The 56,715-nt window shown below is 71.6% G+C and carries 51 protein-coding genes and 3 pseudogenes (1 of these 54 only partly in view); 27 read left to right on the top strand and 27 right to left on the bottom strand.

Features of this window, described 5'->3' with window-relative positions:
* Positions 1 to 3 precede the first annotated feature (3 nt).
* Positions 4 to 1,149 (top strand): serine hydrolase domain-containing protein, encoded by a 1,146-nt coding sequence (locus STRAU_RS03845; RefSeq protein ID WP_016638922.1) that lies wholly within the window; start codon positions 4 to 6, stop codon positions 1,147 to 1,149.
* 27 nt (positions 1,150 to 1,176) lie between these two features.
* Here STRAU_RS03845 and STRAU_RS03850 read toward each other — a convergent pair whose 3' ends face one another.
* Positions 1,177 to 1,776: a TetR/AcrR family transcriptional regulator gene (locus tag STRAU_RS03850; protein ID WP_037657394.1), complete on the bottom strand. Its 600-nt coding sequence runs from the start codon at positions 1,774 to 1,776 to the stop codon at positions 1,177 to 1,179.
* 140 nt (positions 1,777 to 1,916) lie between these two features.
* On the opposite strand from STRAU_RS03850, the gene STRAU_RS03855 reads away from it, so the two are divergent.
* Complete coding sequence (locus tag STRAU_RS03855; protein WP_016638924.1) at positions 1,917 to 2,753, top strand: class I SAM-dependent methyltransferase; 837 nt, start codon at positions 1,917 to 1,919, stop codon at positions 2,751 to 2,753.
* Positions 2,754 to 2,865: 112 nt separating this feature from the next.
* On the opposite strand, the gene STRAU_RS03860 is transcribed toward STRAU_RS03855, so the two are convergent.
* From STRAU_RS03860 to STRAU_RS03910, 11 genes and pseudogenes are all read right to left on the bottom strand, one after another.
* Positions 2,866 to 5,079 (bottom strand): discoidin domain-containing protein, encoded by a 2,214-nt coding sequence (locus STRAU_RS03860; RefSeq protein WP_016638925.1) that lies wholly within the window; start codon positions 5,077 to 5,079, stop codon positions 2,866 to 2,868.
* Positions 5,080 to 5,126: 47 nt separating this feature from the next.
* Positions 5,127 to 6,740: a glycoside hydrolase family 13 protein gene (locus STRAU_RS03865; RefSeq protein ID WP_016638926.1), complete on the bottom strand. Its 1,614-nt coding sequence runs from the start codon at positions 6,738 to 6,740 to the stop codon at positions 5,127 to 5,129.
* An 80-nt stretch (positions 6,741 to 6,820) separates the two neighbouring features.
* Positions 6,821 to 7,696 (bottom strand): carbohydrate ABC transporter permease, encoded by an 876-nt coding sequence (locus STRAU_RS03870; protein WP_016638927.1) that lies wholly within the window; start codon positions 7,694 to 7,696, stop codon positions 6,821 to 6,823.
* Between the two features lie 11 nt (positions 7,697 to 7,707).
* The gene (locus tag STRAU_RS03875) at positions 7,708 to 8,598 is read right to left on the bottom strand and encodes a carbohydrate ABC transporter permease (RefSeq protein ID WP_016638928.1); all 891 of its coding nucleotides are present in this window, start codon (positions 8,596 to 8,598) and stop codon (positions 7,708 to 7,710) included.
* A gap of 9 nt (positions 8,599 to 8,607) precedes the next feature.
* Complete coding sequence (locus STRAU_RS03880) at positions 8,608 to 10,014, bottom strand: extracellular solute-binding protein (protein ID WP_037657438.1); 1,407 nt, start codon at positions 10,012 to 10,014, stop codon at positions 8,608 to 8,610.
* A gap of 251 nt (positions 10,015 to 10,265) precedes the next feature.
* A pseudogene (locus tag STRAU_RS03890) lies at positions 10,266 to 11,311 on the bottom strand (LacI family DNA-binding transcriptional regulator).
* Between the two features lie 57 nt (positions 11,312 to 11,368).
* Positions 11,369 to 12,355 (bottom strand): peptidyl-alpha-hydroxyglycine alpha-amidating lyase family protein, encoded by a 987-nt coding sequence (locus STRAU_RS03895; protein ID WP_016638932.1) that lies wholly within the window; start codon positions 12,353 to 12,355, stop codon positions 11,369 to 11,371.
* A gap of 131 nt (positions 12,356 to 12,486) precedes the next feature.
* Complete coding sequence (locus STRAU_RS03900; RefSeq protein WP_158692008.1) at positions 12,487 to 13,896, bottom strand: S53 family peptidase; 1,410 nt, start codon at positions 13,894 to 13,896, stop codon at positions 12,487 to 12,489.
* A 67-nt stretch (positions 13,897 to 13,963) separates the two neighbouring features.
* A complete protein-coding gene (locus STRAU_RS03905) occupies positions 13,964 to 14,917 on the bottom strand; it encodes a L,D-transpeptidase (protein WP_016638934.1) in 954 nt (317 codons plus the stop codon).
* A gap of 67 nt (positions 14,918 to 14,984) precedes the next feature.
* Positions 14,985 to 15,251: pseudogene (locus STRAU_RS44390) on the bottom strand (hypothetical protein); the annotation flags it as partial.
* A gap of 79 nt (positions 15,252 to 15,330) precedes the next feature.
* Entirely contained in the window at positions 15,331 to 16,536 is a 1,206-nt protein-coding gene (locus STRAU_RS03910) for a cytochrome P450 (RefSeq protein ID WP_158692009.1), read from the bottom strand.
* A 170-nt stretch (positions 16,537 to 16,706) separates the two neighbouring features.
* On the opposite strand from STRAU_RS03910, the gene STRAU_RS03915 reads away from it, so the two are divergent.
* From STRAU_RS03915 to STRAU_RS03940, 6 genes are all read left to right on the top strand, one after another.
* Positions 16,707 to 17,576, top strand: a complete 870-nt coding sequence (locus tag STRAU_RS03915; RefSeq protein WP_259299814.1) for an aldolase — start codon at positions 16,707 to 16,709, stop codon at positions 17,574 to 17,576.
* Position 17,577: 1 nt separating this feature from the next.
* Complete coding sequence (locus tag STRAU_RS03920; protein WP_016638937.1) at positions 17,578 to 18,462, top strand: dihydrodipicolinate synthase family protein; 885 nt, start codon at positions 17,578 to 17,580, stop codon at positions 18,460 to 18,462.
* 46 nt (positions 18,463 to 18,508) lie between these two features.
* Positions 18,509 to 19,864: a glutamate decarboxylase gene (locus tag STRAU_RS03925; protein ID WP_052028941.1), complete on the top strand. Its 1,356-nt coding sequence runs from the start codon at positions 18,509 to 18,511 to the stop codon at positions 19,862 to 19,864.
* Positions 19,865 to 19,921: 57 nt separating this feature from the next.
* Entirely contained in the window at positions 19,922 to 20,338 is a 417-nt protein-coding gene (locus tag STRAU_RS44395; protein ID WP_052028942.1) for a helix-turn-helix transcriptional regulator, read from the top strand.
* Positions 20,339 to 20,516: 178 nt separating this feature from the next.
* A complete protein-coding gene (locus STRAU_RS42220; RefSeq protein ID WP_158692010.1) occupies positions 20,517 to 21,992 on the top strand; it encodes a hypothetical protein in 1,476 nt (491 codons plus the stop codon).
* A 45-nt stretch (positions 21,993 to 22,037) separates the two neighbouring features.
* Positions 22,038 to 22,778 carry a bestrophin-like domain gene (locus tag STRAU_RS03940; protein WP_016638941.1) on the top strand — a complete coding sequence of 247 codons (741 nt, stop codon included), beginning with the start codon at positions 22,038 to 22,040 and terminating at the stop codon, positions 22,776 to 22,778.
* 73 nt (positions 22,779 to 22,851) lie between these two features.
* On the opposite strand, the gene STRAU_RS03945 is transcribed toward STRAU_RS03940, so the two are convergent.
* The 3 genes from STRAU_RS03945 to STRAU_RS03955 all read right to left on the bottom strand — a co-directional run bounded on the left by STRAU_RS03945 (position 22,852) and on the right by STRAU_RS03955 (position 25,316).
* Positions 22,852 to 24,243, bottom strand: a complete 1,392-nt coding sequence (locus tag STRAU_RS03945; RefSeq protein WP_016638942.1) for a hypothetical protein — start codon at positions 24,241 to 24,243, stop codon at positions 22,852 to 22,854.
* 84 nt (positions 24,244 to 24,327) lie between these two features.
* Complete coding sequence (locus STRAU_RS03950) at positions 24,328 to 24,723, bottom strand: cupin domain-containing protein (protein WP_158692011.1); 396 nt, start codon at positions 24,721 to 24,723, stop codon at positions 24,328 to 24,330.
* A gap of 17 nt (positions 24,724 to 24,740) precedes the next feature.
* On the bottom strand, positions 24,741 to 25,316 hold the full coding sequence (locus STRAU_RS03955) for an EF-hand domain-containing protein (protein ID WP_016638944.1): 576 nt from the start codon (positions 25,314 to 25,316) through the stop codon (positions 24,741 to 24,743).
* Between the two features lie 384 nt (positions 25,317 to 25,700).
* Here STRAU_RS03955 and STRAU_RS03960 point away from each other — a divergent pair, with 384 nt between their 5' ends.
* The 3 genes from STRAU_RS03960 to STRAU_RS03970 all read left to right on the top strand — a co-directional run bounded on the left by STRAU_RS03960 (position 25,701) and on the right by STRAU_RS03970 (position 29,201).
* Complete coding sequence (locus tag STRAU_RS03960) at positions 25,701 to 26,567, top strand: DUF6454 family protein (RefSeq protein WP_016638945.1); 867 nt, start codon at positions 25,701 to 25,703, stop codon at positions 26,565 to 26,567.
* Positions 26,568 to 26,631: 64 nt separating this feature from the next.
* Complete coding sequence (locus STRAU_RS03965; RefSeq protein ID WP_016638946.1) at positions 26,632 to 27,396, top strand: class I SAM-dependent methyltransferase; 765 nt, start codon at positions 26,632 to 26,634, stop codon at positions 27,394 to 27,396.
* A gap of 68 nt (positions 27,397 to 27,464) precedes the next feature.
* Positions 27,465 to 29,201, top strand: a complete 1,737-nt coding sequence (locus STRAU_RS03970; protein ID WP_016638947.1) for a KedN5 family methylcobalamin-dependent radical SAM C-methyltransferase — start codon at positions 27,465 to 27,467, stop codon at positions 29,199 to 29,201.
* Between the two features lie 238 nt (positions 29,202 to 29,439).
* Here the strand turns inward: STRAU_RS03970 and STRAU_RS42850 are convergent, their stop codons facing one another.
* Entirely contained in the window at positions 29,440 to 29,787 is a 348-nt protein-coding gene (locus STRAU_RS42850; protein WP_063890320.1) for a hypothetical protein, read from the bottom strand.
* Between the two features lie 107 nt (positions 29,788 to 29,894).
* The gene (locus tag STRAU_RS03975) at positions 29,895 to 30,764 is read right to left on the bottom strand and encodes an SGNH/GDSL hydrolase family protein (protein ID WP_016638948.1); all 870 of its coding nucleotides are present in this window, start codon (positions 30,762 to 30,764) and stop codon (positions 29,895 to 29,897) included.
* A 94-nt stretch (positions 30,765 to 30,858) separates the two neighbouring features.
* Between STRAU_RS03975 and STRAU_RS03980 the strand changes: the two genes are divergently transcribed.
* On the top strand, positions 30,859 to 32,457 hold the full coding sequence (locus STRAU_RS03980) for an MFS transporter (RefSeq protein WP_106967801.1): 1,599 nt from the start codon (positions 30,859 to 30,861) through the stop codon (positions 32,455 to 32,457).
* Here the strand turns inward: STRAU_RS03980 and STRAU_RS03985 are convergent.
* Entirely contained in the window at positions 32,444 to 33,664 is a 1,221-nt protein-coding gene (locus tag STRAU_RS03985) for a beta-ketoacyl-[acyl-carrier-protein] synthase family protein (RefSeq protein ID WP_016638950.1), read from the bottom strand. The genes STRAU_RS03980 and STRAU_RS03985 overlap by 14 nt on opposite strands.
* Positions 33,661 to 33,951, bottom strand: coding sequence for a phosphopantetheine-binding protein (locus STRAU_RS03990; protein ID WP_016638951.1), 291 nt, complete (start codon positions 33,949 to 33,951; stop codon positions 33,661 to 33,663). Before STRAU_RS03990 ends, STRAU_RS03985 begins: the two co-directional genes overlap by 4 nt.
* A 291-nt stretch (positions 33,952 to 34,242) precedes the next feature.
* Between STRAU_RS03990 and STRAU_RS03995 the strand changes: the two genes are divergently transcribed.
* Both STRAU_RS03995 and STRAU_RS04000 read left to right on the top strand, forming a co-directional pair.
* Positions 34,243 to 35,181: an acyl-ACP desaturase gene (locus STRAU_RS03995; protein WP_037657410.1), complete on the top strand. Its 939-nt coding sequence runs from the start codon at positions 34,243 to 34,245 to the stop codon at positions 35,179 to 35,181.
* Positions 35,182 to 35,328: 147 nt separating this feature from the next.
* Positions 35,329 to 36,159 (top strand): hypothetical protein, encoded by an 831-nt coding sequence (locus STRAU_RS04000; protein WP_037657412.1) that lies wholly within the window; start codon positions 35,329 to 35,331, stop codon positions 36,157 to 36,159.
* A gap of 6 nt (positions 36,160 to 36,165) precedes the next feature.
* Here the strand turns inward: STRAU_RS04000 and STRAU_RS04005 are convergent, their stop codons facing one another.
* Positions 36,166 to 36,696: a cupin domain-containing protein gene (locus STRAU_RS04005; protein WP_037657414.1), complete on the bottom strand. Its 531-nt coding sequence runs from the start codon at positions 36,694 to 36,696 to the stop codon at positions 36,166 to 36,168.
* 299 nt (positions 36,697 to 36,995) lie between these two features.
* Between STRAU_RS04005 and STRAU_RS04010 the strand changes: the two genes are divergently transcribed.
* The 4 genes from STRAU_RS04010 to STRAU_RS04025 are packed head-to-tail and all read left to right on the top strand — an operon-like array spanning position 36,996 to position 40,060.
* A complete protein-coding gene (locus STRAU_RS04010) occupies positions 36,996 to 37,676 on the top strand; it encodes an ABC transporter permease (RefSeq protein WP_016638955.1) in 681 nt (226 codons plus the stop codon).
* Positions 37,673 to 38,350, top strand: coding sequence for an ABC transporter permease (locus STRAU_RS04015; protein ID WP_016638956.1), 678 nt, complete (start codon positions 37,673 to 37,675; stop codon positions 38,348 to 38,350). The genes STRAU_RS04010 and STRAU_RS04015 overlap by 4 nt, the downstream gene beginning before the upstream one ends.
* Positions 38,351 to 38,359: 9 nt before the next feature.
* Positions 38,360 to 39,385, top strand: coding sequence for an ABC transporter substrate-binding protein (locus STRAU_RS04020; RefSeq protein WP_259299815.1), 1,026 nt, complete (start codon positions 38,360 to 38,362; stop codon positions 39,383 to 39,385).
* 33 nt (positions 39,386 to 39,418) lie between these two features.
* The gene (locus tag STRAU_RS04025; protein ID WP_037657452.1) at positions 39,419 to 40,060 is read left to right on the top strand and encodes a class I SAM-dependent methyltransferase; all 642 of its coding nucleotides are present in this window, start codon (positions 39,419 to 39,421) and stop codon (positions 40,058 to 40,060) included.
* Between the two features lie 123 nt (positions 40,061 to 40,183).
* Here STRAU_RS04025 and STRAU_RS39910 read toward each other — a convergent pair.
* The 4 genes and pseudogenes from STRAU_RS39910 to STRAU_RS04045 all read right to left on the bottom strand — a co-directional run bounded on the left by STRAU_RS39910 (position 40,184) and on the right by STRAU_RS04045 (position 44,250).
* Positions 40,184 to 41,327 (bottom strand): annotated as a pseudogene (locus STRAU_RS39910) (ABC transporter ATP-binding protein).
* 39 nt (positions 41,328 to 41,366) lie between these two features.
* Positions 41,367 to 42,023, bottom strand: a complete 657-nt coding sequence (locus STRAU_RS04035) for a LutC/YkgG family protein (protein ID WP_016638959.1) — start codon at positions 42,021 to 42,023, stop codon at positions 41,367 to 41,369.
* Positions 42,020 to 43,498, bottom strand: a complete 1,479-nt coding sequence (locus STRAU_RS04040; RefSeq protein WP_016638961.1) for a LutB/LldF family L-lactate oxidation iron-sulfur protein — start codon at positions 43,496 to 43,498, stop codon at positions 42,020 to 42,022. Before STRAU_RS04040 ends, STRAU_RS04035 begins: the two co-directional genes overlap by 4 nt.
* Positions 43,495 to 44,250 (bottom strand): (Fe-S)-binding protein, encoded by a 756-nt coding sequence (locus STRAU_RS04045; RefSeq protein WP_037657453.1) that lies wholly within the window; start codon positions 44,248 to 44,250, stop codon positions 43,495 to 43,497. The genes STRAU_RS04040 and STRAU_RS04045 overlap by 4 nt, the downstream gene beginning before the upstream one ends.
* A 209-nt stretch (positions 44,251 to 44,459) precedes the next feature.
* Between STRAU_RS04045 and STRAU_RS04050 the strand changes: the two genes are divergently transcribed.
* The 3 genes from STRAU_RS04050 to STRAU_RS04060 all read left to right on the top strand — a co-directional run bounded on the left by STRAU_RS04050 (position 44,460) and on the right by STRAU_RS04060 (position 47,520).
* The gene (locus STRAU_RS04050) at positions 44,460 to 45,761 is read left to right on the top strand and encodes an alpha/beta fold hydrolase (protein ID WP_037657418.1); all 1,302 of its coding nucleotides are present in this window, start codon (positions 44,460 to 44,462) and stop codon (positions 45,759 to 45,761) included.
* A 77-nt stretch (positions 45,762 to 45,838) separates the two neighbouring features.
* A complete protein-coding gene (locus tag STRAU_RS04055; protein WP_016638964.1) occupies positions 45,839 to 46,597 on the top strand; it encodes a PIG-L deacetylase family protein in 759 nt (252 codons plus the stop codon).
* An 86-nt stretch (positions 46,598 to 46,683) separates the two neighbouring features.
* The gene (locus STRAU_RS04060; RefSeq protein ID WP_016638965.1) at positions 46,684 to 47,520 is read left to right on the top strand and encodes an enoyl-CoA hydratase/isomerase family protein; all 837 of its coding nucleotides are present in this window, start codon (positions 46,684 to 46,686) and stop codon (positions 47,518 to 47,520) included.
* A 16-nt stretch (positions 47,521 to 47,536) separates the two neighbouring features.
* On the opposite strand, the gene STRAU_RS04065 is transcribed toward STRAU_RS04060, so the two are convergent.
* The 3 genes from STRAU_RS04065 to STRAU_RS04075 form a co-directional block, all read right to left on the bottom strand.
* Entirely contained in the window at positions 47,537 to 48,283 is a 747-nt protein-coding gene (locus STRAU_RS04065) for a phosphotransferase family protein (protein ID WP_016638966.1), read from the bottom strand.
* A gap of 43 nt (positions 48,284 to 48,326) precedes the next feature.
* Entirely contained in the window at positions 48,327 to 48,719 is a 393-nt protein-coding gene (locus tag STRAU_RS04070) for a cupin domain-containing protein (RefSeq protein WP_016638969.1), read from the bottom strand.
* A 71-nt stretch (positions 48,720 to 48,790) separates the two neighbouring features.
* A complete protein-coding gene (locus tag STRAU_RS04075; RefSeq protein ID WP_016638967.1) occupies positions 48,791 to 49,801 on the bottom strand; it encodes an SDR family oxidoreductase in 1,011 nt (336 codons plus the stop codon).
* Between the two features lie 127 nt (positions 49,802 to 49,928).
* Between STRAU_RS04075 and STRAU_RS04080 the strand changes: the two genes are divergently transcribed.
* From STRAU_RS04080 to STRAU_RS04105, 6 genes are all read left to right on the top strand, one after another.
* The gene (locus tag STRAU_RS04080) at positions 49,929 to 50,645 is read left to right on the top strand and encodes a helix-turn-helix domain-containing protein (protein WP_016638968.1); all 717 of its coding nucleotides are present in this window, start codon (positions 49,929 to 49,931) and stop codon (positions 50,643 to 50,645) included.
* A 107-nt stretch (positions 50,646 to 50,752) separates the two neighbouring features.
* Positions 50,753 to 51,730: an NADPH:quinone oxidoreductase family protein gene (locus STRAU_RS04085; RefSeq protein WP_016638970.1), complete on the top strand. Its 978-nt coding sequence runs from the start codon at positions 50,753 to 50,755 to the stop codon at positions 51,728 to 51,730.
* The gene (locus tag STRAU_RS04090; protein WP_016638971.1) at positions 51,727 to 52,920 is read left to right on the top strand and encodes an acyl-CoA dehydrogenase family protein; all 1,194 of its coding nucleotides are present in this window, start codon (positions 51,727 to 51,729) and stop codon (positions 52,918 to 52,920) included. Before STRAU_RS04085 ends, STRAU_RS04090 begins: the two co-directional genes overlap by 4 nt.
* Positions 52,917 to 54,023, top strand: coding sequence for an acyl-CoA dehydrogenase family protein (locus STRAU_RS04095; protein ID WP_016638972.1), 1,107 nt, complete (start codon positions 52,917 to 52,919; stop codon positions 54,021 to 54,023). Before STRAU_RS04090 ends, STRAU_RS04095 begins: the two co-directional genes overlap by 4 nt.
* A 130-nt stretch (positions 54,024 to 54,153) precedes the next feature.
* Positions 54,154 to 55,752 (top strand): ABC transporter substrate-binding protein, encoded by a 1,599-nt coding sequence (locus tag STRAU_RS04100; RefSeq protein WP_016638973.1) that lies wholly within the window; start codon positions 54,154 to 54,156, stop codon positions 55,750 to 55,752.
* Positions 55,753 to 55,832: 80 nt separating this feature from the next.
* A protein-coding gene (locus STRAU_RS04105) for an ABC transporter permease (RefSeq protein WP_052028946.1) crosses the window boundary here: on the top strand, positions 55,833 to 56,715 show its 5' portion. The gene runs 83 nt beyond the window's last position; only the first 883 of its 966 coding nucleotides appear in the window; its start codon is at positions 55,833 to 55,835; its stop codon lies beyond the right edge, outside the window.

Raw genomic sequence — 56,715 nt, forward strand, 5'->3', positions numbered from 1 at the left:
GCCGTGCTCGCGGGCGCCGGCCCCGGCGTCGCCTCCGCCGCACCCGCCGACGCGCGGCCACGGGCACACGACGGCCTCCAGGCCGACGTGGACGCGATCCGCGCGACCGGGGCCACCGGCGTGCTGGCCGAGGTGCAGGACGCGCGGGGACAGTTCGTCGCACGGGCCGGCACGGCGGACCTGGAGACCGGGCAGCCGGTGCCCTGGGACGCGTACTACCGCCTCGGCAGCGACACCAAGCCCTTCACCGCCACCGTCGCCCTCCAACTGGCGGGCGAAGGACGGCTCGCGCTGGACGACACCGTCGACCGATGGCTGCCCGGCATGGTCGCGGGCAACGGCAACGACGGCCGCAGGATCACCCTCACCAATCTGCTCCGCCAGACCAGCGGCCTCAACGACTACGTCGCCGTGGGCGGCGGCGCGGGCGACTTCACGCCCGAGGGCTACCTGAAGGGACGCTTCCGGGTGTCCTCCCCGCGCCAGCAACTGAAGGCAGCCCTGAGCCGGCCCCCGCTGTGGCTGCCGGACGCCGCCGATCCGGCGCGGGAACGGCGCTGGGGCTACTCCAACACCAACTACGTCCTCCTGGGCCTCGTCGTCGAGCAGGTCACCGGACACCCCTGGGCCCAGGAGATCCACGAACGCGTCATCGCACCCCTCGGGCTCAAGCACACCTTCGCCCCGGGCACTTCGGCATACGTTCCGCAGCCCACCGCGACGGCCTACACCCGGTTCCCCGGCAGCCCACGGCTGACCGACACCTCCCTCGCGACCGGTGGCGGCGCGGACGGCGGCCTCATCAGCACCACCCACGACCACGCCGTCTTCCTGCGCGCACTCCTGGGCGGCCGCCTGCTGCGCCCCGCTCAACTGGCCGCGATGAAGCGGACCGTGGCGGCCGACGACTGGATCCCGGCGGACGGCGTGCGCTACGGCATGGGCATCGCGTGGCGACCCGGCGGCCGCGACGGCCGGGGCATCTGGTTCCACGGCGGCACCCACCTCGGCATCGTCTCGGAGAGCGGCGTCACCACGGACGGCAGCCGCGCCGCGACCACGGCGACCTTCACGCTGCGTACCGATGAGCAGGGCGATGCCCAGGCCGCGGCAGCCCTACGGCTGGTGGATCACGCGCTGGCGCGGTGAGAGGGCGGAGGGCGGCGCTCCGGCGGCTCAGGGCCGCCCGTCTCGCACGACGCCCGCGACGACCGTGGCCACGACCTTGCCGACGGCCTCGGGCTCGGGCGGCGCGCTCTGCCGGTCGGCGAACAGCAGGTGCGCGGCCCCGATCAGCGTGGGGGCGAGGGTGCCGACGTCGGCGTCCGCGGCGACGCGGCCGAGGTCCCGCTCGGCGGCGAGGTACGAGGCGATCATGGCCGCCGCCTCCGTGAGGACCGGCACGCCGGTCGGCCGGGCCTTGCGCAGCCGGGCGCGCAGGCCGTCCCGGGAGGTGACCAGGCCGACGATCGCCACGGCGACCGACTCGAACAGGTCCGTCAGTACGGCGGTGAGGTTGCCGGTGACCGTGCCGGTACCGGCGGCCGCGTGGAGGGTGTCGGCCCGCGCCTCGACGCGGGCGACGCGGTCGAGCACGAGCTCGGCGAGGAACGCGTCGAAGTCGGCGAAGTGCCGGTGCAGGACGCCCTTGGCGCACCCCGCCTCCGTGGTGACCGCCCGGCTGGTCAGGGCGCTCGGCCCGTCCCGCAGCAGGATGCGCTCGGCGGCGCCGAAAAGCTGCTCGCGCGCGTCGCGGATGGCCACTCCTGTCGGCACCGTGCCCTGCTCCTTCGTCCGCCTGCCCTGTCCGGTCGCCGAGTCTTTCACGTGCCGGGTGGGACCGTCCGAGCGGCGATGCCCGACCGCGACGATTGACGGGTGGGCGACCGCCCACTCATAGTGGGCATATGCCCACTATGCCGCCGTCCCGCACGACTCACCCCGACGACGAGCCCGATCCGGACCGGACGTCGCCGCATCGGAACCGGAACCCGGCGGAATCCTTCGGATCGGACGCCGACCGCTACGACCGGGCCCGGCCCCGCTACCCCCGAGCCCTCGTCGACCGCGTCGTCGCCGCGAGCCCGGGCCCCGACGTCCTGGACGTGGGCGTCGGCACCGGCATCGCCGCCCGGCAGTTCCAGGCGGCCGGGTGCCGGGTGCTGGGCGTCGACGTCGACGCGCGGATGGCCGACCTGGCGCGACGGACCGGCGTCGAGGCCGAAGTGGCCGCCTTCGAGGAGTGGGACCCGGCGGGCCGGACCTTCGACGCGGTGATCGCCGCGCAGACCTGGCACTGGGTGGACCCGGTCGCGGGCGCGGCGAACGCGGCTCGGGTGCTGCGCCAGGGCGGCCGATTGGCCGTGTTCTGGAACGTGTTCGACCCCGCCCCCGACGTACGCGAAGCCTTCGACGAGGTGCACCGGCGCGTGCTCCCCGACGCACCGCTCAACCCCTGGGCCGGGCCGCCGCTCACCGCGTACGAACCGTTGTCGTCGCGGGCGGTCGACGGCATGCGGCAGACGGGGGCGTTCGACGCGCCGGAACAGTGGCGGCACGACTGGGAGCACGTCTACACCCGCGACCAGTGGCTCGACCAACTGCCCACGCACGGCGGCAACAGCCAGCTCCCGCAGGCCACGCTGCGCGAACTGCTCACCGGCATCGGCGCCGCCGTCGACGCCCTGGGCGGCGGCTTCACGATGCGCTACGCGACGGTGACGGTCACGGCCACGCGAACGGGCGCCGCCTGAGCGGGACTTGGCGGCAGGCGCACGCCAGGGCGTCGTATGGAGGCTGAAGTAGGCCGTTGGCAGAGGGAGTTCAGTGACCTCCTCGCCCGGCCGGGCGCAACGCGCCGGACGGTCAGCTCAAGTAAGCCTCCACCTCGCTGAACTGCCCCGCCGGCCACCCCGTGTTGGCGGTGACGTGCAGGCGCAGATGCCGGACGTTCGGCGCCGACGCGGGTACGTCGATCGTCACCGTGTTGCCGCTCGCCGGGTCGAAGCGGTAGCCCTGGGAGCCCACCAGGGTGCTGTAGCCGGAGCCGTCGGTGCTGCCCTGGACCGACAGGGTTTGCGTCCTGGCCTCCCAGGCGGCGGGCGGCGGCAGCTTCAGGACGAGCCTGCGGACCGGCTCCGCCTTGCCGAGGTCGACCGTGATCGACTGCGGGAAGGCGTTGTTGGTGGACTCCCAGTACGTCGCGGCGTCGCCGTCGACCGCCTTGCCGGGGGTGTAGACGTCGGCGGAGCCGGTCGCGGTGGCGGGGCGGCCCTTGGCGAGGTTGCGCTTCGGGTCGGGGTCGGGGTTGCCGCCGCCCGGCTTCGGCCAGGTCGAGCAGTCCTCCCAGACGCTGTCCCAGCCGGAGTTGCCGCCGCCGTCGGTCAGCGTGAAGGTGCCCGAGCCGGACGGGTAGGGGCAGTTGTAGATCCCCGCGGCGCCCACGGACGACGCCTTGACGTTGGCCATCCGCACCGCTCCCGGCGTCTCGGCCTGCACCACGACCGTGCCGACCTTGTCCACCGTCGACCTGTCGATGGTCACATTGCGTACGGCCTTGCCCGTACCGCCGCCGGAGACGAACTCGTACGCACTCCATGGGCTGTCGGTGATCACCGTGTCGGTGATGTCGACCGTCGCCTCGATGGCGCTGTCGTACGCGTCCACGCGCAGAGCGCCCATCGGGTGGTTCCAGTTGGGGTTCATCGCGCCCGTGCGCACCAGCGTGTTGCCGGACACCGTGATCGTGCCGGCCAGCGGGAAGAACGGGTCGAGAAACTTCTGGTTGGAGATGGCCATGCCGCTGCCGAGGGCGTTGGTGTCGAGGACCAGGTTGTCCTTGACGGTGATGTCCCGGCCGCCGTAGATCGCGATGCCGTTGGCCAGATTGGGCTGGGAGATCGTGTTGGCGAGGAACGCAGAGTCGCTGTTCGTGGTGTTCAGGGACCACATCGCGAGGGCGTCGTCACCGGTGTTGCGCAGGAAGTTGTTCCGCACCTGCACCCCGCGCGCGGTGCCGTTGAGGTTGAGCCCGTCGGCCGTCATGTCGAGGAACCGGTTGTTCTCGACGACCAGGTTGTCGTTGTTGCCCATCAGCCACATGCCGACCTTGAGATGCTGCAGCCACATCCCGGACACGGCCGAGTTCGGGCCGAGCGAGCCGTTCACGAAGTTGTCCGGGTTGCCGTCGACGCGCTCGGTGACCTCGCCGATCACCGCGAAGTCGTGCAGGCCGACCTTGCCGGTGGGCGCGCTCGACTGGTCGACGAAGCGCGAGGACCGCACGACCGAGTACCAGTGGCCCGCGCCCTTGATCTGTACGTTGTCGACGTTGAGGGACTGGGTGAGCCTGAACTCGCCCGGCGGCACCCACACCGTGCCCCCCTTCGCCGCGGCGATCGCCTCGCGGAACGCCTGCGTGGAGTCGCCCTGCCCCGAGGGGTCGGCGCCCTTGTCGGTCACCGACACCGCCCCCGAGGGCTTCGTGCCCGGCGCCGCGGCCTGCTCGAAGTCGGCGACGTCGACGGTCACTTGGGCGCCGGTGGCCTCAAGGCGGACCTTGTCCCCGGCGCCCGCGTTCCGGCCGAACAGCAGCCGAGCGTTGTCCAGGAGGTGGTGCGTCTTGGATCCCTGGATCCAGGGCGTGTCGACATAGCTGTACTTCGACGTCACGGCGAGCGACTTGTCGAGCTTGACGCCGTTGACGTACACCGCGAGGGAGCCAGACTGGCCGTCCGGCACGCTGTACGCGACGTTCACCGCGTTGGCCGCCCTGGGCAGGGTGAACTCGACGTGCTGTCCCGTGGCGAGGCGGACCGCCTGCCGGCCCGAGGACTCGGAGGCCACCGTGCCCTGGGTGTAGTCGGGCCCGATCCGCGTGCCGTTGGACGTGGCGCTCTCCGCCTCGACGGACGTGAAGGGCACGGTGGCGCCTGCGACCGCGGCCCGGGCCCGCGACGAGTCGTCGGCCGCCTGCGCGGCGGGTGCGAGCGCGGTCAGCAGCCCTGCCGCGAGACCGAGCGCCGCGCCGAGCGGTACCGCTCTGCGGCCGCGCCGTAACGGCGAATATGAGGTGCGCATGACATACCTCTCTCCAGTGGGGTGGGGGGCGGCGGCCCCGCCACGGGTCAGACCCGCAGCCAGACCGCCGTGTCCTGCGGCAGCCGCCCCTCGTCGTCCGGGGGGCCGCTGGCCAGCAGGAGGCTCGTGTGAGCGGGCGGTGCGCAGGGCGCGGCGGCCAGGTTGACCACGCACACCAGGCCGTCGGCGCGGGCGAACGAAAGCACCCCGTCCGGCGCCGGCAGCCAGGTCAGCGGGCCGTCCCCGAAGCCGGGCAGGGTGCGCCGGATCCGCAGCGCCGCGCGGTACAGGGCGAGCATCGACGACGGGTCGGCGGACTGCCGGTCTGCCGCGTACGAGGACCAGTCGGCGGGCTGCGGAAGCCACGGCTCCGCGGCCGAACCGAAGCCCGCGTACGGCGCGTCCGCCTCCCACGGCAGCGGCACCCGGCACCCGTCGCGCCCCGGATCGCTGCCGCCGGAGCGGAAGTGCATCGGGTCCTGGATCCGGCCCAGCGGCACCTCGTACTCCGGCAGGCCCAGCTCCTCGCCCTGATAGACGTACACCGAACCGGGCAGGGCGAGCGAGAGCAGCGCCGCGGCCCGCGCCCTGCGGGTGCCGAGCGCCAGGTCGGTGGGGGTGCCGAAGGCTTTGGTGGCGAAGTCGAAACCGGTGTCCGCGCGGCCGTAGCGGGTCACCGTGCGCGTCACGTCGTGGTTGCACAGCACCCAGGTCGCGGGCGCGCCGACCGGGGCGTGCTCGGCGAGGGTCTCCTCGACGGACGTCCGCAGCCGCGCCGCGTCCCAGGGGCAGCTCAGGAAGGACAGGTTGAACGCGGTGTGCAGCTCGTCGGGGCGCAGATAGCGGGCGAAGCGCTCGGAGTCCGGCAGCCACACCTCGCCCACGAAGATCGCGCCGTACTCGTCGGCGACGGCACGCCAGGAGCGGTAGATGTCGTGCAGCTCGTCGCGGTCCAGGAAGGGGTGCGGGTCGCGGCCCTCGACGAAGTCGGGCAGCGCGGGATCCTTGGCGGGCAGCGCCGCGGAGTCGATCCGTACGCCCGCGACCCCGCGCTCCAGCCAGAAGCGCAGCACGTCCTCGTGTTCCTGACGGACCGCCGGGTGGGCCCAGTTGAGGTCGGGCTGCTCGGGCGCGAACAGATGCAGATACCACTCGCCGTCCGCGACCCGCGTCCAGGCGGAGGCGGTCGCGGCGAACTGCGAGGGCCAGTCGTTGGGCGGCAGTTCACCGCCCGCGCCGCGGCCGGGGCGGAAGTGGAACAGCTCGCGCTCGGGGCTGCCGGGGCCCGCCGCGAGCGCGGCCCGGAACCAGACGTGCTGGTCGGACACGTGGTTCGGGACGATGTCGACGATGGTGCGGATGCCCAGCGCCCGCGCCTCCGCGATCAGCTTCTCGGCCTCCGCGACCGTGCCGAAGGCCGGGTCGATCACCCGGTAGTCGGCCACGTCATAGCCGCCGTCCACCATCGGCGACAGGTACCAGGGGCTGAACCACAGGGCGTCCACGCCGAGTTCGGCCAGGTACGGCAGCTTGGCGCGCACCCCCGCCAGGTCTCCGGTGCCGTCGCCGTCGCCGTCGGCGAAGCTGCGTACGTACACCTGGTAGATGACGGCGGAGCGCCACCAGTCGGAGTCGGGGGTGGTCGGGTGCGTGGCTGCCACGGTGACGGTCCTTTCGGGCAGGGGGACCCCGCCGCCGGCCGGGGCGGGGCTCGGGTGCGCGGGGCCGGCGGCCCGCCGGATCAGCCCTTGAGGCTTCCGGCGGTCAGTCCGCTCATGATGTGACGCTGGAACACCAGGAAGATCACAAGGGTCGGCAGGGAGGCGATGACGAGGGCCGCGAGCAGCCAGTTCTCGGTGACGCTCGCGGCGAGCGAGTAGATCCCGACGTTGATCGTCTGTTTGCCCGGGTCGGGCAGCGTGAGCATGGGCCAGAGGAAGTCCTTCCAGACCCCGACCACCGCGAAGATCGACACGACGCCGAGGATCGGCCGGGAGATCGGCAGGACCACCGAGCGCAGGGTGCGCAGCGGCGAGGCCCCGTCGATGGCGGCCGCGTCGAGCAGCTCGCGCGGGATCGAGTCGAAGAACCGCTTGAGCAGGAAGATGTTGAAGGCGTTGGTGACCGAAGGAAGCCAGATCACCCAGGGCGAGTTGACGAGGTTCCGCTCGACGATCGGCACGTCGAGGACGGTCAGATACTGCGGTACGACGAGGACGGTCGCCGGGATCATCAGGGTGACCAGCATCGCGCCGAGGATCACGTTGCCGAGCACCGGCCGCAGCTTCGACAGCGAGTAGGCGGCCGCCACGTCGAACACGAGCTGGAAGGCGAGGGCGCCGAGCGCGTAGTACAGCGTGTTGCCGAGCAGCTTCGCCAGGTCCATCACCCCCCAGGCATCCGCGTAGTTGCCGAGGTGGGCGTCCTTGGGGACCAGCGTGGGCGGGGTCCGGGCGAACTCCTGCGGGGACTTCAGCCCACTGGTGACCATCCAGTAGAGCGGTCCGACGAAGACCAGGGTGAAGACCACCAGGACCAGGACGAAGGCGGCCCAGTAGAGGAACCTGCCGCGCGGGCGGGCGAGTTGGGCGGGGGAGATCAGTGTGCGTGTCGTCATCGCGGGCTCCCTCACTCCTCGCTCACGCGGCTCAGCCGGACGTACGCCGCTGAGAACGCGGCCAGCAGGACCAGCAGCACCAGGCCGAGCGCGGCCGCGCTGCCGTAGTTGTTGAAGGTGAAGGCGTACTGGTAGATGAGCTGGACGACGGTCAGGGTCGCCCCCTCCGGGCCCGCGCCGCCGGTCAGCAGGAACGGCTCCACGAAGACCTGCATCGTCGCGATGATCTGCATGAGCAGCATCAGCGAGAGGACAAGGCGGGTCTGCGGGATCGTGACGTGCCAGATCTTGCGGAGGATCCCCGCGCCGTCCAGCTCCGCGGCCTCGTACAGTTCGCCCGGAATGCCCTGGAGCGCGGCCAGATAGATCAGGGTCGCGCCACCCATGTTCATCCAGGTCGCGGCGATCACCACGGACAGCATCGCCGTGTCGGTGGACTGCAGCCACTGCTGCTCCGGCAGGCCCACCGCGCCGAGCATCCGGTTGAACAGGCCGTACCCGGGGTCGTAGAAGTACTTGAAGAGCAGCACCGACGCCACCGGCGGCAGCATCACCGGCAGATAGACAAGGAGTCGCAAATAGCCCCGGCCGTGCCGGAATTCATTGAGCACCAGGGCGACCACGAACGGCACGACGAAGCCGAGGAGCAGCGCGAGCCCGGTGAACAGCAGGGTGTTGCGCCACGCCTGCCAGAAGGCCGGGTCGTTGAAGATGTACGTGAAGTTGGACCAGCCCGCCCAGACGGTCGCGCCGTCCTCGCGCTTCTCGAACGCGAGGAAGAACTCCCTGACCATCGGATACCAGGAGAAGAACGAGAAGCACAGCACGGCGCCGATGAGGAAGCCGTGGGCGGTCAGGTTGCGCTTGAGCGCCTGCCGCTTCGCCAGGGTGGGGGCCGGCACGACGTCCCCCTACTGGTTCGCCAGGATCTGATTGACCTGCTTCTCCGCGGTGTCGAGCAGCTTGCCGGTGTCGGCGTCCTCGTTGGTGAGGACGGCCGACATGGCCGTGTCGAGCACCTTGTAGATCTCCTGCGCCTTGGGCGGCTCGGGCTTGCCCTGGACGGGATGGTCGGTGAACGCCTTGAAGTTGGCGACGGGCATGGTGGAGCTGGTGGCCCGGGCCTTGTCGTCGTCCGTCTTCGTCGCGCCGGTCCAGAAGTTGGGCTGCGGCAGCCCGACGGGCAGGCCGTCCGCCTTGGTGCGGGCCCAGTCGAACTGGCCCTTGCCGGGGGTGAGGAACTTGAAGTTGATCCAGGCGATCGCGGCCTTCACCTTGTCGGACGAGACGCCCTTCTTGATCATGTAGTCGTTGCCGCCGAACAGCGTGGCCCGCTGCCCTGGGATCGGCGCCATCCCGTAGTCGGCGTACTCGGCGCCGAGGTTCTGCACCATGTACGTGATGTCGTCGGGCGCCGCGATGAACATGCCGAGCTTGCCGGACGCCATCTGCTTCTGCAGGTCGCCCCACTTCAGCAGCTGCGTCTTGCCCATGCTGTCGTCGTCCCAGCGCATGGCCTTGAGGTTGTCGAGGATCCGCTTGCCGGTGGCGTTGTTGAAGTCGGCCTTGGTGCCGCCCTCGTCGACGATGCCGCCGCCGAGGCCGTAGGCGGTGGCGGTGAAGTGCCAGCCGCCGTTGTTGCCCGCGCTGTACTCGCCGAATCCGGCGACGCCGTCGCCGAGCGCCGAGATCTTCTTCGCCGCCGCCCGCACCTGTGGCCAGGTGGTGGGCGGCTTGTCGGGGTCGAGGCCGGCCTTCTCGAAGAGCGGCCGGTTGATCAGCAGCCCCATCGTGTAGTTGCTGTAGGGCAGGCCGTAGAGCTTGCCGTCCTTCTTCATCACGTCGAGGACGTCGGGGTCCATGTCGCCGAGCGCGGGCACGGTCCTGTCATTGACGTACGCGCTGATGTCGGCGGCGCCGTCGTTGTCGAGCACCTGCTGGAGATCGGTGAAGTACGTGTAGAACACGTCGGGTTGGGACTTGGCCTTGAGCATCGCCGTGAACCGCGGCGGCTCCAGGCACGGGTCGGTCTGCTTGCCCTTGACCGTGACGTTCGGGTACTTCTCGTTGAACGCCTCGACGTCTTCCTTCCACTGCTTGAGCTCGGCCTTCTCGGCGGCCGGCGGCATGCAGTCGATGGTCAACTCGACCTTGGTCCGCGGGTCCAGCGGGGAGCCCGCGTCGGCCGCGTCCGCGGCGTCGCCGCCCCCACCGCCGTCGTCGCTGCTGCTGGTGCCGCAGGCGGCGAGCGCGGTCAGGGCGAGCGCGGAGGCGAGGGCGGCCGTGGCGGTGCGGCGGCGGGGGCGGGGGCGGCGTATCCCGGAGCTGAGCTTCTCATCGGTGGACCCCTTTTGGGCAGCGCCACCGCCCGTGAGCGGGGCAGGGCATGGCAGGAGCTGGGGAAGCCCACAGCGGAGCGCTGTGCGACGGCGCTTACTCAAGCACCGTCGGCACAGGGCCGCAATATGTCGAGCAGAACTCGCAAATATTTGACAGTACGAGGGGGGTGGGGCGCGCTCGCCCAGTAGGCGGGCGCGCCCCGGGGGGCGTGCCTCGGGCGGGCGTGCGGTCAGCCGCGTGCCGCCTGTGCCGTCGACCCCCGCACCACCAACTCCGGCTCGAAGAGCAGCTCTTCGGACGGCACCGCGCTCCCGGCGATCTGCAGGGTGAGGATCTCCACCGCGGCCCGGCCCATCGCCTCGATCGGCTGGCGGACCGTGGTGAGCGGCGGTTCGGTGCAGTTCATGAACGCCGAGTCGTCGAAGCCGACCACCGAGACGTCGCGCGGCACGTCGAGGCCGCGCCTGCGGGCGGCGCGCACCGCGCCGAGCGCGAGCGGGTCGCTGGCGCAGACGATGCCCGTGACCCCCGCCTCCAGGAGCCGGGTCGCGGCGGCCTGGCCGCCCTCCAGCGAGAACATCGCCCGCGCCACCCGCTCGTCGCCGAGCGGCTCCCCCCCCCCCGAGCCCGCTCGTCGCCGAGCGGCTCCCCCGCCGCCTCGGCGAGGGCGCGGGCCGCGGCCAGCTTGCGCTGCGAGGGCATGTGGTCGGCGGGGCCGAGCACCAGGCCGATGCGTGCGTGGCCGAGCGAGACGAGATGACGCCATGCCTGCTCGACGGCCACGGCGTCGTCGCACGACACCGCGGGGAAGCCGAGGTGCTCGATCGCCGCGTTCACCAGGACCACCGGGATGTTCCGCGCCGCGAGTCGCTTGTAGTGGTCGTGCGGCGCGTCCGCCTGCGCGTACAGACCGCCCGCGAAGACCACGCCCGACACCTGCTGCTGGAGCAGCAGCTCCACGTAGTCCGCCTCGGAGACGCCGCCCTTGGTCTGCGTGCACAGCACCGGCGTCAGCCCCTGCTGGGCGAGCGAGCCGCCGATGACCTCGGCGAACGCGGGGAAGATCGGGTTCTGGAGCTCCGGAAGCACCAGCCCCACAAGGCGGGCGCGCTCCCCGCGCAACTGCGTCGGCCGTTCGTAGCCGAGCACGTCGAGAGCGGAAAGGACGGCCTGGCGGGTGGACTCCGAGACGCCGGGCTTGTTGTTGAGCACCCGGCTGACCGTGGCCTCGCTGACCCCGACCTTCTTGGCCACTTGAGCAAGTCGTCGCGTCATGTACGCAAGATTAGCGCAAGCCTTGCTGTCCGCTTGCGCTTTCTGTCCACTCGCGTACTAGCCGCTCGTCCGTCGCCATTTGCGCAGGCTCACCAGCTCGCGCGGCGGCGTCAGCCTGCTGCCCTCCTCGGTGTACGACACCTCCGCGGCGTAGACGCTGCCTTCGGAGTCCACGGCGACGCTGTGCGGCCAGTTGAACCGGTCGGGGGCCTCGCCGGGCAGGTCGGCGCCGAAGCGCGTCACGAACCGTCCCTCCCGGTCGTAGACCTGGATCCTGTGGCCGAGGCCCGGCACGCCCCGCTGCACCGGCGGCGGACCCTGCTCGGCGACGTACACGTTCGTGTCCGCGCCCCGGCCCGTACAGGCGGCGACCGCCTTGTGGGCGTGCCAGGACGTGCGGAACTCGCCGTCCAGGGAGAAGACCTGGACCCGGTGGTTCTCGCGGTCGCAGACGAGCACCGCGTCGTCGCCGAACAGCGTGACGCCGTGCGGCAGGCTGAACTGGCCCTGGCCGGTGCCGGGTTCGCCCCACGACATCAGGTGGGCGCCCCGGGCGTCGAAGCGGTGGACGCGGGAGTTGCCGTATCCGTCGGACACGAAGACGTCGCCGGTGCGGGGCGATATCGCCACGTCGGTGGGGCGGTTGAAGGGCTCACCGCTCTGGAAGCCGGACGGATGTCCCGTGCCGAGGGTGAGCAGGGTGTTGCCCTTGCGGTCGGTCTTGGTGATCCGGTTGCCGATGTCGTCCACCAGCCAGAGGTGGTCCTCGGGATCGACGGTGATGGCGTGCGCCCGCTGGAAGCGGCAGCCCTTCCAGCGCGGCATCGCGTTGCCATAGGGGTCCTCGAACACCTCCGTTCCGGCGAACGGGGTGTCGTTGCCCCACATGTCGACGACCTGCCCGTCCAGGTCGAGGACCAGCACGGGCATGTTGCCGCGGTTGAAGACGTAGACGCGGTCCTCGGAGTCGACGGCGACGGAGGTGGCCTCCTTCAGCCACACGCCGTGCGGGATCTTGGCCCAGAAGGGCACGGGTTCGTACACGGTTTCACTGGTCGCGGGTCCGACAGCCAACGGTCCTCCCAGGACGGGCCGGCCCGGATCATAGGACGGCGGCCCGGCGGAGCGACAGAGGGCCGCGCCTGCCCGCGTGCGGGGCGCCGGCGCCGGCGGGTTCAGCCGTCGGCGAGGCGGGCGAGGGCGGGCACGAAGGTGGCGGCGTCGATGGTGCCCAGGCCGGAGGCGAGATCGTAGCCCTTGGCGGCGGCGAAGCCGTCCGGGCCGTTGTCGCCCTCGGTGATGTCGACGATCCCGCCCCGCGGGTCCTTCGCGAGCCGGTAGAGCTCGTCGTGGATGTCGCCGAGGCGGCGGCCGGCCTTCTCGTCGGCGAGGGCGACGACGGCGGCGAACAGCGGGGCGGCCTCGCTGGTGCCGCCGATCGGCACCCAGCCGGGCCCGGCCGGGAGGAGGCTCTGGTAGATCAGGGTGCCGCCGGAGGTCGCGGCGTCCATGGAGATGTCGGGGGTGCCGCGCCGCTCACCCACCACGCCGCGGACACCGTCCTGGTAGGCGGGCCGGGTGAACGTCTGCGAGGGGCCGCCGCCGGTGGCCCCGCGGCCCTGCGCGCTGTCGTTCCACACGGTGTCCGGGCCGGTGCGCCTGCCCCGGGCGTCCAGGTGCAGGCGGCTGCCGCCCAGGCTGAGGAAGCTGGGGTCGGAGGCGGGCCAACTGACGGAGCGCACCCGGGTGTTGTCCGGACCGATGGGTGGGGCGGCGCCCGCATCGCCGGCTGCGGACACCAAGGTCGTGCCGCCGCGCAGCACCTCGGCGAAGGACCTGCTCGCTCGCCGGTACGCGGCCACGGGTGCGCCGGTGTCGCCCGCCGCCCGGTACTCGTTGTCGCCCACGCTGAGGGAGATGACGTCGGGGTCGTCCTGCCGCACGATCGCGGCCAGGAGCTCGGGGTACGCCTCGGCGTCCTGCTCGCCGCTCTTCTTCCCGTCCTCCGGGGAGGCGGAGGAGGAACTGAAGCGACGGGGGAAGGCGGCCTGGGCGTACTCCGCGACGACGATCTTCGCGTCCGGCGCCATCGTGTGCACCATCTGCACATCGAGGGTGGTCTCCATCGAGGCCGTGATCATGGCCGGGTTGGAGGGGTCGAACGGGGCGGGGGTCACGCCGGAGTTGATCTTCCGGACGGTCAGGTGCGGTTCGGGCAGCTCCATCGCGCGGCTGAACTCGCGCAGATCCTTCTCCAGGGTGGGCGGAGCGTACCCGGCGAAGACGGCGACGGTGCGGCCCTTGCCGGTCAGGCCCTGGGCGTTGAGCCTGTCGACGCCGTATGCCCGGCGCACCATGTCCGGGGTGTAGCAGTCCACCTTGAGGGCTTCCCGGCAGTCCTCGACGGCGGGCACCGACGGGAACGGCTCGACCGCGGGCGGCCCGGGCGACACGGACGACGCGGGCCGTGCCGCCGCCGTGGAGTCGGCGGCCGAGGTCACTGCGTCGCTGCCGACGCAGGCGCCGAGGGCCGGCACGCAACCGAGCACCGCGATCACGCTCCGGATCCATGGCTTTCCACCCATGTCGCCGAACCTACGGTCACCCCGACCCGCGCGTACGGTACTGCTGAGCCGGTCAGGTGACCCGGGTTCAGTGACTCTGCGGGCGCAGGCGGGCGGGGGCGGGAGGGGCCGAACGGCTCGCCGGGCCCGCGGACAGCGCGCTGCCGGCATGCCATGTGGCCCAGGGCAGGTTCCAGTCGCCGTATCCGTTGCCGAAGACAGCCATGCGGGCGCCGCGGCTGTTGCGCACCTCCACGACGTCTCCTTCGCGTACGTTCTCGAAGAACCAGGCGGCATTCCGCTCACTCATGCCCGTGCATCCGTGGCTGACGTTGGCGCGCCCCTGCGCCCCGGTGGACCACGGAGCGGCGTGCAGAAACTCACCGCTCCGGGTGACGCGGACGGCGTGACGCACGTTGAGGTCGAACGCGTCCGGGCTGTTTCCCGGGATCCCGATGGTCGTGCCGCGCATGCGCACGGAGCGCCGCTTGTCCAGGACGACTTTGATGCCGTTGCGCGTGTAGAAGCCAGGCTTGCCGGTGGTGACCGGGATGACTCTGACGACCTTCCCGTCGCGCTTCACCGTCATCGAGTGGGCGCCGGCGTCCGTGACGGCTTCGAACCGGCTGCCGATGGTGACGCTCACGGGCCGGGCGCGCCCCATGTGCAGGCCGTCGCCCACCTTGACGCCTCGCAGCTCCGCGCGTACGTCCACGCGCGCGTGGGCGGGCCAGTAGTTCCTCGGGCGGTAGTGCAGTTCCCGGTCGTTGATCCAGTGCCAGGAGCCCTCGACCCGCGGCCGGGACGTGACCGTCAGGGCACGCTCGACCAGAGCGCGGGCCCGGGCCTTCTCCCTGCCGAAGGGGACGCTGAGTTCAGCCGTGATCGGTTGACCGACGCCGTAGGTGCCCGTTGCGGGACCGAAGGTGACATTGACCGTTCTGCCGGCCGACGCGGTCGCGAACCGTGTGGTCCAGCGCGCCGGGACACCGTTGCCGTCCTCCGCGTCGACCCGGACGGTGTGGCGGCTGCCCGCGGTCAACGAGCCCCGCGGTCAACGAGCCGGTGCTGCGCCACCGTGAGCCGTCAGGGCTGAGGTCACCCGCCAGGCGCCGCCCGGCGGCATCGGTGAGTGTCACATCGGTGAGGCGGATCCCGGCATCGCGATCGCGAAGGGACACGGTGACGGGTTCGTCGGGGCCGACGTCACGACGGCCCGCTCCGGCGGGCCCGATGCGCGGAGGCCACTCGGCGGCGTTGTGGAAGGCCGGTGTGCTCGATGTATCCGCAGGGGAGGCGAACAGGCCGCAGCCGGCCAGGACCACGCTCGGACAAGCGATGAGCAGACCGTTCAGCGCCTTGTGGAAACGGGACACCTGCCCATGATCACGTCTGGGGCGGGCCGGTCAAGCACCTCGCGGTTCTTCTCCGGGGGCGGGCCCTCCTGCCACCCCCTCAGGCACCGGCCGCGGACCGGTCACGCCAGCCGACCGGCAGCGTGTCGAGCTTCCTGAACTTCCAGCCGTACGGCCGCACGTCCTGTTCCAGGTGGAGTTCCGGGAAGCGTTCGAGGAGTTGACGCAGCGCGCCCTCGACGATGGCAGGGACGACGTGGGCGGCGAGGCACTCGTGCCGGCCGAGACCGAGCGACAGGGGTGTGGTGGTGCGGGCGCGCAGCAGGTCGAACCGGTCGGCGGCGGGGAAGGCGGCCTCGTCCCGGTTGGCCGAGGCGATGCCGGGCGCCACAGGCGCACCGGCGGGCAGCTCCTGCCCTCCCAGCACGAGGGGCTTCGTCGTGAGCCGGCCGACGGCACCGACCGGGGCGGCCCAGCGGATCCCCTCGTACACCGCGGCGTCCAGCAACCCGGGGTCTGCCCGCAGCGCGTCCATCTGCTCCGGGTGGGTGAGCAGGGCATGCAGGGTGTTTCCCGCGAGCCAGCCCGGCTCCCGGACCGCGCTCGTCATCATCCTGACGGTGGCAAGCGTCTGGTGCACACCCCACGACGCGTCGTCCGCCGGGCCCGCGGCATGCACCAACGCCGACAGCGGCGAGTCGTCCGGCTGGTCGAGCAGCCGTGCCAGGTGCGGCGTCAGCGTCCGGTCCATTGCGCCCGACACGGCCGCGCCGGTCACGTGTGCCGCCCCGGCCTTGGTCGGGTTGTACAGCGCCGCCGTCAGGCCCGTCGACCAGCGGGTGAGGGTGGCGGTGTCGACGCCGTCGACCGCGTCCAGGCCGAGCAGCCAGGACGCCGTCTCCACGGAGACCGGCTCGAAGTACTCGGCCATCAGATCGGCGTGGTCCCGGTCGGCGAGGTCGCCCAGCCGCCGCGCGGCGACGCTCCGGGCGTGGGCCGTGACGGCGGGGGCCGTCTCCTGACGGAAGCGGTCGCCGACGGCCTTGCGGATCGCGGCGTGCCGGTCGCCCTCCTGGTTCAGCACGTTCTGCGATCCGCAGTACGTGGACAGCGGAGAGGCGTCGTTGGTGGTGGTGTACGACTCCGGGCTCGTCAGCACGTGCCGCACGTCGTCCCAGCGCGTGACGAGCCACGCGCCCACGGCGGGCACCCACGCCACGGGCTCCTCGGCGCGCAGCCGGCCGTAGATCGGATAGGGGTCGGCCTCGAGGCGGCCCACAGTGATGCTCTCGGTCAGCGCAGACAATGTGCCACTCCTCAAGGGGATTTCATCGTTCACTTTCCGCGCCCACAATTTCACCGGCTCGGGCATCGGGCAAATCTGATACGAATTGCCTAGTACGGAGGAAGGGGAGCCCGATTCCGGGTGGCGGTCGCTCATTTTCTGGCTCAGGATCGCGGAGGGGGTTCCCGTGAATGAGCAGAGGAGACGCGGCCATGGGCGAATCCTTCGACGCCCGCAAGTCGGACCTGGTGCGGCTCGCCCAGGAACGCATGCAGAGCGCGATCACCGACAACACCTGGACAAAACTCCAGAAGTTGGCGCTGACCTGCCGGATCCTCTTCCACATGGGGCACGACTCCGGGCTGTCCGGACAGATCACCACACGCGCCGAGGCGCCGGGGACGTACTACACGCAGCGCCTCGGGCTCGGTTTCGACGAGATAACCGAGTGGAATCTGCTCAAGGTGGACGAGGACCTCAATGTTCTCGAAGGCGGCGGGATGGCGAATCCGGCCAATCGCTTTCACAGTTGGGTCTACCGGGCCCGTCCGGACGTGAACTGCATCATCCACACCCATCCGCCTTACGTGTCGGCGCTCTCCATGCTGGAAATTCCGCTGAATCTCTCCCACATGGATACCTGCCCCCTCTACGAGGACTGCGCCTTCCTGCCGAAATGGCCGGGAATTCCGGTCGGGAACGAAGAGGGTGAACTGATCGCCGGGGCCCTGGGGGACAAGAAGGCGCTGATGCTCGCCCACCACGGCCAGCTGGTGGCGTGTTCCTCCGTCGAGGAGGCGTGCGTGCTCGCGGTGCTGTTCGAACGTGCGGCCAGGCTGCAACTCCTCGCGATGGCCGCGGGTGACATCAAGCCGGTGGACGAACTCCTGGCCGTGGAGGCGCACGACTGGGTCTCCACGCCCAAACGACACCAGGCGGCCTTCGCGTACTACGCGCGCCGAGCGCTGCGCAACGGACACGACGACTGCATCGACGCGGCCCCGCCGGACGTCTCGGGGGCCGCCGACCAGCACACGATCCCCATCGAGGGAGGAGTGTGACATGGCGGGCCCGAAGCTCGGAGGGATCATCGCCTATCCGGTCACGCCGTTCCGGCGGTCCGACGACGCCGTGGACGCGGACAAGCTGCGCACCCTGATCGAGCGGCTGGTCGCGTCCGGCGCGCACGGGATCGCGCCGCTCGGGTCCGCCGGGGAGAGCGCCTACCTGAGCGACACCGAGTGGTGCCAGGTCGCGGAGACGTCCCTGGACGCCGTGGCGCGCCGGGTGCCGACGGTGGTCGGCATCTCCGACCTGACCACCCAGGGCTCGGTCCGGCGGGCCCGGTTCGCCGAGCGGTCCGGCGCGGACGTCGTGATGGTGCTGCCCGTCTCGTACTGGAAACTCTCGGAGCGGGAGATCGTCAGGCACTACGGCGCGATCGCCGAGGCGATCGACATCCCGGTCATGGTCTACAACAACCCGGCGACGAGCGGCATCGACATGCCGCCCGAACTGCTGGTCCGGCTGGCCACCGACATCGACAACGTGACGATGGTCAAGGAGAGTTCGGGCGACGTGCAGCGCATGCACCGGCTCCACGAGCTGACGGACGGCCGGCTGCCGTTCTTCAACGGAAGCAACCCGCTGGCGCTCGAAGCGTTCGCCGCGGGCGCCGCGGGCTGGTGCACGGCCGCGCCCTGCCTGTTCCCCGCCGAGATCCTGGCGTTCTACGAGGCCGTCCGCGCCGGCGACCTCACCGACGCCCGCAAGCGGTTCTACCGGCTGCTGCCGCTGCTGCGCTTTCTCCTGGCGGGCGGGCTGCCCACGACGGTCAAGGCCGGACTCGCGCTCCAAGGTCTCGACGTCGGGGAACCGCGCCGCCCGCTGCTCCCGCTGGACGAGAGCGCGATCCCGCAACTGAAGGAGTTGCTGGCGCAGTTGTAGCCGGCAGCCGGACGGCTGCCGAAACCGACGTAAGGAGAAGCCAGCCATGCTGCGTCCTATTCACGCCGACCGTCGTGAGGAAGTGCTGCCGGTCAACCCGCTGTACAGCGGTCTGGTGCCCCCCGACGGGGTGCCGCGCTTCCAGCTGTCGCAGAAGTCGATGACGGCGGACGCCGCGAGCGCCCTCATCCGCGATGAGCTGATCCTGGAGTCCCACGCCCGGCTCAACCTGGCGACGTACTGCACCACCTGGATGGAACCGCAGGCGAGAGAGCTGATCGCGGAGTGTCTCGACCGGAACCTGATGGACCACGACCAGTATCCGCAGACCGCGGACATCGAGACCCGCTGCGTCAACATCCTCACCAACCTGTGGAACGACCCCGACGGCGTCGGCGTCGGCGCTTCGACGGCGGGCTCCAGCGAGGCGGCGATGCTCGCGGGCCTGGCGATGAAGTTCGCGTGGCGCAACCGCCGCCGGGCCGCCGGACTGGCGGCCGACCGGCCCAACCTGGTCATGTCCACCGCAGTGCACACCTGCTGGCCGAAGTTCTGCCGCTACTGGGACGTCGAGCCGCGCTACGTCCCCATCAGCGAGCCGGACTACTGCGTCGACCCGGACGAGGTGGCCGCGGCGTGCGACGAGAACACGATCGGCGTGGTCGCGATTCTCGGCTCCAGCGCCCTGGGCAAGTACGATCCGGTGGCCGAGATCTCGGGGCGGCTGGACCGGGTGCAGGCCGAGCGGGACCTGAACGTCCCGATCCACGTGGACGCCGCCGTCGGCGGTTTCATCACGCCCTTCCTGGACCCCGAGCGCGTCTGGGACTTCCGGCTGCCGAGGGTGCGGTCGATCAACGCCTCCGGCCACAAATTCGGGCTCGTCTACCCGGGGGTCGGCTGGATCGTCTGGGAGGACCGGGCGGACCTCCCCGAGGAACTCGTCTTCGACTGCGAGCTGCTCGGCGGCTGCGTGCCGACCTTCACGCTCAACTTCTCCCGCTCCGGCGCCCCGGTCGTCGCGCAGTACTACAGCTTCCTGCGGCTGGGCTTCGAGGGGTTCCGAGCGGTGCAGCACACCTCCCGCGAGGTGGCGTGCTTCCTGGCGAAGGAGGTCGCGCAGATTCCCGGCCTGGAGGTGATCGCCGACGGCGCTGATCTGCCGGTGGTCGGCATCCGCGTCCGGCCCGGCGAGGACGCGATGACGGTCTTCGACATCCACGACCGCATGCGCCGCCACGGCTGGCAGATCCCCGCCTACCATCTGCCCCCCGACCTTGAGCACATTGGAGTACTGCGCCTCGTGATCCGCCACGGGTTCAGCCAGGATATGGCTGAGCACCTGCTGCGGGACCTGCGCACAGAGGTCACCAGCCTCCTGCAGGCCGACTCCCGGCCGTGACCACGAGGCCCGGTCGGCGGGCGCTGCCCAGGGCGTGAACGGCGACGAGGAGGACGCGTGAGCACCTGCGGCGGCGCACACGCTCCCCACCGCGGCCAGGAACCGGACCCGGCGACGCACGCCCTCATGGAGGCGGCGGCGGAGTGTCTGAACGACCTCACCAGGATCGTCCTCCGCCTGGAGGGCCTGCTGGGTTCGTACGCGGTGACACCCGCCGCCCGGGTCCGGGGCAGCGAGGGCCTGACGCGGCCGTGCGACGGCATGACCCGCGTGCTGCACGAGGCCCGTCTCACGCAGCGCGAACGGGAAGTGGTGGAGCTGCTCGTGCGCGGGCTGTCCAACCGTCGTATCGCGTGCGATCTCAACATCTCGGAGCCGACGGTGAAGAACCATCTGCGCGCCGCCTTTCTGAAGCTCGACGTCACGGACCGCACGCAGGCCGTCGTGAAGGTGCTGGACGCTCGGCATCAGTGAGCCTCTGGAACGCGGCCGGGGCACCGTGCGTGCAGCCGGGGGATCTTGGGGGCGTGAGGGGGCGTGCTGCGGCGCGCCGTGTGGCGCGCGGCGGGCCGTCCGACCTGAGGATGCTGATGTGATCATCCGATGGCGAAGTCGAGCGGGGCGGCGGCGCACACGCCGACGCGTGCTGTGCGTGCTGGCGCCATCCGTCGCGATCGTGATCGTCGGCGCGGACCCGGCGGGCCCGGCGGTGGCCGACGGCGCGGGCCGGAACGGGCTGGCGCTCCGGGTGACCGTGAACTCCCGTGCCGGGCTCGGCGCCATGCACCCCGGTATCCGGGTCGGCCACCCGGTGATCAAGGTGTACCGGCTCGTCAACCGGGGCGGCGCCGACCTGCACGACGTCCGTGTGACCGACCCGGGCCTTCCGGGTGTCGCGATCCGCTGCCCAGGCGGCGGCGACCGGCTGCGCATGCTGCGCGGACTCGGCTCCGCGCACTGCACGGCCCGTACGGTGGCTCGGCCGGGCACGTGGAGCGGCCAGGTCCGGGCCTCCGGGCACATCCCGTACCTGCGCGCCCACGCGGTGGCTCGGGCACCGTCCGGGTACGCGGGTATCGGGGGCGGCCTCGGTCTGTCCGAAGCCGTGGCGGTCCAGGGGCAGCGGGCGACCGTCACCTATCACGTGCGGAACACGGGCAACCGCCCGGTCCACGGCATCAGGGTCAGCGACCTGTCGCTCACCGGGGCGGACATCGACTGCGGAGGCGGACGGGCAGTCGTGCCCTCGCTGCGTCCTGGGCGGTCCGCCGGTTGCCGCACGGTGGTGCGCCGCGATCCGGGAACGTACATCAGCGCCGGGGTCGCCGAAGGCAGCGACAAGACCCGTACGATCGGCGCCTCGGGTGGCACGGTTCCGCCGCCGAGGCTCACCGCGCGTGCCTCCCGGCGCTTTGAGATCCGCCGGCCCGTGGTGCCCAGGAAACCACCGAGGCGGCCGGGTGCGCTCGAAGGCGCGGCCGGGCGGCCGCTCCCGGCGCCGCCGCCCCAGGCTCGGCCTCTCCCGGCGCCCGCACCGCCTGTGGAACCGCCTGCCGCCGGAGCCCCGCTGCCTGCGGTGCCGGTGCCGCTGCCGCTGCTGCCCGGTGCCTTGCCGCCGCCGCTTCCCCCGCCCGGCATCGCCGCTCCTGGTATCGGTCCCGGTGCCGCTCCTGGCTTGGGTCCCGGCGCTGCGCCTGGTCCGGGTCTTGGTGGCGCTCCTGGGCTCGGCCCTGGTGCCGCTCCTGGGATCGGTGCCGGCGCTGCGCCTGGTGTCGGTCCCGGTGCCGCCCCTGGCGTCGGCCCTGGCATCGGCCCGGGCGTCGTCGCCCCTGAAGCCGCAGGTGAGGCCGCAGGCGAGGCCGCTGCTCCCGCTGAGCCGCCTCCCGGAGCGGTGGGCGGCGCGGCCGTGGCGGGTGCCGCGGTGGCCGGTGCCGCGGTGGCCGGTGCGGACACGAGGGGGACCGCTGTGGCCCCCGAGGCGCGGCGGCAGGACGAAGGGCGGTCGATCCTGGGCCGCTTCTACCGTTCAGGAGAGGGGCCCACGGGCCTCGGCCTGCTCGCCGCGCTCTTTCTTGTGTTGATCCCCGGTGCCGTCGCGGCCGCCGTGCTCGGATCCCGCCGGGGTTGACCGAAGCCGCCGTGACGCACCGCAGCCGACAGGAGCCCGGCCCCGATGCTAGAAACCCTCGCCATTGTCCTCGGCGTTTCACTGCTGGCCGCGGCCTGTGTGGTGGTGCGGCACCGCTTCTGGCCGCCCGCCCCGGATGCCGAACCGCGGGAGGACGTGGCCGAGTACATCTCGATGATGGTGGGCGTCCTCTACGCGCTGGTCCTCGGGCTCGCTCTGGTCTCGGTATGGGACACCCGCTCCGGCGCCGAAGGGCATGTCCAGACCGAGGCGAGCGCCGCGCACCAGGTGCGGCTGCTGACCGACGGCCTTCCCGAGCCGCACGCGGACGACGTGCGATCCGGCGTCGAGGCATACACCCAGCACGTCGTGAGCGTGGAGTTCCCCGCGATGGCGGCGCGTGAGCCGCTGGGGCAGCGGGGCTGGGACCTGCTGGGCGCGGTGCGCGTCGCCAGCCGGCTGCCCGCCGACGCCACGCCCTCGCAGCAGGCGACGTCTCAGGAGATCCTGGCCCAACTCGGCACACTGGACGACGCCCGGCGGGGCCGGGAGGGCGACGTGGAGGGCGGGCTTTCGCCCCTGCTGTGGGTGGGGCTCATCATCGGCGGGATCCTCACCGTGGCGTTCATGTTCCTGTTCGGGGTGGAGCGGAGCCTCACCCACGTGGTGATGGTGATGGGCCTCGCGGCCCTCATCACTTTCATGGTGTTGCTCATTCACCAGCTCGACCAGCCCTTCAGCGGCCTACTCGCCGTGGACACCGCACCGTTCAGCCGGTACTTCTGACCTCCCGGTCTCCTCAACCGGCCCAGGTCGACCTCAACTACTGCCTGGCGCTCGACGAGTACGGACTGAGCGCTCACCAGCCCACCCCGAAGAACACGGCGACGGTCGCGACGAGCACGATCACGGCCAACAGGGGCCAGTACAACGCTTTGGCGGGCAGGTTCCCCTGCTTCGTGAGGATCTCGCCCGGCCGGTCGAGGGCGATCAGTACGCCGTTCGCCGTGACCAGGAGCAGCAGCAGGTAGAGCCCGAAGAACACGTACTCCATGTACATCACGGACCCGTCGGCCGAGACCGACCGGATTTCGTTGTGGTCGACGACCACCACCAGAAGCATCGTCACCAGAAACGCCATCACGGCGAAGGTGTTCGAACCGAAGAGCTCGAACTTCTGGTCACGACTGGTGACGAACAGCGAAGCGAACACCACCAGCGCGATGAGGGCGACGGGCACCAGGTTCCCGACGACGGCCCCGGTGTAGTTGCGCTCATAGACCATGTTGAAGTACAGGTCCGGGTAACTGACCGGCCCTGCGTACGGCTTGAGGCCGAAGCTGCTCGGATAGGCGTAGCGGGCATAGCTGTACGCGGTGTACATCGGGTGCCACTCGCCGCTCACCAACTGCGGGTCCGTGCCCAGCAGGTCCTTGTCGATCCAGGGCGGGTAGGAGGAGAAGTCGGGCACGAGGACGGCGTCCTTGTCGAAGTCCGGCTGCCACATGCGCAGCCACACGTTCTGCCGGTCCAGCGGGTAGGTGCGGTAGTCGAACCGCTGCCTGAAGGTGGCGCTGAAGTACCAGCCGGTCGTCTTCGTCCCGTCGGCGGCAGTCCGCTCGTAGGCGATGTCCCTGTCCTCCGGATAGGACTGGTCGGCCTCGGGAAAGACGACACCCCGCGTGAGGTCCTTGGGCGTGTCGGGCGGGTAGCGCTGCCACACATAGCCGGAAACCGCCACGTTGTTGCTGCTCGTGAACTCGATCGACTCCACATAGACGCCGGTGGGGATGACGGTCGGGTCGCGCCCCCCGGGCATGGCACGGGAGAGGTAGTCCCGGGTGCTGCGCTCGTCCCGCACGATGGAGCCGGCGGCCCGGCCACGGCCCTCGTCGCGCAGGATGACCGACCAGCAGACGACCATCGCCACGAGGCACACGAAGGTGCAGGCCACGCTCGTCAGCCACACCCGGCGGGCAGTGGCGGCCCAGGGGCGGGCGACCAGCAGCACGCCGCACAGCGCGGCGACCACGCCGCAGACCACCGCCGTTCCGAACAGGGAGTCACCGAGAGCTGCTGTTCTTCTGCCCCGCCATACGGCCGTGGCCCCCACACACGCGGCGAGGGCCAGCGCGCCGCAGGCTCCGGCGGCGACGGAACAGCGCCTGCCGTACCGGCCTCGTCGAGTGGACGGGGGCGGGGGCTGCTCCGGGGCGGAGGGCTTCAGCGGGTCGGTTCCAGAGCCGGTCATGGAGTGGGCACCTCGCTCGTGCGGGACGCTGATCCGGCCGCCGCCGTCGGCGGCGGCGGTGTGTGCTCCGCCGGGACCCGGCTCTTACCGTGAGCCCGGCTCGCTGTCCGGCCGGTCGGGCCCCGGGGTCTGGTCCGGTGCTGGTGCCGGACAGAACAAGGGAGCGTCCGCGGGGGGAAGGTAAAGGGCGTAAATGGTCAGCGGACGCGGACCGTAATTGTGGAAATGGTGTACTCGGTCGGGGCCTTCGAGCTCCACGATGACGCCGCCCGCACCGGTGGTCTGCACGGTGCCGTCGGCCAGGGTCCGGGTGACCGTGCCGGACGCGACCACGGCGATGACCGGGCCGGGGTGGTAGTGCCATCCCGAGTCGGCCCCGGCCGGGACATCGATCCGGTGCAGTGCGACCCGGGTGCGCCCGCGTGTGCGCACCGACAGCCCGGCATCGACCGTGCCGTTGGCCAGGAGAGTGCTGTCCACGTCGTCGGAGTACATGGTCAGGCGTTCACGTTCGGCGTGGGCAGCGGTCCGAGCAGCCCGGAGCCCGGGGAGTCGGGATCGTCGCCGGTGAGGAACTCCATGGCGTGCCGTACGTAGACGTCCTTCGACAGGGTGCGCTCACCGTCGGGGAGGAAGGACGAGAACACCTGGGCGGCGGTCGGGCCCGGCATGCCGAACGAGATCCGGAACAGGGCGGTGAATTCCTCCTCGTCGATCACACCGTCCCCGTTGGTGTCGCCCAGATCGAAACGGGCGCTCGCCCCTGAACGGGCCGCCTGGCCGTAGGCGTCGCTGTCGGTGCGGAACACCCGCTCGTACCCCTTGAGGAACTCCTCCGGCGAGATCTCACCGTCGTCATTGCGGTCCAGCACCGTCAGGTGGTCCCACCAGGCGCGCAACCCGGTGTCGAACCGGTCGAGGCGACTTCGGGCCGCTCCCGGGGACTCCTGCTCCCACGCCAGCATGCGTTCGGCACTGAGGCGGAGATCGTCGAACGTGAGGATCCCGTCCCCGTTGGTGTCGAGGGCTTCGAAGTGCCGTTCGGCCTTGCGCTGCTGGAATGGGCTGAGCATGTGCCGCTTCTCCTTGGCTGGTCCGCTCGATGGCGGCGATCCCCCTCAATTGCCCCTTCGGTGCCTCTCAGTTCATCTGCCTCTTCAGTGCCTCTCAGTTCATCGCGGTCCCGCCCTGGCGACGACATGGACTGGGCCGAACGTGGCAAGCCGCCGCGCGTCACCGCAGGCGTGCCGCACCGGACCGCGCCCTCACCTGAACGGCGCATCCTGTCCGGCCGCGGAGCGGGCGGAGCCGCACAGTGGAGGGCACGGTCACCGGGCGACGCCCTTCGGCCAGCCCCCTGCCAGGGGGTGGCGGCCTCCCCTCGCGGCCTCCGGCGGCCGCTGCCCGTCCCTCTACGACAGCCACCGAGCACGGCGACGGAAGCGGAAAGGCCGCGGATGGAACTGACGGTCAACCAGGCGATCACTCGGCTGAACAGGTTCACGGAATGGGCCGTGGTCGAGGAGATCCCGCTGGACTTCGCCTGTCACCACCCGCAGGGCCTGGAGCGAGTCGGCGACAACTTCTTCCTCAGCAGCGTGGAGGTGACAGAGACACCCAGACCCCTGTCACGCGCGGACCACGGTGCCGGATACCCGGAGTACACGGCGGGATGCGGACGCGGGCACGTGTTCGAGGTCAGTCGGTCCGGTCGGCTCCTGCGTCAGTGGGAACTCCGCGAGGACACGGCCTACCACGCGGGGGGCCTCACCTTCGACGGCACCGACGTGTGGGTCCCTGTGGCCGAGTACCGGCCCGACTCACGATCCATCATGTACCGGTTGGACCCGGTGACCGGCGAGGTCCAGGAGATGTTCCGGTACGCGGACCACGTCGGCGGGGTCGCGCGCGACGCCCGGACCGGTCTGCTGCACGCCATCACATGGGGAGGCCGCAGGGTCCTCGTGCTGACCACCGACGGAGAACTGGTCCGGGAGATCCCGGTGCGCAGTCACTACATCGACTTTCAGGACTGCGTGGCGGCGTGCGACGGACTGGCCTCGTGGACCGGAGTCATGGTCTACCCCTTGCCGGACGGCGCCGGCGGTGCCTTCCAGCTCGGCGGGATCGCCGTGCTGGACATGGAGAGCGGGGACATCGTGTACGAGGTCCCCGTGACCGCGCTCTCGCCGACGGGGCGTGTGGTCACCATGAACGCCACGGACTTCGAAGTGGTGGGCGACCGGCTGCGGATGTACGCCCTTCCCGACGACTCGTCGACCCCGGGAGGCGTCGGCCTGCTCGTTCTGGAGGCGGAGCTGTGACAGCGCGGCTCAAGCCGTACCGGACGCAGCGCGACAACCCAGGGGACCGAGGAGTGAGTGACGGATGGTGTGTGAGACCACGGACGCGGAGCGTGAAGTGGCCGACCTGATGCCCATCGAGGCACCGGTCGCCGACTGCCAGGAAGTGCTCCGTAGGGTGCCCTTCTGGTTCCACACCTTCGCGCTCAACAAGGCGGCGGGGATCTACACCCCGGGGATGGTCCGTGACCACCGCTACCGCATCCCGTATCTGCCGGCCGACTTCAACGGGCTGCGCGTCCTCGACGCGGGCACCTGTGACGGCTTCTACGCCTACCTGGCCGAGAGCCGCGGAGCCGAGCGGGTCCTCGCGGTGGACAACCATCAGTGCCTGCGCCTGGCCCGGGAGCGGTTCGGCGTCGACCTCACGGGAGGCGAGGCGTTCCGCGCGATCGGCGCGCTGCTGGGCTCCCGGGTCGAATACCGGCGCGCCGACGTCCTCGAACTCGCCGGGTCGGCGGAGCACTTCGACTTCGTCTACTGCTGCGGAATGCTGCACCGCGTGGAGAACCCACTCGGTGTCCTGCGCGTCCTGCGCGGGCTGCTCGACACCGGCGGACGGATCCTGCTGGAGACGTACGGGGCGACAGGGCCGGAAGCGGCCCTGCCCACGGTGCACGTCATGGCGGCGGGGGAGGCCAACACCGGTGACAACGTCCACTACTGGGGACTGAGCGCTCCCGCACTCACTCGCCTCGCGCGATGGGCCGCCCTCGAAGAGTGCGGCGACACCCAGGTGCACACCGTCGACGGACACCCACGGCTCATCGCGACACTGCGTGCCGTGTAACGCGATGCGTGGCCGCCGCAGAGCCTCCGCGGCCCTCGCCGCGCCACCCGGAACAGGGAGAACGGACCATGACCAAGGCGCCGAGTGAGCCCGCCCCGCTGCGTGTGGAGATCGTGCAGCAGGGGTTCTGGAATCTGCCGCTGGAATCCATGCCCCTGGCCGCGGGGTATCTGAAGGCGACGGTCTTGGAGGACCCCTGCCTGGCCGGCAAGGTGGCCGTCGACATCCGCAACTTCAGCGGCACGCTCACGCACGAGATGATGGCCGACACCCTGTTCGGCGCGGAGGACGCGACCATCCCCGACGTCCTCGCCTTCTCCGTACTCGGCTGGAACTTCCGGGCCTTCGGAGCGCTGGCCGAGACCTTCAAGCAACTCAACCCGGCGGGCTGGGTCGTGTTCGGCGGCACCCACGTCACCGGCCAGGCCGAGCGCGTCTTCCACCTTTTCCCGCACGTCGACGTGGTCGTCAACGGCGAAGGCGAGCTGACCTTCCGGGATTTGGTGCGCACCCTGGTCGAGGGGGCCTCCCGTCCGCGGCTGGGGCACGTGGCCGGGCTCTCCTGGAAGGAGGCGGACGGCACCGTGCGCACCAACCAGGACCGGGAGCGGATCACGGACCTCGAGGTCATCCCTTCGCCGTTCCTGACGGGCGCCATCGACCTCCTCGACGCCGACGGAAGGTTTCGCTACGACGTCGCGCTCATCGAGACGAACCGAGGCTGCCCCTACAAGTGCTCCTTCTGCTACTGGGGAGGCGCGGTGGGGCAGCGCGTCCGCTCGTTCTCCCGGGAGCGCCTCCGGCAGGAGCTCACCCTGTTCGCGAAGCTGGGTGTGCGCACCGTCGCCACCTGCGACGCCAACTTCGGTATGTTTCCCGCCGACCTGGAGCTGACCGAGGACCTCGTGGAGATCAAACGGACCCACGGCTACCCTCATGCCTTCGAAAGCTCCTGGGCGAAGAACAAGTCGCACGTCTTCTTCGAAATCGTACGGAAGCTGAAGGACGTCGGCCTCACCTCCTCCTTCACTCTGGCGTTGCAGAGCCTGGAGCCCGAAGCGCTCACCACCATGGGCCGCCGCAACATGAAGGTGAACGAATGGCACGATCTGGCCCGGCGGCTGGCCGAGGACGGCCTGGAGTGCTGCGCCGAGCTGATCTGGGGAGCGCCGGGAGAAACGGTCGAGTCGTTCCTGCGCGGGTATGACGAACTCGCCGGCCATGTCTCCCGCGTCGCCGTCTACCCGATGCTCCTGCTGCCCAACACCGAGTACGCCGAGCACCGGTCGCGGCACGGAATCGTCTCGGTCCGGGGCGAACACGACGACTTCGAGTACGTCCTCGCGCACCGGTCGATGACGTTCGCCGAGAACCGGCACATGCGGAGGTTCGTCTTCTGGGCGAAGGTGATGGCCGAGTGCGGCGTCCTGCGGCACAGCTGGTCCGCGCTGCGGGAACTGGCCGGCTGGAGCCAGTCCCGGGTGCTGCGCGAATTCGCCGACTGGATCGACACCGTCCCCGCGCCGGAAGCGGTGGCGCTGGCCGAGGGGCCGAGGCCGCGCGCACCGCGCCGAACACGCGGCAGGGCGGCGAGGCGGTCGCCCTGCTGTTCTCCGACCCGGCCGGCACGGACCTGCTCACCCGGTGGTGGGCCGAAGCCGTCGACCCCCTGCTGCCGGAGGGCGTGCGGCCCGTCCTCGGCGAGGTGTTCCGTTTCGACCTGCTCACCCGTCCGGCGTGCGGGCCGTCCGTGCTGCCGCTGGTGTCCTTCGGCGGGGAGGACCAGCACGTGCGGGCGGCGGTGACCTTGGCGTACGACGTGCCCGGCATCGTCGCGGAGCTGCGCGCCGGGAAGACGCCCGACGTGCGCCCGCGCGAGACGTGCCTGGACATCTACTACCGGACCGGCGCGTCCGACGTGGTCTCCTCCTTCAACCACGAGGTGGTGCGGTACTTCCTGGGCACGCCGGTCCCGGCGGAGCCCGCGGGTACCGGCGGAGCCCGCGGTCACGCCGGTCGGCTGAGCGCGCTCTCGGACGTCACTCACACGGAGACCGCATGGCACTCCCCGCCACCTCCTCGCCCGACCTCGACCGACTGCGCCGCGTCGGCGATCCCGTCGCCGACGCGGTCGCCGGGGAACTGTTCCACTCGGGCCGTACCGCCGACGTCAACGTGGTCCTGCGGACGTTCGACGACAACGCTCAGGAGCCGCCGGAGGACCTCCCGCCGAGCCTGGCCGACTACCTGCGCAGCAGCGGCGAACTCCCGCGCCGGGTCGACCAGGAGCGCGTCGCGGGCGCGTACGAATTCTTTCGGGACGACGGCCTTCAACTGGCCGGAGCGGTGCTTCCGCTCAACCTGGTGGCCTGGCTGATGCCGCTGCGGCATTCGCCGTCCGCGGTCCTACGGGCGCAGCGCGTCTTGGCGTGGTCCTGGCTGCCGGGGCTCTCGGTGATCGGCCTGCTCGTCCGATCACCCGACCTCACCGACCTTCGTCAAGCGGCAACCGCCTCCGGCACCTGGATCCAGGTCATTCCGGGGCCCGCGGGAACGCAGACGGCGCCTGGAACGCGCAGGGCCGCGGGCACCGCCTGCTGCAGCGGCAGGCAGGCACCCTTCGTGTCCGCGGCGGGCTCCTGCCGGACGAGCGCGTGCACCACGGGGGCGAGCCTGCGGAGATAGAGGGCGTATCCGTGGCCCGAGGGATGGAAACCGTCGTCGTGCATCAACTCCGGCGCGGGGTCGAGGAAGCGGGGGTCGAGCAGGTTCACCGTGTGCGCCCCGGCCCGCAGCGCGGCCACGGTCTGGAGGCGGGCCAGCCGGTGCCCCCGCCGCCCGGCCCAGCCCCGTACGAAGGGGCGCAGGGCGGGGAGGCCGCCGAGCTGCGGACAGGTCCCGACCCCGGTCTGCCAGCCCCCGGCCCGCAGCCGGGCGATCTGACGGGCCAGCCGTCGCGCGCAGGCGCGCAGTCCGCCGGGCGCCAGCGCGTCGTTGCCCCCGACCGAGATCAGGGCGAGCCCGGGATCGCCGCGCAGCACGGTCGTCACCTGGGCGTGCAGGGTGCGGGAGTCCGTTCCCAGCCTGGCGTGCACCTCCAGACGTACGGGCCTGCGACACTCACGGACGACGGACTCCGCGAGCGTGGCGCCCACGGTGGCGCCGGGCGCGGAACAGCCGACGGAGAGCGCGAGCGAATCCCCCAGCAGCACCATCCGCAGTGGCCGAGCCCCGCCGCCCACCTCGCACAGTTCCGCTCCGTAATGCCCGTCGCATTTGAGATGCGGAAACGGCCCTGCGGGCAGCGGGCTTTTCAGAATCGCCTTCGTGTATGTCTTGTAGAGGCGACGGCGTACGGCGGATCCCATGGCAGACACAGTCCTTTCGCTCCGCGGTCGGCACCGTGTCGCAGTGAAACACTCCCGCGTACAGGAATCGCGTCACGGCCCCGGGAGTCCACTCATGCGCGCTAATGATTCAGCGTCCGCCGACAATTCACGCGGGAGATGGGCGGCCACGGCCGTGCTGTGCGTCGGGCTCTATTTGCTCGGGCTGGATCTGACCGTACTCAATGTCGCCATTCCCGACCTGCAGGCCGACCTGCGCCCCACGGTCGCCGAAGTGCACTGGATCGTGGACGGCTACGCACTCGTCCTCGGCGGCACCGTCCTTGCCGCCGGTACGGTCACCGACCGCACCGGGCGGCGGCTCTCCTACGCCTGTGGTCTGACGCTCTGCGCCGCCGCCTCCGTCCTGGGCGCGCTGGCGGGCGCGCCGTGGCAGCTCATCGCCGCGCGCTGCGGCATGGGCGCGGGCGCGGCGCTGATGATGCCGGCCACGCTCTCCCTCATCCGCAACCTGTTCACCGACCCCCGGGAACGGCGGCGGGCGATCGCCGTATGGACGGCGGTGCTCGGGGCCGGAGGGCTGACCGGGCCGCTCGTCGGGGGCTGGGTCGTCGAGCACTTCTCCTGGCGCGCGGTCTTCTGGCTCAATGTGCCGCTGGCGCTCGTGACCGTCGCCGCGGCCTTCCTGCTCGTCCCGGAGTCGCGGGTGCGGCGTGGCGAGCGGCTCGACGTGGCGGGCGCCCTGCTGTCGGCCTGCGTGTTGCTGACCCTGGTCGGAGCCGTCATCGAGGGGCCGGTGCGCGGCTGGACGAGCCCCGTCGTCCTGGGCGGCTTCGCTCTCGCCGCGGCGCTGCTGACGGTGTGGGCCCGGCAGCAGCGCCGCAGCCCGCACCCGCTGCTTCCCCCGGAGCTGCTGCGGGACGCCCGTATCGGCATCGGGGCGCTCGCGCTCGCGCTGATGTCGTTCGCGCTCTTCGGCGCGCTGTTCGTCATGACGCTGCAGCTGCAGGGCGTCATGGGCCACACGCCGTGGGAGGCCGGGGTGCGCACCGTGCCTCTGCCTGCCGCGCTCGCCGTCGGCGCGTTCGCCGGCCAGCCGCTCATCGGCAGGCACGGCGAACGGCCCGTCGTCGCACTCGGTCTCGTACTCGTCAGCCTCGGCCTCGGCGTGCTCGCCACCACGGCTCCGGGTTCGGGGTACGGGCGCCTGGTGCTCTTCCAGGCCCTGGCCGGGCTCGGCGCCGGCATGACGGCTGTGGCGGGCACCGAGGCGGTGATGGGGGCCGTGCCCGCCGCGCGGGCCGGACTCGGCTCGGCCGTCAACGACGCGACCAGGCAGGTCGGTTCGGCGCTCGGCGTGGCCGTCCAGGGCTCGCTGCTCGCCACGCTCTACACGGACCGCATCCGTACAACCCTGATGGACAACGGAGTTCCCGGCGACGTGGTCGGCAGCGCCGACGACACGGTCCTCGCGACCGCGGCGCTCGCAGCCCGCCTCCCGGAGCCGGAGCGGACGCGGCTGCTCGGCGCGGCCGAGGACGCCTTCGTGCACGGCCTGACGCACACGGCGCTCCTGGCCGCCGCCGTCACCGCGCTCACGGCGGCCGCGGTGTGGCGCTGGTTCCCCGCCTGTGCGCGCGACGTCGCCGAGTACGGGGCGGCGGACCCCGGCGGGGCTCGGACGAAATCGGGGTTCGGCGTCAGGCCGCAGTGAACAGCAGGACCGTGTTCTGGCCGCCGAATCCGAAGGAATTGCTGACAGCGGTGCGAAGACGACCTTGTCGGGGGACCTTGGTGACGACGTCGAGGTCGATGTCCGGGTCCAGGCGGTCGAGGTTGGCCGTGGGCGGGATCGTCTGGTGGGAGAGGGTGAGGACGGTCAGGGCCGCCTCGATGGCTCCCGCTCCGGAGATCGCGTGGCCGAGGACGCTCTTGGGTGCCGTGACGGGGGGTGGTGTCCGGAAGACCGTGCCCAGGGCGCGGGCCTCGGACAGATCGTTGAGCCGGGTCGCCGTGCCGTGCGCGTTCACGTGGTCGATGTCCTCGGGCGCGAGGCCGGCCTGGGCGACAGCGAGCCGGATGGCACGGGCGCTGCCGCTGCCGTCGGGCCTGGAAGCGGTCGGGTGATAGGCGTCGCAGGTGCTCGCCGCGCCCGCGAGGTACGCGTGAATGGGCGTGTGTCTGGCTCTTGCGTGCTGGGCGCGTTCCAGAACGAGCATGGCCGCGCCTTCTCCCAGGACGAACCCGTCACGGTCCGCGTCGAACGGGCGGCTGGCCGCGTGGGGCTCGGACGTGCGCCGGGAGAGCGCGCGGAGTTTGTCGAAACACCCGGCTGCGATCGGCAAGGTCGCGCTGTCGCTGCCGCCGGCGAGGACGATGTCGCAGGTGCCCGCCCGCAGCAGGTCGCGTGCCACGGCCAACGCCGTCGCCCCGGACGCGCAAGCGGTGCTGACGCTCATGCCCGGCCCCTGGATGTTCAGGTCGAGACTGACCTCTCCCGCGGCCATGTTGGGGGAAGCGCGGGGAATCGTCATGGGGGGAATGCCTTGGGGCCGGCCGCTGTGCAGCTTGTTCCAGGCAACGCCCATGCCCTCACTGTTCGCACTGGCACCGACCACCACACCGACCCGCGCCGGGTCCCACGCGACCGGGTCGAGGCGCGCGTCGGTGATCGCCTGGCGGGCAGCGGCGACGGCCATCTGAACAAACCGGTCCAGGCGCCAGCTCAGAGCACGGCCAAGGGCGGCGTCGGCGTCGAACTCCCGGGCCCGGCACGAGAAGGTGACGCGCAGTCCGGCGAGCTCCGGGTCCGATGCCGCGACGGAAGTACCCAGGAGCATGCGCTGCCACGTGGTGGCGGCGTCCGGCCCGGCGGGGGTGATGAGGCCGATCCCGGTGACGGCGATGGCGTCGGTGGTCACGTGACAGACCCGCCGGCAGTGACCGGGTCGACCGGTGCCTGCTGTCCCGGCAGAGCCTCGGGCTGAGCGCGCTCGAGCAGGTCGGCGATTTCGGTGAGGGTCAGGCCGCCGTGGATGTCACCGATCTCGTCGGGGACCCGCACGTTGTGTTCGTCTTCCAGGGTGCACAGCAATTCGAGAAGGGCCAGTGAGTCCACGTCCAGTTGATCCAGTCTGGTACTGGGCGTGACGGCCTCCGGATCCCGGCCGATGTGTTGGGTCAGCGTTTCCATCACGAGATCGAGCATGGAAGGCACTTGACTTCCTCTCATTTCCGAAGCGCGAACAGCCGGATACGATCGCGCCAGGCTATCCGGAATCCTCGCTGGAATGGGGGGAGGACGCACCGAGGCGGTCCATTTCCCTGGTCACAGTAAGAACTGACGTCCTTTCACGCCTGTCTGGGGAATAGTTATGCTCGGGGCGAGTGATTCGTAAAAGCAGCGGGACGCCCGCTGCTTTGCTTGCGTACGGTCGACGGGCAGGGAGCGGGAGCATGCCCGGTCCGGCCGTTTCTCCCTTTGGCGTGGAGGTTTGAGATGGTCACAGTTCCCCGCTTCCGGACGACCGACGTGGTTGCCGAACTGGAGCCGTCGGTGGGGCGTTTGCTGGAGCGCCACCTGGCAGCGGCCCGGCCGTGGTTTCCGCACGCCTTCGTCCCGTGGAGCGACGCCACGGACTTCGACGGACCACTCGGCGGAACGCCGTGGTCCCCCGAACAGTCCGTACTGCCGCAGGCGGTTCAGGACGCTCTGGTGGTGAATCTTCTGACCGAGGACAACCTGCCCAGCTACCACCTCGAACTCGCCGGAGTCGCCGGTCTGCGGGGCTCCTGGGGCGAGTGGGTGCACCGGTGGACGGCAGAAGAAGGCCGTCACGCTGAGGCTTTGCGTGCCTATCTGCACGCCCGGCGCGCAGTGGACCCGGTTCGGCTCGAGCAGGAGCGAATGCGGCATGTCGGGATCGGTCACCACACCGGTCAGCCCACCGCACTGCACGTCATCGCCTACACCACCGTGCAGGAGCTGGCCACCCGCGAAGCCCACCGGAACACCGGCCGACTCTGTGGCGACCCACTGGGCGAACAACTCATGGCCAAGATCGCCGCAGACGAAAACCTGCACATGCTGTTCTACCGCGACCTGTACGCCGATGCTCTTCAGGTCGCACCAGATGCCGCCGTCGCGGCGCTCGCTGACGTCATCTGTGGTTTCAGCATGCCCGGATCCGCCATCCCGGGCTTCCGCAGGCGGTCGCTGCGTATCGCCAAGGCCGGCATCTACAACCTCGACATCCACCGCCGACAGGTCGTCCTGCCGCTCCTGCGCCACCTGGGAATCATGAACCTTCCCGATCTCGGCCCGGAAGGTGATCAGGCACAACACCGCATCGCCTCCCACCTGGAACATCTGTCCGCTACGGCAGAACGTTTCCAAGCGCTCTTCACCCAGAAGGCAGGGACCCCCGTGACTGATTGAGCCGCCGACCGGCCCGAGCGCCGCGCACCCGCCGCCGTCCACCGCGCCTCACCCGTACGGACCGCCGCGCTGGTGGGCCCGGCCGGCCGGTGATGCCGTGAGGGGGCAGCACCCGTATCTGTGAGGGCCCTTCAGGAGGCATCCGCCATGAACCGCCGCCCGCCGCGTACGCCCCGCCTCCTTGCCTTCGTCCTGGCAACGAGCGCCTTGTTGACCACGGCGGCCTGCTCGGGGAGCGACGGCGACGGCGGGGAACAGGGCCGCGCGGACGTCTCCGCGTCGCCGGTGGCCGAGAAGTCTCCGACGGCGTCGGCGTCCGCCAAGGCGCTGACCGCGGCGGGAGCGAAGGCCGCGCTGCTCACCGAGGCCGACCTGGAGGACGACTGGACCCAGGTGAAGGACGCGGCCACGTGGCGGGACTCGCTCCTCATCGGCAAGGTGAAGGTGGCGGACTTCCTGACCGGCAAGGCGGACGCCGCCGACTGCCAGAAACTGCTCGACGCCCTCTACGGCGACGATCTGCTGGGCAAGCCGACCGGGGCGAGCGCCCTGACCGGCTTCGCGGACGGCGGCGACGCCCGGCTGCTCCAACAGGTCGCCGCCTACGATCAGAGCCGTCTGGACAAGTCGCTGGCCTGGCTGAAGACGCTGCCGGTCACCTGCGACCAGTTCACGGTCACCGGCGGGGACGCGGGCCGGCGGACCGTACAGGTTGTCGAGACATCGCTGCCCGGCGTGGGAGACGCGCGCCAAGGGCTGCGCGTCACGCTGAAGGGCGAGACGGACGGGTCGCCCACCACGCTGACGCTCGACGTCGCCGCGGTGCGCATCGGCCCGAACGCCCTCACGGTCACCGGCGGTGGACTCGACGGCCTCGAGGACGACACCACCGAGCAGGCCGTACGCCAAGGCACCGACCGCCTCGAGGACGTCCTCACCGGCCGAACCCCGCCCGCTCAGCCCGGCGATGGCTACTGAGCACGTTCAGTCGATCAGCCCCGCCTCGCGCAGTGCCCGCTCACCCTCGGGGCTCTTCACGGTGTGCTCCGGGTGATCAAAGGCGACGAGCGGGTTGAGTACGACATGCAGCATGAGGCTCTCGCTCCGACTCCCCCAGAAGGCGTGCGGTACGTTGCGGGGGAAGACCACCACATCTCCTGGGCGAACGTCACGCTTGATGAGTTGGCCGTCCTTGAGCGCGAAGAACGTGCCCCGTCCTCGAATGGCCGTGCACACCCGGTCCCCGTGAGGGTGGATGTGCATGTAGGACTTCTCCTCGCTCTGCGGCGCGAACTGGTCGAGGCCGAATCCGACGCCGTCGTCCGTCTGACCGATGAGCTTGGTCTGCATGCAGTCGACCGGCACCCATGGCGTGCTCTCGAACCGTTCGGGCGACGGCAGGCCGGAGAGGTCCAGCTCGTCGTATTCGTTCCCCGCCGCCCACCTCTTGAGAACCAGCGCCCTGACGCCCTCCGTCGGGACCTTGCCGTTGACCACGTCACCCAAGCTGGACACTTGCTTTCCTCCCGTGCGGAAAGGGACTTCCGTCTCTAAAAACATGTAGACCGTTCAGGCCAAGGGAGGGAAGGGTGAACGGCCGAGCTTGCCTGCGCATCGAAGGCCGACCGGGGGACACCTCGAACCGGAGCGAAGTTGTACCAGCTCAAGAGGTCAATTCCCGCACAGTCACTTCGATGCGCTCTTGACGCGCGCCGAAAGGACCTTGTGCGCGGCGCCCCACCCCGTACGGTCGCCCCACCCCATACGGTCCAGCACGACGTGCCGTCCCCCGTGCGGCCCGCTGGAATGGGCAGGTGACCGCGCCTCCGGACGACTGCCTCGCGCGCAACGAGTGGATCTGCGGCGAGTATCTGAGCACCCGCCGGGAGATCCTCGTCGACGCCGTGCTGCAGCACCTGGAGCTGACCTCGCTCTCCGTCCTGATCGCGGTCGTCATCGCCCTGCCGCTGGCCGTCCTGGCCCGCCGCTGGGGCCTCGCCTCGGGGCCGGTGCTCGCGGTCACCACGGTCCTGTACACCATCCCGTCGCTCGCGATGTTCTCGCTGCTGCTGCCGGTGTACGGCCTGTCGTCGACGCTGGTCGTCGCGGGCCTCGTCCTGTACTCGCTGACGCTGCTCGTCCGGAACATCCTCGCCGGGCTGCGCGCCGTGCCCGAGGAGACCCGGCAGGCCGCGCGCGGCATGGGCTACGGCCCCGTCCGGCTGCTCCTGACCGTGGAGCTGCCGCTCGCCCTGCCCGCCGCCATGGCGGGCCTGCGCATCGCCACCGTCTCGGCGGTATCGCTGGCCACCGTCGGCGCGATCGTCGGCTTCGGCGGCCTCGGCAACCTCATCTACGCCGGCATGAACACCTACTTCAAGGCGCAGGTCCTCACCGCCTCCGTGCTCTGCGTGATCATCGCCGTCCTCGCCGACCTGCTGCTGCTCGGCGTACAGCGACTCCTGACGCCCTGGACGAGGGCGGCCCGCGGATGAAGACCCTGACCGACGCCTGGGACTGGCTCGCCGACTCCGCGCACTGGGCGGGCGACGACGGCATCTGGCACCGGCTCACCCAGCACCTCGTCCTCACCGTCGTCTGCCTGCTGATCAGCTGCCTCATCGCGCTGCCCGTCGCGCTCGTCCTCGGCCACCTCGGCAAGGGCGGCGCGCTCGCCGTGAACATCTCCAACGTCGGGCGCGCCGTGCCGACCTTCGCGGTGCTCGTCCTGCTGCTCCTCACCCCGCTCGGGAAGTGGGGCGAGGGCCCCACCGTCGTCGCCCTGGTGCTGTTCGCCGTGCCGCCGCTGCTCACCAACGCGTACGTCGGCATGCGCGGCGTGGACCGCAGCGTCGTGCAGGCCGCGCGCGGGATGGGCATGACGGGGCGGCAGATGCTGTGGCGGGTGGAGGCGCCGCTCGCGCTGCCGCTGATCATGAGCGGGGTGCGCATCGCCGCCGTGCAGCTCGTCGCCACCGCCACCATCGCGGCGCTCGCGGGCGGCGGCGGGCTCGGCCGCATCATCACGGCCGGCTTCAACCTGGCCAGCACGCCGCAGGTGGTGGCGGGCGCGGTGCTCGTCGCCGTGTTCGCCCTCCTGGTCGAGGGCGTCTTCGAGGCGGCGGAGCGGCTGGCGCCCGGGTGGGCGCGCAAGGCGGGGAAGGGGTGAGTGCAGTGACTGGGGCGAGCGCGTCGAGCAGGGCGACCCGGGCGAGCGCGGCGAACAGAGCGGGCGCGGCGGGCGCCCCCGTGCGCGTGCGGAACTGGCGCACCCGCTGCGGCGTGCTGGTCGCGGCCGCCGCCCTGCTCGCCTCCGGCTGCGGCGGGCCCGTCCCTGGAGAACCAGGGCGAGGTCACCGCGCCGCCCGGCGACAGCAAGAACCTCGTCGTCGGCTCCGCCGGTTTCACCGAGAGCGATCTGCTCGCGCAGATGTACGCGCTGCTCCTGGACAAGGCCGGATACGGCACGGAGATCCTGTCCGTCGCCAACCGCGAACTGTACGAACCCGCCCTGGAGTCCGGGCAGATCGACGTCGTGCCCGAGTACGCGGCGACGTTCGCCGACTGGCTCAACGCCAAGGTCAACGGCGCCGACGCGAAGCCCGTCGGCTCGCCCGACCTGGACGCCACCATGAAGGCCCTGCGGAAGCTGGCCGCGCCGCGCGGCCTGACCGTCCTCGACCCCGGAAAGGCCGTGGACCAGAACGCGTTCGCGGTCGCCACCTCGTACGCGCGCAGGCACCACCTGAAGACCCTCAGCGACCTCGGCAAGTCCGGCCTGAAGGTGCGGCTCGCCGCGGGCGACGAATGCGTACAGCGCCCCTACTGCGAACCCGGCCTGAAGAAGGTCTACGGCATCGACGTCACCGGCGTCGACCCCAAGGGCGTCGGCACCACACAGGCCAAGAAGGCCGTCCAGAGCGGCCAGGACCAGATGGTCCTCACCACCACGACGGACGCCACGCTCGACGAGTTCGGCCTCGTCCTCCTCGCCGACGACAAGCACCTGCAGAACGCCGACTACATCGTCCCGGTCGTCAACCGCTCCCGGGCGGGCAGCGAGGGCGTCTCCCGCGCCCTCGGCCGCCTCAACACCGTTCTGACGACGGACGACCTGGCCGACATGAACCGCCAGGTGGACAGCTGGCGCCGACTGCCGGAGGACGTGGCGAAGACGTACTTGGAGGACAAGGGACTGCTGTAGGGGCCGGGCCCCACGCCTGCCATGCTGGCCCGCATGGCTGATCACGGGGACCACGAAGCAGTCCGGCGCAGCTACGACACCGTCGCCGAGGAGTACGCGCAGCGGTTGCATGACGAACTCGACGCCAGGCCGCTCGAACGGGCGCTCCTGTCCTGCCTGGTGGAGCAGGCGGAGCCGGGTGCGCCCGTCGCCGACCTCGGCTGCGGGCCGGGGCACGTGGCGGCCCATCTCACCGGGCTCGGCGTGCGCGCCGTCGGTGTCGACCTGTCGGCGGGGATGGTCGCGACGGGCCGCCGCCGGTATCCGCGGGTGGAGTTCCGCGAGGGCGACCTGCTGCATCTGCCCGCTGAGGACGGGGAGTTCGCCGCTGCCGTCGCCCTCTACACGATCATCCACCTCGACCCGCACGAACTACTCCCGGCGTTCGTGGAGGCGCGGCGGGTGCTGCGCCCCTCCGGGCTGCTGCTCGTGTCGTTCCACATCGGCACGGAGATCCGGCACTTCGACGAGTGGTGGGGACACGACGTGGACCTCGACTTCCGCTTTCTCGCCGTCCCGGACATCGCCGGGCTCCTGGAGGAGGCGGGTTTCGCCGTGGAGGCGCGCCTGGAACGCGAGCCGGCACCGGGCGAGGCCCAGACACGCCGCGCCTACCTGCTGGCCCGCCGCACCTGACCCCGACCGGGGGGGCACCTTTTCCGCCGCAACGGCGAGCACCCACCACACACCGCACCGGCGGTGCCGAACCACCCCAGCCGTGGCGCAGCCAAACCCCCACCACCCCGCGCCGGAGAGGCGCTACGCGTCGGCGACCGAGTCGAACTCCACATCCCCCCGCCCCACCCCGTGGGCATCCGCGTCCACCGACCGCCGCAGCGCCTCGTGCAGCCACGAAGCGGGCGCCGTCCACGACGGCGACCCAGCCCGCGTCGTGCTGGAGCATCATGCCGAACGCCTGCTTCAGCGGGGTGCCGACGGGGACCCAGGCGTTCATGCGGTGTGCCAGGTCGCCGACCGTGGCCCCGTCGCCGGCGCGCGCGACCTCGTCGACGCCCACCCAGCCGTGCAGGTCGCCCTCGGCGTTCAGGACCATCGCCCAGCGGGCGTCGTCCGCGCGGAGCCGGGCCGCGGCCTGCGTGGCGGGCTCGTCGAGGCGGGCCACGGGCGGCTGCTCCAGGTCGTCGGCCTCGATCTCGGTGACGGAGAGCCGCTTCAGACCCCGGTCCGCGCCCACGAACTCGGCCACGTACGGCGTCGCGGGCGTGCCGAGGACCGCGCCCGGGGTGTCGAACTGCTCGATGCGCCCCTGCCCGTACACCGCGACCCGGTCACCGAGGCGTACGGCCTCCTCGATGTCGTGCGTGACCATCAGGACGGTCTTGCGCACGGTGCGCTGGAGGTTCAGGAACTCGTTCTGCAGGCGCTCCCGCACCACCGGGTCGACGGCGCCGAACGGCTCGTCCATCAGGAGCACCGGCGGGTCGGCGGCGAGCGCGCGGGCCACGCCGACGCGCTGGCGCTGCCCGCCCGAGAGCTGCTCCGGATAGCGGCCCCCGTACGTCTTCGGGTCGAGCCCGACCAGGTCGAGCAGCTCGGCGGCGCGCGCCCGCGCCCTGGCCCGCTTCCAGCCGACGAGGGCGGGCACGGTGGCCGTGTTGTCGAGGACGGTGCGGTGCGGGAAGAGGCCGACCTGCTGGATGACGTAGCCGATGCGGCGGCGCAGCCGCACCGGGTCGACGCCCGCGATGTCCTCGCCGTTGACGTAGATGTGGCCCGCGGTCGGCTCGATCAGCCGGTTCACCATCATCATCGTGGTCGTCTTGCCGCAGCCGGAAGGACCGACGAGCGTGACCAGCTCTCCCTCGGCGACCTCGAAGGAGAGGTCGTCCACGGCCGTCGTGCCGTCCGGGTAACGCTTGGTCACCTGCTCGAACCGGATCATTCCCTCACGCTAACCGCGCGTGATCGTCCCCGCATACGCTCAGTCGGCGCCGGTCACCAGGACCACCTCCAGGGTGCGCGGACCGTGCACGCCCTCGACGCGGTCGAGTTCGATGTCGCTGGTCGCGGACGGTCCCGAGATCCAGGTGAGCGGACGGGCCGGGTCGAGCCGTTCGAGGGCCCGCGGCACGGAGGAGACGACCTGGTCGGGGACGCGGACGACGCAGATGTGATGGTCCGGTACGAGGGTGATGCGGCGCCGCCCCTGGTCGGGGCCGCCGTCCAGGACGATGGTGCCGGTCTCGGCGATCGCCACCGCGCAGCCGGTGACGACGGCGTCGGCCTCGTCGAGATCGGCCGCAGTGCTCCCGGCCCGGTCGGCGACGCGGACGGGATGGGCGGCGGCCAGCCACCCCGGCGGCAGGGCGGGCGGCACGAGGACGGTCCGGGCGCCGCTGGAGGCCAGCAGCCGCATCAGCAGCAGCGGGAGTTCCTCGCGGTCCGTGCGGTGCACGATCGCCCGGTAGTCGGCCAGGTTCCCGGCGAGCAGGTCGACGGTCTGCTCGGTGGTGCGCGTGCCGTGCTCGCGCAGATAGCTGCGGTCGACGGCCTGCTCGTACGACGCCTCCGGGTCCGGGTCTCCCGGGGTGCCGAGGGCACGCCGTACACGTCCGAGGATGATGTCCCGGCTGGTCACGCCTCGCCCTCCTGTCCTCCGCCGGTGCGCTGCCACCAGTCCCGGAACGATTCGCCGGGCACCTTCGGCAGGTCCCGGGTCGCGCTCCACGCCCGGCCGGGCCCCGGCAGCGTACGCGGATGCACCCGGCGGGTGCGGGCGGCGAGGCGCTGACCGGCGCGCAGCAGTCCGGGCCTGCCGAACACCATGCCCGCCGCGCGCATCGCGGCCCGTTCGGCCGCGTGTCCCCGGGCGGGCTTGAGGGTCACCTTCGCGCCGTGGCGGGTGAACTCGCCGCCCTGGACGACGCGTTCGCGCAGGTGCACGAGGACTTCGGGGATGTCGATGGCGACCGGGCACACCTCGTAGCAGGCGCCGCAGAGGCTGGAGGCGTAGGGGAGGGAGGCGTCGATCGCGCTGGCGGTGCCGCGCAGTTGGGGGCTGAGGATGGCGCCGATCGGGCCGGGGTAGACCGAGCCGTAGGCGTGCCCGCCCGCCCGCTCGTAGACGGGGCACACGTTCAGGCAGGCCGAGCAGCGGATGCAGCGCAGGGCCTGGCGGCCGACGTCGTCGGCGAGGGTGTCGGTGCGGCCGTTGTCGAGGAGCACGAGGTGGAAGGTGTCGGGCCCGTCGCCGTCCGTCGTGCCGGTCCACATCGACGTGTACGGGTTCATGCGCTCGGCGGTCGAGGAGCGCGGCAGGGTCTGGAGGAAGACCTCCAGGTCCCGCCAGGTCGGCACGATCTTCTCGATGCCGACGACGGAGATCAGCGTCTCGGGCAGCGTCAGGCACATGCGGCCGTTGCCCTCGGACTCCACGACCACCAGGGTGCCGGTCTCGGCGACCATGAAGTTCGCCCCGGAGACACCGACCTTGGCGCGCAGGAACTTCTCCCGCAGGTGCAGCCGGGCGGCCTCGGCCAGCTCGGCGGGCGCGTCCGTGAGGTGCTCGGGGGCGGGGCGGCCCCAAGGCCCCATCTCCCGCTCGAAGATGTCGCGGATCTCGCCGCGGTTGCGGTGGATGGCGGGGACCAGGATGTGCGAGGGACGGTCCTTGCCGAGCTGCACGATGAGTTCGGCGAGGTCGGTCTCGTAGGCGCGGATGCCCGCCGCCTCCAGGGCTTCGTTGAGCCCGATCTCCTGCGTGGCCATCGACTTGACCTTGACCACTTCGGACTCGCCGGTCTCCTTGACGAGGCCGGTGACGATCCGGTTCGCCTCGTCGGCGTCGGCGGCCCAGTGGACGGTGCCGCCCGCCGTGGTGACGGCCTCCTCCAACCGCACCAGGTAGTGGTCGAGATGGCGCAGCGTGTGGTCCTTGATCTGCTTGCCCGCCTCGCGCAGCCGCGCCCAGTCGTCGAGTTCGGCGACGGCCTTCGCGCGCTTGTCGCGGATGGTGTGGGTGGCGTGCCGCAGGTTCGCCCGCAGCGTGGTGTTGCCTACGGCCTCGTGCGCCGCCTTCGGAAAGGCAGGCATCCCGACGAACGTCCCGCTCATGACCAGGGCTCCTCTTCCGTGCTCGCCAGGATCTCCGCGATGTGCACCGGCCGCATCGCCGTCCGCAGCCGCGCCATCGTGCCGCCGAGGTGCATCAGGCAGGAGTTGTCCGCCGCGCACAGCACCTCCGCGCCCGTGGACTCGGCGTTGCGCACCTTGTCCGCGCCCATTGCCGCCGACACGTCGGGGTTCTTCACGGCGAAGGTGCCGCCGAAGCCGCAGCACTCCGTCGCCCCCGGCAGCTCCAGGAGATCGAGCCCCCGCACCGCCGCGAGCAGCCGCGCCGGCCGGTCGCCGAGGCCGAGGGAGCGCAGTCCGTGGCAGGTCGGGTGGTACGTCACGGTGTGCGGGTAGTACGCGCCCACGTCCGTCACGCCGAGCACGTCCACCAGGAACTCCGTCAGTTCGTACGTCCTTTGCACGACGGGCGCGAGAGTGCGGGCGAGTCCGTCGCCACGGCCCTCCGCGCGGGCGCGCTCGCCGATGCGCGGATACAGCTCCCGCACCATCGCCCCGCAGGATCCGGACGGCGTCACGATGGCCTCGTACTCCCCGAAGACATCGGAGAAATGTCGGGCGAGCGGCTCCGCCTGGTGGCGGTAGCCGGTGTTGTAGTGGGCCTGCCCGCAGCAGGTCTGCGCCGCCGGGAAGTCCACGTCGACACCCAACCTGGTCAGGAGTTTCACCACGGCTCGGCCCGTGTCGGGATAGAGCGTGTCGTTGACACACGTCAGGAACAGAGCGACGCGCAACGCTGGTTCCTCCTTGTTGGTCATCGGATGCCTCGGTCAGCGTAATCTGGCGTGGGCGCCTTGGGCAGGGGGTGTCGCCTTGTCGGCAAGGCGGGCGCCGTTTGTCGCCTTAAGGGCTCGTCCTCAAACTCCCCCAAGCTCTTAATGAGCAGGGGGGACCCCCTCGACGGGCTGCATGCTTGCCGGAGCTTTGGCATAAAGGAGTTGCGTTGGACGTCTCGTACCGACAGCCCGGAGTCGTGCTCACTGATCGGTGGTTCAGTGTGCCACTGGACCATGACGCCCCCGGCGGTGAGCGCATTGAGGTGTTCGCGCGGGAGTGTGTCGCGGCGGGGCGTGAGGGCGCGGGGCTGCCGTGGCTGGTGTATCTCCAGGGTGGGCCCGGCTTCGGCGCCAACCGTTTCAGCGGCAAGCAGGCGTGGCTCGGCCGCGCGCTGCGCGACCACCGGGTGCTGCTGCTCGACCAGCGCGGCACCGGCAGCTCCACCCCGGCCAACCGCCAGACGCTGCCGCTGCGCGGCGGACCGCGCGAACAGGCCGACTACCTGGCGCACTTCCGCGCCGACTCGATCGTGCGCGACTGCGAGGCGATCCGTCCCGAGGTGACCGGCGGCGCCCCATGGACGGTCCTCGGCCAGAGCTTCGGCGGTTTCTGCGCCACGCACTATCTGTCGGCCGCGCCCGAGGGGCTGCGTGCGGCGCTGATCACCGGTGGCCTGCCGACGCTCGACGGACACGCGGACGACGTCTACCGCGCCGCGTACCCGCGCATGGAGCGCAAGTCCCTGGCGCACTACGCGCGTTACCCCATGGACGCCGAGCGGGCCCGCCGCGTCGCGGAGCACCTCGCCGAGCACGAGCCGGTCCTGCCCGGCGGCTACCGGCTCACCGTCGAGGCGTTCCAGTCCCTCGGCATCCTGCTCGGCACCGGCGACGGCAGCCACCGGCTGCACTACCTCCTGGAGGACGCCTTCGTGCGCACCCCGGCGGGCCACACCCTGTCGGACGCCTTCCAGGAAGCCGTGCTCGGGATCCTCTCGTACGCCGCCGCGCCGCTGTACGCCCTGCTGCACGAGGCGTGTTACGCCCAGGGCGGCCGCCCCACCGCCTGGTCCGCGGAGCGGGTGCGCGCCGACTTCCCCCGCTTCGACGCGGGCAAGAGCCTCGCGGACGGCGCCCCGCTGCTGTTCACCGGCGAGGCCGTGCAGCGCTGGATGTTCGACTCCGACCCCGCCCTGCGCCCCCTGCGCGAGACCGCCGACCTCCTCGCCCAACGCACCGACTGGGCCCCGCTGTACGACCCCGCGCGCCTGGCCGCGAACGAGGTCCCCGTGGCGGCGGCCGTCTACCACGACGACCTGTTCGTCGACACCGGGCACTCCCTGCGGACCGCCCGCGCCGTCCGGGGCCTGCGCACCTGGGTCACGGACGAGTACGAGCACGACGGGCTGCGGGTGAGCGGGCCGCTGGTGCTCGACCGGCTGCTCGGGCTGGTGCACGGCGAGTTGTGAGCTGGCGGCGCGCGCGGCTGACGGCCAGGGCGAGCTGTGACCTTCTGGCGGCCGGGGCCCGCGGATAGGCTGCCGCCATGACCGACCAGCAGAACAGTGCCGCCGGGCCCGCGCAGCTCGCCCCCATGCCCGAGGACTGGCAGCGGGCCCTCGCCGTCGTCGCCCACCCGGACGACCTGGAGTACGGCTGCTCCGGCGCGATCGCCGCGTGGACCGACGCCGGGCGCGAGGTGGCGTACCTGCTCGCGACGCGCGGCGAGGCGGGCATCGACACCATCGCGCCCGCCGAGGCGGGGCCGCTGCGCGAGCGGGAGCAGCGGGCGAGCGCCGCCGTCGTCGGCGTGGACACCGTGGAGTTCCTCGATCACGCCGACGGCGTCATCGAGTACGGCACCGCACTGCGCCGCGACATCGCCGCCGCCATCCGCAAGCACCGGCCCGAGCTGGTCATCACCCTCAACCACCGCGACACCTGGGGCGGCGTCGCCTGGAACACCCCGGACCACGTCGCCGTCGGCCGCGCCACGCTGGACGCCGCGTCCGACGCCGGCAACCGCTGGATCTTCCCCGAGCTGACCGAGCAGGGCCTCGAACCCTGGAACGGGGTGCGCTGGGTCGCCATCGCGGGCACGGACCGGCCGACCCACGCGGTGGACGCGACGCCCGGCATGGAGCGCGCCATCGAGTCCCTGCTGGAACACCGCGCGTACCTGGAAGCCCTCACCGACGAGGCCCCCGAGAAGTACTGCCGCACCTTCCTCAGCGGCTTCGCCGAGCAACTCGCGCCCCGCTTCGGCGGAAAGCCCGCAGTGGCCTTCGAGGTCTTCGGCCGGTGACGCGGGTCTTCAGCCGCTGAGCCGCCGCCCGTAGGCTGACGGTACGTCAGACACGTGCCGTCGGCGCGTGAAGAGGGGCGGACCGGGTGATCGACACCGTCAGCACGGACATCCCGGAGGGCGCGGAGCGCCGCCTTCGCCTCGACGTCGAGGACGGCATCGGCGTCCTCACCCTCTGCCGGCCCGCCCGGCTCAACGCGTGGAGCTGGGAGTCCACCCGCCAACTCGGCCTGTACGCCGACCGGATCCGCTTCGACGACTCCATCCGCGCGGTGCTGCTGCGCGCCGAGGGCCGGGCGTTCTGCGCGGGCATCGACATCTCCGCGCCCGGCGGCGCCATCACCGGCCGCTCGGGCGCGGAACGCACTCACCACTACTACGAGGGCATCCGCTGGGCCCACGAGCGCTTCCGTGCCTTCGCGGGCCTGCCGCAGCCGGTCGTCGCCGCCGTCCAGGGCTACTGCCTGGGCTTCGGCTTCGAACTCGCCCTCATGGCGGACGTCCGGATCGCCGCGGACGACGCCGTGTTCGCGCTGCCCGAGGCGCAACTCGGCGTCGCCGTCGACGCGGGCGGCGATCTGCGCGTCGCCCGCGAGGCGGGCGCCGGCTGGGCCAAGTTCCTCGCCCTCACGGGCCGCCGCATCGACGCCGCCACGGCGGAACGTCTGCGCTTGGCCCAACTCGTCGTCCCACGCGACGACTTGGACGCGACGGCGCGCGCGGTGGCGGCCGAGATCGCCGCGAACGCCCCGCTCGCCGTGCGCGGCGTCAAACGCGACATCGACGCCTACGCCGACGCGGGCCTCGACCGGGCGCTCGACCGCGTGGCGATGACCGCGGCGGTCACCTTGACGTCGGAGGACGTGGGGGAGGGGTTCGCGGCGAAGGGGGCGGGGCGGGTGGGGGAGTTCGAGGGGATGTGAGGCGGGCCGCGCCGCCTCACATCCGGGCTCTCAGCACGTCGACTTCACAGCCCGGCGTGAACGGGTCGAAGCCGTGCTCGACCAGCCAGCGGACGCCCAGCAGGCTGCGCAGCGACCACCACGCGCGGATCACGTCGAGGTCGACGTCGGTGCCATAGCCGGCGACGACGTCGCCGAGGTGCTCCTCGTGTCCGAGCGTCACGGTGGCGAGGTCGAACAGGGCGTCACCCTGGCCCGCCTCGGACCAGTCGATGATGCCCGTGACCTCGTCGCCGTCGACGAACACGTGAGCGATCTGCAGGTCGCCGTGCGTGAACACCGGAGTCCACGGCCGGAGCGCGGCCTGGGCGACCTGGCGGTTGCGGGTGACCAGGTCGGCGGGCAGGACGCCGTTGGTCACGAGCCACTCGCACTCGCCGTCGAGATCCGCCGTCAACGCGGCGAGGTCCCGGCCTGCCCGGCCGGGCCGGGGCGGCAACGGCGCGTCGTGCATCTTCCGGATGACGGCACCCGCCGCGGCCCACGCCGCCGGTGACGCGGTCGAGGGCTCGCCGAGGCGGCCGAGCGCCGTCCCCGGGGCCGCGGCGATCGCCAGCACGGGCGGCTTGCGCCACAGGATTTCCGGGGTCGGGACCGGCACCAGGCTCATCGCCTCGACCTCGGCGTCGATGCGCGCCTGATCGGCGTCCACCTTCAGGAACACGTCGCCGACGCGGAGCGTCGCGCGCTCGGAATGGGCGACGACGACTTTGACCTCATCCATGGGCGAGGAGTATCCCGGACGACCGTTCACGGCGCCGGGAATATCACGTCGCCGAGGCCGCCCGCTCCTCCTCCCGGGGCACCGCGTATCCGGGGACGGACGGCCACCGCACGGTCAGTACCACTGACTCCTCCTCCGCGACCCAGGAGTGGTCCACGCCCTGGCCCCAGACGACGTAGTCGCCCTGGCGCGCCAACAGGACGCTGCGGCCGGGGAGTTCGACACGGAAGCGGCCGCTGATGAGCACCAGGAGGGCGGTGCGCTGCTCGCCACGCACCCACTGCGCCCGTGTGTCGCCCCGGGGGTGAGTACCCCACTTGATCTCTACGGCTTCGCTGTGGCGAGGATCGCCCGCCCCCTTGAAGTGCCCGAGCAGCCAGCCCCGGTCCAGTGCCGCATCCTTGCCCGCATTGCCCACGTAAACGCTGTCGTTCATATGCCCGGACGCTAACACTCTCCCCGGACGGGTCGTCGAGGTCGCCAAGGTCCCCATCCCCGACGTGCTGCCTACGGCCTCGGAAAGGCCGCGGCGCCGTCCCGGCCCAGTTGCTCCCGCACCGGCATCACCGGCGGGTTCACCAGGGACCGGCGCTGCCAGTTCGCGCCGTCGACCACCAGGGTGTGGCCCGTGATGAAGCGGGCGTACGGGGAGGCCAGGAAGGTCGCCGCCCAGCCGAGTTCGCGTGGGGCGCCCACGCGGAGGGCCGGCTGGCGGGAGGCAAGGGGCGGCGGGGCGGCAGGGGTGTTCAGGTCGGCAAGGGTGTTCGGGTCGGCAGGGGCGTTCGGGGCGGTGAGGGCCGTGCGGATGGCCGGTGTCATGTCCTCGTGCGGCATCAGGCCCGGTACCAGGCCGTTGACCTGGATGCCGTACGGGCCCCACTCGACCGCGAGCGTCTCGACGAGGCTCTTCACGCCCGCCTTCGCCGCCGCGCTGTGCGCGAAACCCGGGCCGCCCGTCCAGGCGTACGACGCGCCGATGTTGATGACCGAGGCGGGCGTGCCCGCCGCGAGGTGGCGGCGGGCGAACTCCCGGGTCATGAAGAACGTGCCGGTCAGCGTCGCGTCGACGACCGCCCGCCAGGCGTTGGGGGACATCTCGTCGGCGGGCACGGGGAAGTTCGCCGCCGCGTTGTTCACCAGGACGCCGGGCAGACCGTACGCGGACTCGGCGGCGTCGAAGGCGGCCGCCACGCGGTCCGGGTCGCGGATGTCGCACACCGCCGTCGCCACCCGGCCGCCCAGCGCCGCCAACTCCGCGCGCGCCGCCGTCAGGCGCGGCTCGCTCCGGCTCGCGATCACCAAGTCCGCGCCCAGCCGGGCGAATTCGGCCGCGATCGCAAGGCCGAGGCCGCTGCCGCCGCCGGTGACCAGGACGGCGGTGCCGTCGTACGTGCCGGGCGGCAGCGCCGTCGCGCCGAGCGGGGGAGGCGCGGGCAGACCGCGATGAGGTCCGGGAGCCGTGCTGTCGGGGTGCGGCTCGGGGGTGGCGGGCCGTCGTCGTGTGCCGTCGCTCGTCATGGGCGCATCGATAGCTCGACCGGGCGCAAAGTTCCAGGGGTAAGGCGGGTGTGCCGGGCGGGTTTCGGCGGTGGTGATTCCATGGTGCCGGATTGACATATCGCCTTGCTGATTCTGCAATGGGTGCATGGGAATCGCAGAGGGTGGTCCGGTCAAGAGCGGACCGAGGGGTCGTAGCGGCAAGGGAAGCGGTGGACGTGACGCGGAGGACGCCGCGCACGAGCCCGGCGGACTGCCCGTCCCCGACCCCGACGACGCCGAGACCGACAAGGTCCTCACCGCCGTGGGCCCCCGCCTGCGCAAGATCCGCAAGGAGCGCGGCGCCACCCTCGCCGGGCTCTCCGCCGCCACCGGCATCTCCGTGAGCACCCTGTCCCGGCTCGAATCGGGCGGCCGCAGGCCCAGCCTCGAACTGCTCCTGCCCATCGCCCGCGCCCACCAGGTCCCCCTGGACGAGCTCGTCGGCGCCCCGCCGGTCGGTGATCCGCGGGTGCGGGCCAAGCCGATCACGCGGTACGGGCGCACGATGGTGCCGCTGACCCGGCAGCCGGGCGGGCTGCAGGCGTACAAGGTCATCGAGCCCACGCGCTCCGTCGAGCCCGACCCGCGCACCCACGAGGGCTACGAGTGGCTGTACGTCCTGTCGGGGCGGCTGCGCCTGGTCCTCGCCGAGCACGACGTGGTGCTCGGGCCGGGCGAGGCCGCCGAGTTCGACACCCGGGTGCCGCACTGGTTCGGGTCCACCGGCGAGGGGCCGGTGGAGTTCCTCAGCCTCTTCGGGCCGCAGGGGGAGCGGATGCACGTACGCGCGCGGCCGGCCGCGAAGCGCGACCGGGATGACTAGCCGTTCCCGAGCTGTTCCCCGGGCTGTCCCCTGAGCTGTTCCCTTCAGGGCAAGCGACCGCTTAGTATGCCTCCGGAGCACGGTCGACTACAGCGTGGAGGCCCCGCATGCGCGCATGGCACGTACACCGCAACGGCGAGCCGGGCGAGGTGATGCGGCTCGAAGAGGCGGACCGGCCGGTGCCCGGCGACGGCCAGGTGCTCCTGAAGGTCCGCGCCGCGAGCGTCAACTTCCCGGACGCGCTGCTGTGCCGGGGCCAGTATCAGATCACCCCGCCGCTGCCGTTCACGCCGGGCCTGGAGGTCTGCGGCGAGACCGAGGACGGCCGCCGCGTGATCGCCAACCCCGCGCTGCCCTACGGCGGTTTCGCCGAGTACGCCGTCGCGGACGCCGCGGCCCTGCTGCCCGCGCCGGACGCCCTCGACGACGCCGAGGCCGCGGCCCTGCACATCGGCTACCAGACCGGCTGGTTCGGGCTGCACCGGCGCGCGCACCTCCAGGCGGGCGAGACGCTCCTGGTGCACGCGGCCGCGGGCGGCGTCGGCAGCGCGGCCGTGCAGCTCGGCAAGGCCGCGGGCGCCAAGGTCATCGGCGTCGTCGGCGGCGCGGAGAAGGCGCGGATCGCGCGGGAACTCGGCTGCGACCTGGTCCTCGACCGGCGCGAAGACGACATCGTGGGCGCCGTGAAGGAGGCCACCGGCGGCCGCGGCGCCGACGTCGTCTACGACCCGGTCGGCGGCGACGCCTACGCCAAGTCCGCGAGGTGCGTGGCCTTCGAGGGCCGCATCCTCGTCGTCGGCTTCGCGAGCGGCGCCATCCCGACGCCCGCCCTCAACCACGCCCTGGTGAAGAACTACTCGATCGTCGGCCTGCACTGGGGCCTGTACAACACCAAGGACCCGGCCGCGGTCCTCGCCTGCCACGAGCAGCTCACCGAGCTCGCCGCGAAGGGCGCCGTCAAGCCGCTCGTCAGCGAGCGCGTCCCCCTCGGCCAGGCCGGAGCGGCCGTGCAACGCGTCGCCGACGGCATCACCACCGGCCGTGTGGCCGTCCTGCCCACGCTCGCCGAGGAGGACGCCGCATGACCGGCCGCCCGATCGATGCCAAGGAACTCCGCCGCCGCACGCAGGAGTTGCTCGCCGAGCACCCCCCGGCCACGACGGAACGCACCGCCTTCCTCAAGGCCCGCTTCGACGCCGGTCTTGCCTGGGTGCACTACCCCGAGGGCCTCGGCGGGCTCGGCGCGCCGCGCTCGCTGCAGGCCGTCGTGGACACCGAGCTCGAGGACGCGGGCGCGCCCGACAACGACCCGCGCCGCATCGGCATCGGCCTCGGCATGGCCGCGCCCACCGTCCTCGGCTTCGGCACCGACGAGCAGAAGCGCCGCTTCCTGCGGCCCCTGTGGGTCGGCGAGGAGGTGTGGTGCCAGCTGTTCAGCGAGCCCGGCGCGGGCTCCGACCTCGCGGCGCTCGGCACCCGCGCCGTCCGCGACGGCGAGAGCTGGGTCGTGGACGGGCAGAAGGTGTGGACGTCCAGCGCGCACACCGCCCGCTGGGGCATCCTCATCGCCCGCACCGACCCGGATCTGCCCAAGCACCGCGGCATCACGTACTTCATCTGCGACATGACCGACCCGGGCGTCGAGGTGCGGCCGCTGCGCCAGCTCACCGGCGAGGCCGAGTTCAACGAGGTGTTCCTCACCGGCGTGCGCATCCCCGACAGCCGCCGCCTCGGCGCGGTCGGCGACGGCTGGAAGGTCGCGCAGACCACCCTCATGAACGAGCGCGTGTCCATCGGCGGCATGCGCATCCCGCGCGAGGGCGGCATGATCGGCCCGGTCGCCAGGACCTGGCGCGAACGCCCCGAGCTGCGCACGCACGACCTGCATCAGCGCCTGCTGACCCTGTGGGTGGAGGCGGAGGTCGCCCGGCTCACCGGCGAACGCCTGCGCCAGCAGCTCGTCGCCGGCCAGCCGGGGCCCGAGGGCTCCGGCATGAAGCTCGGCTTCGCCCGCCTCAACCAGGAGATCAGCGGCCTGGAGGTGGAACTCCTCGGCGAGGAGGGCCTGTTGTACGACGACTGGACGATGCGCAGGCCCGATCTCGTCGACTTCACCGGGCGCGAGGCGGGCTACCGCTATCTGCGCAGCAAGGGCAACAGCATCGAGGGCGGGACCAGCGAGGTCCTGCTGAACATCGTCGCCGAACGCGTCCTCGGCCTGCCGCCGGAACCGCGCACCGACAAGGACGTCGCCTGGAAGGACCTGGCCCGATGACCAACCTGCTCTATACGGAGGAAGAGGAGGCGGTCCGCTCCGCCGTGCGCTCCCTCCTCGCCGACCGCTGCGACCCGGCCGCCGTCCTCGCCCGCACCGAGTCGGACGAGCCGCACGACCGCGAGCTGTGGAAGGCCCTCGCCGACGGCATGGGCCTCGCCGGGCTCCTGGTGCCCGAGGACCGCGGCGGGCAGGGCGCCACGCACCGCGAAGCGGCCGTGGTCCTGGAGGAGTTGGGCCGCGCCGTGGCGCCGGTGCCGTATCTGACCAGCGCCGTCATCGCCACCGAGACGCTGCTCGCCTGCACGGGCGAAGCGGCGGCGGAACTGCTCGCCGCGCTGGCGTCGGGCCGCACCGTCGGCGCGCTCGCCGTGCCGTTCGCCACCGCCCCCGAGGCGGCCCACCCGCGCGTGCGGCATGAGGACGGCGCCCTGCACGGCGAGGTGACCGGCGTCGCGGACGCGGCCGCCGCCGACATCCTGCTCGTCCCGACCGACCATGGCCTCTTCGCCGTCGACACCGGCCGCAACGGCGTCACCGTCACCCCGCGGACCTCCCTCGACCGCACCCGCCCGCTCGCCACGGTCACCCTCGACGCGGCCCCCGCGCGCCTGCTCGCCGAGGGCACGGAGGCGGACACGGCGGTCTGGCTCGGCCTGCGTTCCGGTGCCGGACTGCTCGCCTCGGAGCAACTCGGCCTCGCCGAATGGTGCTTGACCGCAACCGTCGGCTACGTGAAGGAGCGCCACCAGTTCAACCGGCCCGTCGGCTCCTTCCAGGCGCTCAAGCACCGCCTCGCCCGGCTCTGGCTCGACGTGGTGAACACCCGCGCCGCCGCCCGGCACGCCGCCGACGCCCTCGCGACCGGCAGCGACGAGCCGAACCTCGCGACGGCGCTCGCCCAGGCGTACGCGGCCCCCGTGGCGGTGCGCGCCGCCGAGGAGGCGGTCCAGCTGCACGGCGGCATCGGCATGACCTGGGAGCACCCCGCCCATCTGTACCTGAAGCGGGCCAAGGCCGACTCGATCGCCCTCGGCACGGCGGGCCGGCACCGGGAGAGCCTGGCCGGCCTGGTCGACCTGCCCGCGCCCGCACCGTCCTGACCTGGGCGCGGGTCCAAAGCCGTATGGGACCCCGCCCTTACCCACCTATTACATGAGGCATAATTGCGAGCTGTTCGCAATTACTCTTGATCTTGTGTAGGGGTGTGGAGCATGAGGGCCGGATCGATACGTGGCACCGGTGCCGTCGCGGCGGCCGCCGCACTGGCGGTCGGCGGCCGCCGCACTGGCGGTCGCCGCCACGGCCTGCTCGGCGCCGGACGACGGCAAGGGCAGTGACGGCGCCAAGGACTCGGCGGTCGTCGGCATCGCGTACGAACCGGAGACCCTGAGCCCGCTCCTCGGCTACGGCAAGGACGGCAACTCCAAGATCTTCGACGGGCTGCTCACGCACGACGCGGACATGAAGCTCAAGCCCGCGCTCGCGGCGAAGCTGCCGAAGGTCGGCGACGACGGCAAGACGTACACGTACGAACTGCGCAAGGGCGTCAAGTTCAGCGACGGCAAGCCCTTCACGGCCAAGGACGTCGTCTTCACGTACGAGACCATCCTCGACAAGAAGACGAACAACGCCTCCAAGACCGAGCTGGACGCCCTCAAGAGCGTCGAGGCCAAGGGCGAGAACACCGTCGTCTTCCACCTCAAGTACCCCTACGCGCCGTTCGCCGAGCGCACCGTCCTGCCCATCGCGCCCGAGCACGTCGCGGGCAAGCAGGACGTGAACACCGGCGCCTTCACCACCAAGCCGATCGGCACCGGGCCCTACAAGCTCGAGAAGTGGTCCAAGGGCGAGAAGCTCGTCTTCAAGGCCAACCCCGGCTACTGGGGCGGCGCGCCGAAGATCAAGAACTTCACGATGGCGATCATCAAGGACGACGACATCCGCGCCACGCGGCTGCGCACCGGCGACCTCGACGGCGCCATCCTGCCGCCCAACCTCGCCAAGACCTTCGAGTCCGACGGCGACAAGAAGACGTACGCCGCCAAGACCTTCGACTACCGCGTCGTGACCCTGCCGACCGGCAACAAGGTCGCGGGCGACACCGACGTGCGGCGCGCGCTCGACATCGGAGTGGACCGCAAGGCCATGGTCGACTCCATCCTGGAGGGCGCGGGCAAGGAGGCATACGGCCCGGTCCCGACCGACAGCCCCTGGTTCACCAAGGGCACCGAGCGCAAGCAGGACGTCGAGGCGGCCAAGAAGATCCTCGACAAGGCCGGCTGGAAGCCCGGAAAGGGCGGCATCCGCGAGAAGGACGGCGTCCAGGCGAAGTTCCCGCTCTGGTACCTGACCGGCGACAAGCTCCGCCAGGACCACGCGCTCGCCTACGCCTCCGACGCCAAGAAGCTCGGCATCAAGGTCGAGGTGCAGTCCGGCACGTGGGAGGTCATCGAGCCGCGCATGCCCAAGGACGCGGTCCTCGCGGGCGGCGGCTCCCCGGCCGACCCCGACTTCGACCAGTACACGCTCCTGAAGTCCACCCTCGCCGGTGACGGCTTCAACAACATGGCGCACTACGACAACCCCAAGGTCGACAAGGCCCTGGAGGAGGCCCGCAAGAGCGGTGACCACGCGAAGCGCCAGGCCGCGTACGACACCATCCAGCGCGAGCTGGTGAAGAACCCGGGCTACACCTTCCTCACGCACATCGACCACCTGTACGTCGTCGGCAAGTCCTTCGGTGACCTCTCCACCCAGGTCGAGCCGCACGACCACGGCCTGGCCTCCGGCCCCTGGTGGAACGTCGAGGACTGGCAGCCGAACAAGTGACGTCCGCGCCCGAGAAGGCCGCCGTGGCGGCCGCCGCCGAGGCCGCCGGGCAGGGGAGGCGGCGGCTGCCCTGGGGCCCCATGGCCCGGCTCGTGGGACGGCGGGCGGTGTTCGCCGTCCCCGTCCTGCTCACCGTCACCTTCGGCGTCTTCGCCGTCGCCGCGGCCTCGCCCTTCGACCCCGTCAAGGCGTACGCGGGCACGGCGGGGCTCACCGCCTCGCAGGAGAACCTCGACCAGCTCCGCGCCAACCTCGGCGTCGACAAGCCGCTGGTCTCCCGCTGGTGGGACTGGCTGACCTCCGCGCTCCAGGGTGACCTGGGCGACTCCAGCACGCTGCGCCAGCCCGTCGCCGACGCCATCGGCGAGCGCATCGGCTGGTCGGTGCTGCTCGCCGCGACCGCGTTCGTCCTCGCGATCCTCGTCGGTTCGGCGCTCGGCGTGCTCGCCGCGCGCCGGCCCGGCGGCTGGCTCGACCGGGGCGTGACCTCGCTCGCCTACACCCTGGAGGCCGCGCCGCCGTTCTGGCTCGGCCTGCTCGCCGTGTGGCTGTTCGCCCTCAAGCTGGGCGCGCTGCCCGCGGGCGGGCTCACCGACACCTCCAGCACGGCGGTCACGGCCGCGCAGGTGACGAACCACCTCGTGCTGCCCGCCGCGGTCCTCGCCGTCTCCCAACTGCCCTGGTTCGTCCTGTACGTACGCCAGGGCGTCGGCGACGCGCTCGGTGACGATGCCGTCCGGGGCGCCCGCGCGCGGGGCCTCGCCGAGCGGACCGTGCTCCTCAAGCACGCCTTCCGCTCCGGCATGCTGCCGGTGCTCACGCTCGTCGGCTCCCGTGTGCCCGAACTGATCACCGGCGCGCTGCTCGTGGAGACCGTCTTCTCCTGGCCCGGTATCGCCGCCGCGACCGTGCAGGCCGCGACGAGCGTGGACTTCCCGCTGCTCGCCGCGCTCACCGCGCTCG

Origin of the sequence: Streptomyces aurantiacus JA 4570, from assembly GCF_000414115.1 — a bacterium.
Taxonomy (GTDB): domain Bacteria; phylum Actinomycetota; class Actinomycetes; order Streptomycetales; family Streptomycetaceae; genus Streptomyces; species Streptomyces aurantiacus_A.

What these genes read in the sequence shown, in the direction of transcription:
- STRAU_RS03945 (WP_016638942.1), bottom strand. Translation starts at nt 24,243, where the DNA reads ATGACCGGCTCTGGAACCGACCCGCTGAAGCCCTCCGCCCCGGAGCAG.
- STRAU_RS03920 (WP_016638937.1), top strand. Translation starts at nt 17,578, where the DNA reads ATGGCGGGCCCGAAGCTCGGAGGGATCATCGCCTATCCGGTCACGCCG.
- STRAU_RS04055 (WP_016638964.1), top strand. Translation starts at nt 45,839, where the DNA reads ATGACCGACCAGCAGAACAGTGCCGCCGGGCCCGCGCAGCTCGCCCCC.
- STRAU_RS03960 (WP_016638945.1), top strand. Translation starts at nt 25,701, where the DNA reads ATGGAACTGACGGTCAACCAGGCGATCACTCGGCTGAACAGGTTCACG.
- STRAU_RS04000 (WP_037657412.1), top strand. Translation starts at nt 35,329, where the DNA reads ATGAACCGCCGCCCGCCGCGTACGCCCCGCCTCCTTGCCTTCGTCCTG.
- STRAU_RS03900 (WP_158692008.1), bottom strand. Translation starts at nt 13,896, where the DNA reads ATGGGTGGAAAGCCATGGATCCGGAGCGTGATCGCGGTGCTCGGTTGC.
- STRAU_RS04070 (WP_016638969.1), bottom strand. Translation starts at nt 48,719, where the DNA reads ATGAACGACAGCGTTTACGTGGGCAATGCGGGCAAGGATGCGGCACTG.
- STRAU_RS03925 (WP_052028941.1), top strand. Translation starts at nt 18,509, where the DNA reads ATGCTGCGTCCTATTCACGCCGACCGTCGTGAGGAAGTGCTGCCGGTC.
- STRAU_RS03995 (WP_037657410.1), top strand. Translation starts at nt 34,243, where the DNA reads ATGGTCACAGTTCCCCGCTTCCGGACGACCGACGTGGTTGCCGAACTG.
- STRAU_RS03860 (WP_016638925.1), bottom strand. Translation starts at nt 5,079, where the DNA reads ATGCGCACCTCATATTCGCCGTTACGGCGCGGCCGCAGAGCGGTACCG.
- STRAU_RS03970 (WP_016638947.1), top strand. Translation starts at nt 27,465, where the DNA reads ATGACCAAGGCGCCGAGTGAGCCCGCCCCGCTGCGTGTGGAGATCGTG.
- STRAU_RS04040 (WP_016638961.1), bottom strand. Translation starts at nt 43,498, where the DNA reads ATGAGCGGGACGTTCGTCGGGATGCCTGCCTTTCCGAAGGCGGCGCAC.
- STRAU_RS04085 (WP_016638970.1), top strand. Translation starts at nt 50,753, where the DNA reads ATGCGCGCATGGCACGTACACCGCAACGGCGAGCCGGGCGAGGTGATG.
- STRAU_RS42850 (WP_063890320.1), bottom strand. Translation starts at nt 29,787, where the DNA reads ATGCCGCAGCGGCATCAGCCAGGCCACCAGGTTGAGCGGAAGCACCGC.
- STRAU_RS03855 (WP_016638924.1), top strand. Translation starts at nt 1,917, where the DNA reads ATGCCGCCGTCCCGCACGACTCACCCCGACGACGAGCCCGATCCGGAC.
- STRAU_RS03980 (WP_106967801.1), top strand. Translation starts at nt 30,859, where the DNA reads ATGCGCGCTAATGATTCAGCGTCCGCCGACAATTCACGCGGGAGATGG.
- STRAU_RS03870 (WP_016638927.1), bottom strand. Translation starts at nt 7,696, where the DNA reads ATGACGACACGCACACTGATCTCCCCCGCCCAACTCGCCCGCCCGCGC.
- STRAU_RS03940 (WP_016638941.1), top strand. Translation starts at nt 22,038, where the DNA reads ATGCTAGAAACCCTCGCCATTGTCCTCGGCGTTTCACTGCTGGCCGCG.
- STRAU_RS04095 (WP_016638972.1), top strand. Translation starts at nt 52,917, where the DNA reads ATGACCAACCTGCTCTATACGGAGGAAGAGGAGGCGGTCCGCTCCGCC.
- STRAU_RS03975 (WP_016638948.1), bottom strand. Translation starts at nt 30,764, where the DNA reads ATGGGATCCGCCGTACGCCGTCGCCTCTACAAGACATACACGAAGGCG.
- STRAU_RS04015 (WP_016638956.1), top strand. Translation starts at nt 37,673, where the DNA reads ATGAAGACCCTGACCGACGCCTGGGACTGGCTCGCCGACTCCGCGCAC.
- STRAU_RS03915 (WP_259299814.1), top strand. Translation starts at nt 16,707, where the DNA reads ATGAGCAGAGGAGACGCGGCCATGGGCGAATCCTTCGACGCCCGCAAG.
- STRAU_RS04025 (WP_037657452.1), top strand. Translation starts at nt 39,419, where the DNA reads ATGGCTGATCACGGGGACCACGAAGCAGTCCGGCGCAGCTACGACACC.
- STRAU_RS04090 (WP_016638971.1), top strand. Translation starts at nt 51,727, where the DNA reads ATGACCGGCCGCCCGATCGATGCCAAGGAACTCCGCCGCCGCACGCAG.
- STRAU_RS03965 (WP_016638946.1), top strand. Translation starts at nt 26,632, where the DNA reads ATGGTGTGTGAGACCACGGACGCGGAGCGTGAAGTGGCCGACCTGATG.
- STRAU_RS04075 (WP_016638967.1), bottom strand. Translation starts at nt 49,801, where the DNA reads ATGACGAGCGACGGCACACGACGACGGCCCGCCACCCCCGAGCCGCAC.
- STRAU_RS03990 (WP_016638951.1), bottom strand. Translation starts at nt 33,951, where the DNA reads ATGCTCGATCTCGTGATGGAAACGCTGACCCAACACATCGGCCGGGAT.
- STRAU_RS03955 (WP_016638944.1), bottom strand. Translation starts at nt 25,316, where the DNA reads ATGCTCAGCCCATTCCAGCAGCGCAAGGCCGAACGGCACTTCGAAGCC.
- STRAU_RS04080 (WP_016638968.1), top strand. Translation starts at nt 49,929, where the DNA reads ATGGGAATCGCAGAGGGTGGTCCGGTCAAGAGCGGACCGAGGGGTCGT.
- STRAU_RS04065 (WP_016638966.1), bottom strand. Translation starts at nt 48,283, where the DNA reads ATGGATGAGGTCAAAGTCGTCGTCGCCCATTCCGAGCGCGCGACGCTC.